Source organism: Candidatus Krumholzibacteriota bacterium (assembly GCA_016931295.1).
Taxonomy (GTDB): domain Bacteria; phylum Krumholzibacteriota; class Krumholzibacteriia; order Krumholzibacteriales; family Krumholzibacteriaceae; genus JAFGEZ01.
Window position 1 is genome coordinate 1 of record JAFGEZ010000030.1, and the last position, 57,671, is coordinate 57,671.

Consider the following 57,671-nt stretch of genomic DNA (forward strand, 5'->3'; position numbering starts at 1 on the left):
AAGACGGTGCGTGCGCGCGTCGGCGGCGTTCTCGTGACCGATACGGCCGCGGTGGCGTTCCGAGCGGGGCCGCCGAGCGTCGCGGCGTCCGGGATCGGCGCCGACCGGGATACCGTGACGGCGGACGGTGTGGAGGCGGCGATCATCGTCGTCACCGCGCGCGACGGGCAGGGCAATTCGGTGAGCGGGGCGATCGTGACGCTCGAGGCGTCCGGAACGGGAAACAACGTCATACAGCCGACGAATCCGACCGCATCCGACGGCACCGCGGCGGGAGCGATCCGCTCGACGGTCGCCGAGCCCAAGACGATGCGGGCCCGGATCAACGGGCAGCTCATCGACTCGACGGCGGTGCTTCTCTTCATTTCCGGCCAGGCGAGCACCGCCCGGAGCGAGGTGGTCAGCGACCGCGGAACGGTGACTGCGGACGGCACGGACGAGGCGACGATCACGGTGACGGTCAGGGACGGCGACGACAACCCGGTGGGGGGCGTCGCGGTGACGATCGAGGCGACCGGGAGCGGCAACGGCATCACGCAGCCGGTGGGCTCGACCGGTTTCGACGGCGTCGCGACGGGGAGCATCCGTTCGACCGTCGCGGAGACGAAGACGGTGCGGGCGCGGATCGACGGCGTCCTCGTCGCCGACGACGAGACGATCCTCTTCGAGGCGGGCCCGGCGGATCCGGGCGTGACGACGGTCGTATCGGCGGCGGACACGATCACCGCGGACGGCGTCGACGCGGCGCCGGTCATCGTCACCGTCCTCGACGCGCGGGGAAATCCAGTGCCGGGGATCGTCGTGACCATCGAGGCGACGGGCGCCGGCAACACGATCGTCCAGCCGACGGGGATCACCGGGAGCGACGGGGTGGCCGCGGGTGCGATCCGTTCGACGGTGGCCGGGATGAAGACGGTCGGTGCGCGCCTCGACGGAACGCCGACACTCGAAACCGCCGCTGTCGTCTGCCGCGCGGGCGATCCGGCCTCTTTCATCGTCACTCACGACGAAACCGGGACGGCCGGTGTCGCCGAGAACGTGACGATAGACGCGCGAGACGCGTTCGACAACCGCGTCGAATGGTTCGACGGCGAGATATTCGTCTACACCGACACGGACGAGGCCGCGGACAACATCACCTGGGGGCTCGCCGGCGCGGCGGGCACGCTGGCCAATCTCGGGGAGGATTCGGCGAGTTACGATTACGCCGCGGCCGACGGCGGTATCGCGACCCTTTCCGTCACCGACGAGAAGGCCGAGGCGATCACGATTCTTGTGCGGTACGGGAGCGTCCTCTCCGCGAGCGCCGCGCCGCTGGTCGTCGGCAACGCCGTCGCCGACCGCATCTTCCTCGTCTCCGGCGACGGTCAGCGGGCCGTCGTCGACGATCCCGTTCCCGATCCCCTCGTCGCCGGCGTCGAGGATGCGTTCGGCAACCCCGTTCCCGGCGAGACGGTCACTTTCGCCGTCAGCCGGGGCGACGGCGGGATCGACACCGATCTGTCCGCGCCGGGAACGCAGACGACCGCGATCACCGGCGGCGACGGCGAGGCCTCGTGCGAGTACTGGCGTCTCGGGACGACAAGCGGCGCCGACTCCGACGAGGCGCGCGCCTCGATCGCCTCGGGCGGCGTGACGGATGTCCTGTACACGGCGACGACCGATCACGATCTGCTCGCCTCCGTCCTGCTCGCGCCGGGCACCGGGAACGTGACGGTGAACAGCAGGACGGTCGTGACGGCCACTCTCGCCGACCGCTTCGGCAACCTCGTCGTCGGAGAGAATCTCACCGTATTCATCAAGGATTCCCCGGCCGACGGCGGCCTGTCGGCGGACGACACGAACCCGAATCCGACGACCGAACTCGGCCCGACGATCCGGTCCGGTTCGAGCGATTCGACGGGCACCGTCACCGTCTCGTACGATGCGCCCGCGGCGGCGGGGGTGCAGGACGTCATCGACGCCTCGCATTCGTACCTGCCCTCGTCCGCGATCGCCGACGTCGTCTACACGACGGTAGCGAGCGGGGCGACGAAGCTCATCGTCACGGATCTCTCCGAATCGGAATCGCCGGCGGGTACCAGCTTCTCCTTCGTCGTCAAGGCGGTCGACAGCAACGACAACCTCGATCCGGCGAACACGAGCCGCGTGCTGATCGATGCGCCGGCAGGAGGCGGCTTCGAGTTCAGTCTCACCGATTTCGGCGTCCCGGTGACGGCCGTCGACCTTTCCGGCGGGCAGGTCGCGCTCTACGGGCGGGGCACCGCAGCGGGCGACTGGACGATCGGATTCAGCGACGAGGCGGCCGTCCTCTCCCCGACGGACGTCGACGTGGGCATACTGGCGAGCGCCACGGTGGATCACTACGACGTCGCGGCGACCGACAGCGTCACCGCCGACGAGGACATCGCTCTCTCCGTCGCGGCGAGAGACGCGTACGGCAACCTCGTCACGACGGCCGGTTACGACATCGATCTCGCAGCGGTGCTCGCGGCCGACTCGACAACGCTGGCCGACAGCCTCCTGACCGTCAGGACGGGCCGTCTCTCGGGCGGCATCTACGCGGGAGTCGGTATCAGGTACCACCAGGCCGCGGCCATCCGGATCAGGGTGAGCGGCGGGCCGTTCCCCGCCGTCGGATACAGCGGCCGGATCGACGTCGACAACGCCCCCGCGTGGCGGATGGTCGATCTCGGCGGAGACAGCACGGGAGTCGCGGCAGGCGATTCCGTGCGCATGCGGACGGCCGTCCTGGACCGCTACGGCAACGCGGTCGACGGCGAGACGGTCTCCTTCACCGTGATACAGGGAGGCGGAGGACTCGCCGCCTCGCAGCGCGTCACGCGCGCCGACGGCGTGTCGTCGGTCATGCTCGGCACGGGGACGGCCGCCGGGTTGAACCGCGTCCGGGCGTCGATTCTCGACGGATCGCCAGCGGAGCTCGAGACGAACACGTGGGACGTCCAGACCGTGCCGCGCGGGGACGTGGCGTACGTTCTTCTCTCGATCGACGGCGACCACTTCACCGCCGGCGAGAACTTCTCCGGAACGGTCTCGGCCTACGATGCCAACGGCAACCGGATCACCGCGGACGACACGACGCGGCTTGTTCCCGTCTCCGAGGCCGGGCTGGTCGGATTCTTTCCCGACACGCTCACGCTCGGCGGGGGGGAAGCGGCCTTCGACGCCGTGTCGACCGTCGTCGGGACGGACCGCGTCGCGATCCTCTCGATTGCGGGAGACACCTTGTCTTCCCCTTCCCTCGGCGAGACGCTCACCTTCTCGAGCGCCCCGGCGTACCGGATCTCGCAGGTGAGCGGGGACACGACAGGCGTCGTCGCCGGAGACGACGTGATCCTCGCGGCGCGCGTTCGGGACGAGTGGGGCAATCCCGTGGGCGGCGAAGTCGTCTGGTTCGATGTGACGAGCGATCTCGGCGGCGATCCCCTCCTGACCGATGCCACGGGAGCGCCGAACGACGGCGTCGTCGCCACCGACGCGGCGGGGCTCGCCTGGGTGACGCTGACCACCGACACGATCGCCGGCGAGAACACCGTCGAGGCGCTGATCCTCGACGGCGATCCGGCCGAGCGCGAGCGGACGGCCTTCTCGGTCTCGACGGCGGCGGGCAGCATATCGCGCTTCACGATCGTTCCCGCCTCGTACGCGCCGACGGCCGGCCAGGATTTCGACGTGCTCGTGGTCGCCTACGACCCGAACGACAACCCGGCCTACGGCGACGACACGACGGTCGTCGACCTCGGCGCGGACCGTTTCGTCTCGTGGTCGGTAAACCCGGTGACGCTCTCCGACGGTTCCGCTCTCGTCACGGCCTCGGTGGACACGGCCGGTTCGATCGTTTTCACCGCCGCGGTCCAGGGCTCCGGGCTCGGCGCGAGCTCGAGCGATCCGATCGAGATCCTTCCCGATCTTCCCGACGGTCCGATCGGGATCGTCTCGGTCGTTCCGGACACGATCACCGCGAACGGGATCTCGACGAGCGCGATCACCACCGATCCGGTCGTCGACCGTTTCGGGAATGTCGTCGCGCCGGGGACGCGCATCACCGTGGAAACGACGGGCGGAACGGTCGACAGCGATGACATCGATCCCGCTCTTCCGGGGTACCAGCGGGTGACGGGAGAAAGCGGCCGCGTGTCGGTCTTCATTCAGTCGTCGACGACGCCGGGCGACGTGGCCGTCGATTTCACGAGCGTCGAGGGGAGCGCGGCGGGGACGGCTTCGCTCGTGTTCGCGCCGCCGCCGTCGTGCGGGTACGGCGGCTCCGTCCGTCCCGGTTTCATCGTGCCGGGCGACACCGTCGCTTTCAGGGTCGCCGTCTCGAACGCCAGTTCCACGGGGCTGACGATACGCGCGCCGAGCAGGATCTCCATCGCGGACAGCGTCGGGAATCTCTACGAGGCGCCACTCGCCGCGGATCTGTATCTCGACGGCTACGCGAGCGACACGCTCAGGTTCGCCGCGCGGCAGGTGCCGCCGGCGTTGCTCGGCGGCAACTACACGCCGCGCGTCTCCGTCGCCGGGACGGACAGGCACGGATCGTCCTACGCGATCGAGTTCGGCGCCGGATCCAACGCCGTCGCCGTCTCGTACGTCAAGATCGTCGGCATACTGCCCGCCCGGAACATCGTCAGCCGAGGCGACACGGTGCCGGTGGCGGTCAGGCTCAGGAACGACGGGGGATCGCCGATCTTCGTCCAGACGATACAGCTCTCCTTCCGCACCGGCTCGTACGGCAGCGGGGGAGACTGGACGCCCCCGCTGCCCGATACCCTCCTCCAGGGAGAGGAGGGGATCTACACGTACCCGGTCCTCGTCCTGCCCGGCTCCCCGCTGGGTGCCGACACGATCGATGCGTCGGTCATCGCCCGGACGGACGGCATGGAGGTGCGCGACACGTCGGCCGACGAGAATCGCGCCGTCTGGCTGATCCAGTCGGCGGCATCGATCGCCTATGAACCGAATTCCCTCGAGCCTCGTACCGTCTCGAAGGGACAGGTCCAGTCCTTCGCCGTCGATCTCCGCAACGACGCCGAAGCGGCGGTGATCCTCGATCCCGACGAAACCGTTTTCTCCTTCTCGGACGGCACGGCGGTCTTCAGCGCGCCCCTCGGCGCGGAGGACGCGTTGCCCGGCGGGGTGACGACGACGTTGCGATTCTCGGCCGCCGAAATCCCCGCCGCGATGGACACGGGTCTCCGTATCGCCAGCGTCCGTCTTTTCGGCACGGAGAACGGCGGGGCCTTCGATACGACGATCGCGATTGCCGACCCGGTCGACGTCGTCGAGCCGGCCCTTCTCGCATACGAGAGCGGTTCGCTCGCGCCAGCCGTCGTCAGCAAGCGCAGCGCCGTCTCGTTCAGCGTGGGAATCGCCAACGCCGGCGGAGCGACCGTCGACTGCGATCCCGATTCGACGCGGATCTTCTTCTTTGACGGGGCCGTCTTCTACGTCGCGTTCCTCGACGCCGACCGGGGGACGACGATCGGCGCCGGAGGCGACACGCTCTGGTTCGAATCGGTGACGATTCCCGCCGCGATGTCGACCGGCGCCCGGAATGCGGTCGTCCGTGTCGTCGGCGAGGAGAACGGCCTGCCCCTGGCGGTCGATCTCGACATCACCGATCCGGTGACCGTGCAGGAGCCTTCGCAGCTGGCGATCGCGAGGATCGACATGATTCCGGGCGACCGGGTGACCGCCGACCAGGGGGCGCCATGGGCGGCGCGCGTGCACGTGCAGAACAACGGCGAGGCGCCGGTGAGACTCGACGATCTCGCACTCAGGCTTTCCGTCGGCGTCCGCGACGTCACGGACGAGATCGTCCTCACGCCCGCAGATTTCACGCCCGGGGGAGAGACGCTCGCCGGCGGCCAGACGGACTCCTTCGCCGTCGTCTTCGCCGACGATCCCGCGGGACCGATGACCGTCGGCACGGTCGTCGTCGACGCGACCGTCGAAGGCGTCGACCTCAACAGCGGCGGCACGCTGATCGCCACGACCGAGTTCGGCGGGAAGGGGAGCTACCTCGTCCAGACGCCGGCGGACCTCGTCGTGCGGGCGATACAGCCGTCGGTCGGCAGCGCGACGGCCCTCCAGACTCGCGACTGGCGCGTCGACGTCGTCGTAGAGAACCGGGGCGAGTCGGATGCGGCGCTCGATCTCGCCGCACCGCGGACCGCGCTCGATCCGTCTTTTCCCGACGGATTCGTCATCATCGTTCCGGACAGTCTCGCGGGCGGCGGGGCGGTGCTCGGCGGCGAGACGGTCGATACGCTCGTATTCACGATCGACAGGACGGGAAGCGCGATCGGCGCCTGCGGATTCGGCGCGTCGATCGGCGGCACGGAGACGAACAGCGGCCGACCGATCGACGTGACGGTTTCCCCGTCGGCTGCCGTCGAGATCCAGTCGCCCGCCGTGCTCGTCGTGACCGCTCTCGAGGCGAGCAGGGATCCGGTGACGATCGGACAGCCCGGGGCGTGGTCGATCGCAATGACGGTCAGGAACGACGGAGGCTCCGGCGTGGCCGTCGATTTCGGCGACGTCGATTCGACGTTCGTCGATCTTCCCGGCGGAACCGGTTTCGTCATCGATCATCCCGACGCCTTCGACGGAGGCGGCGACCGTCTCGACGCCGGGGATTCGGGGACGCTGACCTTCCCGGTGACGGTCACCGGGGACATGCCCGCAGGTCGACGACCTGTCATCGGCGGCGCGGTGGCCACGGAAAAGAACAGCGACCGGCGGGTCCATGTCCTGCTCGACGAGGCGACGACGACCGATTCGGTCACCTTCGAGTATCCGCCAGATCCGCGTTACCTGCCGGGATCCCTCGCGCCGCTCGCCGCCAGCAGCGGCACGGAGATATCGATGGAGCTGACGGTGTGGAGCGACGATCCCGACCACGCGACGGTGCTTCTCGATCGCGACGCGACGACGGTGCTCTTCGGCGACGCCGAGGGAGACACGTTCCGCGCCCCGCTTTCGACGCTTTCTGAAACCGTCCTGCCCGGCGGCGGGGAGACGCGCCTGCGTTTCGAGGGCGAACAGGTGCTTCCGGAGCTCGCGCACGGGCGCTACGGCGTTCTCGCCAGGCTCGTCGGATCGCAGAACGGGAATCCCTTCTTCCAGGAGATCGCGGCGAGTCCCGAATCCCTCACGGTGGAGGACGCCCCGCAGCTCAGCATCCTCGCCGTCCAGACGCCGGCGAGCGTGACCCGCGGCGTGCAGCCGTTGTGGCCCGCCTTCATGGTCCTCCACAACACCGGGGAGGCGTCGGTCATCGTGGATACGGAAGCGGCGAGCCTGACATTCACCGTCGTCGGCGGGGGAGAGGTCACGGGCGAATACACCGTCACCCCCGATCCAGACCTCGTCGTCTCCGGCGGCGACACGCTCGCGGGCGGGCAGATCGACACGCTCCTCTTCGACGTGACGGCGACCGGTTCGACGACGGGGACGGTACTGGTCAACGGGTACGTCTCCGCGATCGACATCAACAGCGGCGGGACGCTGTCCGACAACACGCTGAGCGGCGGATGGGGCGTGATGGCCGTGCAGGCCCCGGCCTTGCCGCTCGTCGTCTCGATTAGGGCCGGCCGGGAGACGGTCACCGCCGGGCAGACCGCTCCGTGGGAAATCCTCGTCGACGTCAGCAACGACGGAGAGGCGGTCCTGACGCTCCTGCCGGACAGCACGACGCTCTACGACCCATCGTTCGGCGTCTCCGCGCATCCGACGCCGGCGACCTTCGTCGGCGGCAAGACGACGCTCGCGGCGAACGAGGGCGGCAGGCTCCGTTTCGTGGTGTCTTCGACGCCCGCGTTGCCCGGAGGCGGGGATCTCGAGCTCATCGCCAGGGCGGCCTTCCTCGAGAACAACCGGAATCTCCTTCTCGACGACCGGTCCGATCCGGGAACACGCGACACGGTCCGCGTCCAGTCGCCGGCGGCGCTCAGGCTCATCGCCGTCTCCACCGCGGCGCCGAACGCCCCCCGGGTCGATACGGGACAGCGATTCCCCGTTCTCTTCGAGGTCGAGAACGTCGGCGAGGCCTCCGCGGCGGACGTCGACGTGTCCCTCCGGGCCGCCGGGCTCTCGACGGTCGACGATTCGCCGGTCACGGTGCCGTTCATCGCGGGCGGCGAGACGCGCGTCGACACCTTCCACGTCACGGCCTCCGCGGTTCCAGGGGCGGAACTGTTCAATGCGGCGATCGAGGCGGCGATTGACGTGAACTCCGGCCAAGGCGATCTGTACGTCCTCCAGTCAGCGGTCGACGACACGGCGGCGGCATTCATCCAGGCGCCGGCCCGGGTGGTCGTCGACGCCGCCGTCCCGTCGCAGCCGGAGGTGAACGCGGGACAGACCGTCGACTGGCACGTCACGCTCCGCATATCGAACGAGGGCGCCGGGACCGCGCGTTTCGCCGTCCCGTCGCAGGGGGACGTCTCCTTCGCGCGGGCAGGGGTGGCTCTTGGCGGCTACCTCGTCGAACCGCCGGGCGGATTCGCCTCGGGACGGCCCGATCTGCTTTTGCCGGGAGGCGACTCGGATTCGCTGGTCTACGCGATCTCCACGACGGGGAACGACACGGGGACGGTCGATGTGCGCGCCGGCGTCCGCTGGACGGGCGAGAACGATCCCGGCGCCGTGTACGCGATCGCCGAACGGGATACGACGGTTTACGTGCGCAAGCCGTCCGGCGTGCGGATCGTCTCCATCGTGAGCGACGCGCCGAACGGCGGTACGCCCCCGAACACGTCGATCGTCAATACCGGCCAGATCTTCGGCATCGTCGTGACCGTCGAGAACACCGGCGGGGACGATCTCGACAGCGTCGATGTGAGCCTCGTCGCCGAGAACGGCGCGCGGTCGACGACCAGGCTCGTGGCGGGAAGCCCGCGGATCGATTCGGGAGGAAGCGGGCTCTTCCTCTTCGAGGTCACCGCGGGCGACATCCCCAACCTGGAAACGCTCCGCGCGGCGATCGAGCGGGCCGTCTCGATCAACACGGGGGAGCGGGTCGATCCGATCCAGGCGGTCGAGTCGACGGAGACGCTGCAGATCCAGGAACCGGCGCGCCTCTCCGTCTCGGCCGCGATCGCCGCGCCCGCGGGGGCCGTCGACGACACCCTCTCGGCGGGGCAGACCTTCGTGGTCTCCGCCACCGTGACGAATCCGCCCGGATCGGCCGAGGTCGACGAGTCGGGAGCGCTCGCGCTCGCGATCCCCGCCGGGGTGGGACGCGTCGATCCGGCCGGCGAGCCCCTCACGCGCCCCTTCGAGCCGGGTACGCCGGTGACCTGGTCGCTGATCGCCCCCGCGGGGATCTCGCTCGACACCCTCGCCGTCCGCATCTCGGCGGTTCCCGTCGACAGGAACGCGAACGGGCCGGCGGTCGTCGATGTCGCCGAGGCGCGGATCGTCGCGGCGACGGAGGAAGCGGCCGTGATCGCCGGCCAGGCCCTTTCCGTCCCGGAACCCGCCGGAGCGGCGGACAGGATCGTCTCATCGGGCCAGACCTTCACCGTCAGGGGCGTCGTGACCCCGTCGTCGAACACGGTCGACGCATGGGTCGAACTCGCCGTGCCGGCCGGATACGCCGTCGAGGAATCGGAGCGGCGCGATATCGGAGACGGATCGGGGGCCGCGGTGCAGGTCGAATGGCTCGTCACCGCTCCGTCGCTGCCCTCGCCCGCCGCATCCTTCGCGCTCTCCGCCGGCGGTACGGACGGCAACGCGGGAACGACCTTCACCGTGGCCGGCGTGTCGATGGACGTCACGACGGTCGAGGCGGCGAGACTCGATCTCGCCGCGGCGATCTCCGGGCCGCCCGAGGCGCTCGACGGGCGCGTGTCGATCGATCTCGCGTTCACCGTTGAGGCGACCGTCTCCAATCTCGGCGAGGCGGGAGTGGATCCGACGGGTGCGACGATCGAGATCGTCCCGCCCGACGGCTACGTTCTCGACGGCGCGGGAGAGACGCCGCAAAAAGCCTACACGCCCGGGATTCCCGTGACCTGGGGACTTCGCGCGCCCGGTTCGCCGACGCCGCCGGAGTTCATCTCGGTACGGTTTGTCGATCCCGTCGCCATCGACGAGAACTCGGGCGAGCCGGCGTCGGTGGCGACGGCCTCGGTGCCGATCCCGGTGCAGACGGAGGCGGCGTCGGTCTCGATGCTCAACGTCTCCGCCCTCGATACCATTCCGCCCTACGTCGTGCCGCGGGGGGCCCGGAACGTTCCCGTGCTCAGGGTCGTCTTCGACAACACGCTTTCGTACACCGTCGGCCTCGACACCCTGCGCGTCACGGCGGCGGACGCCGACGCCGAGGCACACGATCGGGCCGCGCGGTACGTCTCGCGCGTGGCCTTGACAGCCCGCGGCGAGACCTACGTCGCGACGGCGACGGACGACAATCCCGTCTCCATACCCGTCGCCGGAACGTACACGCTCGAGCCGGGAGAAACGGACACGGTCCTCGTCTCCGTCGACGTCTCAGCGGGAGCGCCCACGGGAGAGCTCAGGCTCGACATCGCCGGGAGCCGCGATGTCGTCTTCAGGATCGGCGGCGCCTCCGGTCCGCGGGTCGGCGTCGTGTGGGAAGTCGACGGCGGCGACATCGCCGGCCGCTTCACGAGCGGACCGATGTCCGTGATGAGCGACGATTTCGAGGAATACGCGCACAACTATCCGAACCCCTTCATGGCCGGATCCGAGCCGACGCGCATCTCCTATTTCCTCATGAGCGACGCGGCCGTGAGAATCGCGATCTACGACCTCACCGGACGGCTCGTATGGACGAGAGAGATATCCGCCGGCGAAGCGGGGGCCATCGGCGCCGAGGGTGGCGCGTGGTGCGAAGTCGAATGGGACGGCAGGAACGGGGCGGGCGAGATCGTGCGCAACGGCATCTATCTGTGCCGCATCGAGGCTGGCGGGCAGACGGCGACCTTCAAGATAGCGGTCGCCAAGTAGGAGTTTGATGAGAAAACGCTTGGCAGCGGCAATGCTCGTCGCGGCCCTCGCGTGGGCCGGCGGGGACGCGTGCGCGCAGGAGGGCACCGGCGGGACGCGTTCGGTCTTCTCGATCGGCGCCGGATCCCGCGCAATCGCCCTCGGCGGCGCTTTCACGGCCCTCGCCGACGATGCCTCGGCGCTCTACTACAATCCGGCGGCCCTGAAGCGCAACGCGTCGCCGACCCTCATGGCGAATCACATACCGCTCTTCTCGGGGTTCAGCGACGCGTCCTACGAGTTCCTCGGCGCCGTCTATCCGACGATGCGGGCCGGTTCGATCGGGCTGGGTTTGATGACCGTCGGCACCGACGGGATCCGCGGGTTCGACGCCTTCAGCCGGGAAACGGGGGAGATCACCTACCGGGAAAGCCAGGCGATCCTCGGATACGCCGTCGATCTGCCCTGGCGCTGGATCGGCGCCTTCACCGCCGGATCGTCGGTCAAGGTGCTCCACCAGCGTGTCGGCGACTTCTCGGACACGGGAACGGGGCTCGACGTCGGCCTGCTCTACGGCCATCCGCGTGTTCCGGGCCTCATTCTCGGCTGCAACCTCCAGGATATCGTCGGCGCCGAGACGAAGCTCGTCAGCGTCGCCGATCGCGTCGACCGGACGATCATGGTCGGCGCGGGGTACGAGCGTCCATTCGCCAACGGGTCACGCCTCGCCCTGGCGGTCCAGATGGACATGCCGGAGCGGGACGACGGCAATCTCCGCGCCGGCGTGGAATTCGGATTCCGCGATCTCTTCAGTATCCGCGTCGGTTTCGACGGGGAGGGGGTCACCGCGGGCGTCGGTTTCGGCTGGCGCGGCTACCGGGCGGACTACGGCTTCTTCAGCCGCGACGAGGCCGGCACCTCCCACCCGATGACGGTCTCGATGCGAATCGGCGCCACTCTCGCCGAGAAGGAAGCGGCGGAGGCGGAACGCAGGCGTATCGCCGACGATGCGAGGCTCCGCGAGGTCTTCGCCGGCCGCGTGGAGAGCCACATGCGCAGTGCCCGGGACTTCCGGGCGCGGGGCGAGTACGAGGGAGCCCTCGACGAGCTCAAGATCGTCCTCGAGTACGATCCCGGCAACGCCGCCGCGGCCGAGACCCTCGCGGTCGTACGCGAGGAGATCATCAGGGTCCAGCAGGAGCGGACGGCGTCGTCGGAGACGGCGCTCCTCGTCGATCAGCACTTCCGGCTCGGCCTTCAGTATTACAGCGACAACGAATACATCCTCTCACGCGCCGAATGGCGGCATGTCCTCGATCTGGATCCCGGGAATTCGTCGGCGGCGGATTACCTCGCGCGCACGAACGACAAGCTCGCCGAACAAGCCGCGCAGCACCGCGCGCGCGCCCTCGGACACGAGGCGGCCGGCAGGTACGCCGCCGCGCTCGGCGAATGGAACATCGTGCTCATGATCGAACCGGGACACGCCGAGGCCGGGGCGGGGATCGAACGGGTGAAGGGGCGGATGGACGAGTTGCAGCGGACCTACCGGACGGCCAGCGATCGGCTGGAGACGATAGAGCTCTTCCAGAACGCCCTCGACGCGTTCGGCGCGGGACGGTACGACGAGACGATCGGGCTCTGCCGGCGTCTGCTCCAGCGGCATCCCGACCACGAGGAGGCGAAGGACCTGCTCCGGCGGGCCGAACGCCGCATGGTGCCGCTCACGTCCGAAGAGAAGGAAGAGATCCGGCGGCTCTTTATCGAGGGGATGAAGCACTACACGCAGCACAACTACGAGGCGGCCATCAGGGAATGGCGCAAGATCCTCGATATCGATCCCGATAACGAGAGCGTGCGCAAGAACATCGAGGAGGCCGAGGCTCGGCTCCTGCGGATCGATGCCCCGGAGGGACGATAGGTGGCGAAGAAGAACCTGCTCGACGGACCCGAGACCTTCCATCTCGAGATCCCGGCGGTCGATACGAGCCTCATCGAAGTCAGGGACTTCATCGCCGACGTCTGCGTCCGCGCCGGTTTCTCGAAACGCGAGACGAACAACACCAAGCTCGCGATGGACGAGGCATGCACGAACATCATCAAGCATGCCTACGCGGGAAGGGGCGGCGATATCCGTATCGACGTCCAGGCCGCGCCGGGATCCGTCGAGATAAACATCTTCGATCGCGGCGTTCCCTTCGACTGGAGCAAGATCGAGGATCCCGATCTCGAGCAGTACGTCGAGATCGGAAAGAAGGGCGGGCTCGGGATCTACCTGATGAACCGCCTGATGGACGATCTCGATTACGCCGCGTCCCCCGCCGGCAACCGGCTCTACATGGCCAAACGCATGAGCGGCGTCGCCGCGCTTCCCGCCGGGGTGCGCCGTCGCTGGACCTCGACGCTCCGCTTCAAGTTCGCCCTTCGCGCGGCCCTGGGCCTCTTCGGTCTCGTGCTCTTCCTCTGGGGCGTGCAGTTCGTCAACCAGACGCGGGACGTGAATCTCCAGCGGAATTCGGTCTGGATGAGCTACACGAATCTCGGCCGCGCGCTCGAGACGAAGGGACAGAGCGCCATCGTCGCCGCGACCGATCCCTACAGCCCCGAATACCGGAACGTCACGGTCTTCATCGCCGAACAGCTCGGGAAGTATCCCGCCATGCGTTACGCGCGCATCGTCGACGACGGCGGCCTGATCGTCGCCTCGAGCGACGTCGACGAGCTCGGCCGGGCCTACGCGCCGTCCGCCGGCGCGGAAGTGATGCCCGAACGGGGCGTCTGGCTGACGATCGGCGGCGGCGATTCGATCCGCGAGCTCAATCTGCCGGTGCGGCTCTCCGACGACGAGAGCGGCAGGAGCGTGACGATCGGACGCGTCGTGCTCGGCGTCTCGCAGCGCGTCGTCGAGTCGGGGATAAATGATCCCCGTTTCAAGACGGGCCTGATCCTCGCGGGGATCCTCCTCGTCGGGATCGCCCTCATCTACCTGCTCATCTCCGTTCTCGTCAAGCCGATACAGGCTCTCACCGACGGCGTCCGCGCAATCGGAGAGGGATCGCTCGACGACGAGATCCGCATCGACGGCCCGGAGGAGATCGGAGAGATCGCCACCGCCTTCAACGAGATCACCGCAAAGTTCCGGCAGGCGCAGCAGAGCGTCGTGGAACAGGAACGGATGCAGAAGGAGATGCAGGTCGCCCAGGAGATCCAGCATTCCCTTCTGCCGGGCAAGGTGCCAAGCGTGAGCGGATACGACATCGCGAGCCTCTACCGGGCGGCGAAGGAAGTGGGCGGGGACTACTACGATTTCGTGAACGTCGACGACGACACGCTCGGCGTGGTCGTCGCCGACGTTTCCGGCAAGGGGGTGCCCGGTTCCCTCGTCATGACGATGATCCGGACCGCGCTCCGCATGGAGGCGCGCGGCAGCCACTCGGCAGCCGAGGTCATGGCCAGGATGAACGATTTCGTCACGGAGGACATGAAGAAGGGGATGTTCGTGACGATCTTCTACGTCATCCTGGACTCGAAAAACCGTATCATCTCCTACGCCAGCGCGGGTCACAATCCGATGATCCTCTTCAGGGCGGAGACGGACGAGACCTTCTTCCTCAACCCGCGGGGGTTCCCCGTCGGGATCAGCCTTCCCGACGAGACGCTCTTCCGGCGCTCGATCGACGTCGAGAAGATCAAATTGAAGAAGGACGACATGCTCGTCATCTACACCGACGGCGTCACCGAGGCGATGAACGAGTCGCGGGATCAGTACGGAGAGGATCGCCTGCTCAAACTCCTCAAGGAGTACGGCCGTCTGTCGCCGTCGGAATTCATCGACCACCTCACGGGAGATATCGCCGATTTCACTCAGGGACACCCGCAGAACGACGACATCACCGTCGTCGCGATCAAGGAAAAGATGATGGCCGACGAGGTGCTCGTCGGTATCCGGCGCAAGCTGATCGATCTCGTCGAAAAGGAGGGGCTGTCGGTGGCCGAGGCCTGCCGGCGGATGAAGGTGTCTCCCTCCACGTTCTATCGCTATCGCAGGCGATTGCAGGAATACGGCGAACGGGGACTGAAGAACAAGGCGCTTCGCACCGAGCACGAGATCAGGCGCGTCAGCATCGAGCAGCGCAGGGAACTGCTCGAGATCATCAAGGAACACCCCGAGTACGGCGCCAAACGGATGGCGAACGCCTTCAACGAGGGAAGAGCCCGGGAGGAACGGCTCGCAGCGGCCCTCGTCTACGACGAGCTGAAGCGGATGCGGCTCAACACGTACGAGAAACGCCTCGAGTACATGCGCCGCAACCGGTTCATGTCCGAGGAGGAATTCCAGCGACTCGCCGCGTCGCCGCCGCCCCGGCCTGCCGCGCAACCGGATCCGGACGCCGCGGACGTCGACGAGGCCCCCGCCGGGGCGCTTCCCGACGGGCCGGAGCCTGCCGCGGCGCCGGAGGCGACCGCCCCGGTGGGCGGCACGACGGCCCGTGCAACAAAGCGGCCCGAACCCGCGCCGCCGGTACCGGCGCCCGTCCGTCCGGTTCCCGGCGCCGGATCCGCCGCCGCGGCGGGAGTCGGCGGGGTTTTCGACATCGACATCGGTCCGGAGGACGGCGGAGCGATCGAGATCGTCTCCCGCGAGATGGACGGCGGGATCGTCTCCCTGTCCGTCGTCGGCAATCTCGATTCGTCGAGCGCCGGCGATCTCGAAGGCGTCCTCGAGAGCGTCTACGAGCACGGGTACCGGAAGATCATCGTCGACCTGGGCGACGTATCGTACATCAGCAGCGGTGGCTGGGGGATCTTCACCGGTCGCGTCAGGCAACTCCGCGAGGGGGAGGGGGACGTGGTCCTCGTCGGGATGTCTCCCGAGGTGTACGACATCTACGAACTTCTCGGTTTCCGCGACATCATCATGCATTTCCAGAACGCCGACGAAGCGCATCATTTCCTGTCGCTGCCGATCGGTGAACGGCGCAGGCTGTTCGAGGCGGCGATGAGCCCCGAGGGCGGGGAAGGGACGCTGGAGCAGCGGATCTCCGTGGAGAGCCCCGTCGAGGGGGAAAGTTCCCCGTGGACGCCGCTCAGGATACAGGCGGGAACGGTCGGGGAGAGCGGAGAGATCGCCGTCATCGAGCTCGACGGCGTCATCGACACGGTCTCCTGCATGAAGCTGCGGACCCTGCTCGACGAGTTGATCGACGGCGGGCGGCGCCGTATCGTCATCGACATGTCCCGGGTGGAATACGTGAGCAGCAGCGGCTGGGGCGTCTTCGCGTCGCGGATCGAGGATGTGAGGCGGGGCGACGGGGACATCAAGATCTTCGGCATGGATCCCGAAGTCGATACGATCTTCCATATGCTCGGATTCGATTCGATCATGCGTTCCTTCAGCATCCTCGCGGAAGCGATCGGCGATTTCGAACGCCCCGCGCCGCTGCCCGTCGAGGAGGAAACGGCCGCCGCGGCGCAAACCGCCGCGGCGCCGAGCGACGGGGATGCGGACGATACGGGACGGACGAGGGAAAGCGGCGGTGAGGCGAGGACGGTCGACGCGCCGGCGGACGGGCCGGCGAGGCGGCGGGAACCCGATCTCAGGCTCGACATCGAGATCGAACGGCTACGAAACGGGCGGATCGCCGTCGCGAGGGCGACGGGGGCGATCGACGCGTCCACGGCCGAGGCTTTCGAATCCCGCCTCGACCGTTTCGCCCTGAACGGGAACGCGCACCTCGTCATCGATCTCGAGGGGGTCGTCTACATCAGCAGCAGCGGCTGGGGCGTCATCGTCAAGCATCTGCAGCGGCTCGGCGGGCAGGGGCGTCGACTCGTCCTCTCGGGCATGACTCCGCCGATCTTCAAGATATTCAGGGATCTGGGATTCGAGCCGCTCGTCCAGCACTATCTCTCGGCGACCGCGGCCGTCGAGGCCCTCGATATCGTGTCTTTGGAACAGGAAACGGAAGCGTCCCCGGCCGGATCCGTCTCCGGCGACGAGCGCATCGGATCGGCGGCGGCCGGCAAAGCCGGGGGGCATCGCACGGAAAGCAGGCCGACGATCGGCGGAACATCGGTCGAACCGCTCCACGAGAAGCCCCGGGAACGCGTCGAGGAACGGACCGTCGAACTGGACGTCGCGCGGAAGCGCGACATGCGGGAGGACAAGGATCAGCGGATCAGGGAGATCGGCTGGGGAGAGTACGGAAAACGACTGGTCGATCGCAACCGGAAACCGGCAGACGACGAAGACGGGACATCATGAGGAAATACGCTGTCATGACCATGAAGGGCGGTACGGGAAAGACGACGACCGCCGTCAACATCGCGCACGGCTTCTCGCTGAGCGGTCGGCGCGTGCTCCTCATCGACTGCGATCCACAGCGGAACGCGGCCGTCACCTTCGGCGTGGAGGCCGAGAAGGGGCTCGCGGAACTGCTGACGACGGGGGATACCGACATCCTCCAGGTGAGGGAGAATCTTTTCGTCATAGATTCGGGCGGCCGGCGTCTCGCCGAGGTCGAGCTCGTCCTCGGGGGCACCGAGCGCCGCGAGGGGCGCCTCCGGCAATCGATGCAGTTCCTCAAGGGCTGCGATTTCGTCGTCTGCGACTGCCCGCCCTCGGTGAACCTGATCAACGTCAACGTCCTCAATTTCTGCGACGAGGTCATCATCCCGCTCTCGATGGATTATCTCTCCCAGGTGGGCGCCGATCAGACCATCGAGATCATCGACGAGATGAAATGGGTGACGGAGCGGGGCGACATATCCTACCGTATCCTTCCGACCTTCTACGACGGTCGGACGAGGATCTCGCGCCGTGTGCTCGAGGAAGTGCGGGAGCGGTTCGGGGAACGCGTGTTCCAGACGACGATCCGTATCAACACGGCGATTCGCGAGGCGCCCGGGCAACACAAGACGATCTACGAGCACGCGCCGCTGTCCCGGGGCGCCTTCGATTATTACAAACTCACCGAGGAGATTCTCGACCTCGTCCCTGCGGGATGAAACCGCGGGCGGCCTTGTCCGCCGCCGCGGCGGTATGGTAGAATCCCCGGCGGACAAAGGAAGGGCCGTGGAGAGTTTCGAACTGAGAGAAGAGATCGCGAAGGGGGGAAGGAGCTACTTCCTGCAGACCTCCTTCCTGCCGCGGCGCAAGATCGTGCAGAGCTCGTTCTTCGTCAACGGGGAGCTCTTCGACCGTCGCATCGATCAGCTCGCGGAAGCGCCGGCCGGCACGGACGCGCGCACGTTCACCAAACACGTGCACAACGAGAACAAGGACCGGTTCCTCTTCCTGCTCGGCGCCCGCGAGAAGATCAGGAAGATGGACGACGCCGTCGCGCACCTGCGACTCGCGGAGGCGCTCTGCCGCCGGAACCTCTTCGAAGAGGCGATACAGGAGGCCCGGCTCTCCATCGACAAGGGAAACGGCGATTCGGCCCCCTATGTGCTGATCGGACGGGCGAAGCTGCGCCTCGAGGAGTACGGAGAGGCCTTCGAGGCGGTCCAGAAGGGGATCGAGATCAATCCGGAGTATCCGGACCTCCACAACCTGATCGGCCTTGTGTATCTGCACGAGCGCAAGTGCGCGCCGGCGATCGAGAGCTTCAAGCGCGCGATCGCGCTGAACATCTACTATGGAGAGCCCTATTTGAATCTCGCCCGCGCCTACCTGCTCAATTCCGTGGTCAAGGAGGATTACGAGCTCTCGAAGGATCTCGACGAGAAGTTCGAGAAGAACCTTTCCCGGGCCGTCGAGCTCAATCCCTTCATCCAGGGCGAGATCGTCGATCGCGCACGCGCGCTTTTCCGGGAGGAGAAGTACGAGGAGGCGCTCGCCGCGCTCGACGAGGCGAGTGGCGGGGCGGACCGCGGGGGAATACGGGAGATCGTTCTCGAGCTCTACCTTCTCTTCCTGCAGAGCGGGGGGGATCTCGACGTGAAGGCGATCGATGGATACCTCGACCGGGTCCGCGAGATGCTGGACCGGAATCCGACGTACGCCGACGGGTACAACGCTCTCGGTATCCTGTACACCGCGCAGTGCAAGTTGCTGATGGACAGTGCCGCGTCCTCCTTCAGGAGAGCGCTCGAGATAAACCGGAATTACCGTAAAGCGCAGAAAAACCTGCGGTTGACCGAGAACGACAGACAGGGGATTTTTATTCTGCTCAAGGCATTGTTGGACTGAACCTTGCATCGTTTCCCCGTGAGTGGTGGATTCGATAACCGGCGGCAGATTATGGATGTACTTGAAATAAAAGAAGATCATATCGGCGATGTCGTCGTGCTGAGTTTGCGGGGCCTCATCGATTCCGGGACGAGCTTGTTGCTGGAGGATCGTTTCCGGTCGCTGGCGGCCGTCTCGGACGTCCGCGTCGTCGTCGATCTCCGCGAAGTCGATTACATCAGTTCGGCGGGTTGGGGGATATTCGTCGGAGAAATCAAGGGATTCAGGGAGAGGAACGGGGATATCAAGCTCTCGGGCATGCGACCGGATGTCCGCGACGTGTTCGATCTTCTCGAATTCAACACGCTGCTCGAACCGCACGCATCGAAGGAGGACGCCGTCGAGGCGTTCGCACCGGAACGCGACGCGACGAGCGGCGGGGGACACATCTGATCGGGAGCGGGGGTAAGATGAACGACATCAGCATCGTATTTTCCAGGCCGGAGGAGAGACAGGACGTCTCCATTATCGCCGTGAAGGGGTATGTCGACACGACCACGTCCGTGGAGCTCGAGGAAAGCCTGAAGCGCCTCCTGCGCAAGGGCAGGTTCAACATCGTGATCGATCTCGGAGAGGTCAACTACATCAGTTCGGCGGGATGGGGCATCTTCATCAGCGAAATAAAGGAGATACGCCAGAACGGCGGGGACCTGAAACTCGCCCGCATGATCGGCGACGTCTACGAGGTGTTCGAACTGCTCGAATTCCAGACGATCCTCGAGAGCTACGACACGGTGGAGGAGGCCGTCAAGGGTTTCCCCGGCGGTGACGACGTCGAGAACCGGAGCGTCGACGAGAACGCGGGCGTGACGATCGAGAACGGTTCGGACGCCTGACGGCCCGAGTGTGCTTGCCCTCCAGGCGGATCCTCCGTTATACTGTCCCGGCGGTATAACGGAGGATCCGTTTCGTGTCTGACGGAAACATCAGGGTCGTCTTCGACGCCGGCAACTGGCTCCCGCCGGTCGCGGCGTTGTTCCTCGTGCTCGCCTTTCTCCTGTATCGCCGGACCCTGCCGCCCCTTTCCCGGGGCAGGCGGGCGCTTCTTCTTTTATTCCGCGCCTCGGCGGTGCTTCTCCTCGTCGTTTTCCTGGCCGATCCGTCGCTCGTGACGATGCGCGTCGAGCGCCGGCCGCCGATCGTCGGCGCGCTCGTCGACGTCTCCCGAAGCATGGGAATCGCCGACGAGGGGGAGCGAACGCGCCTGGACGCGGCGCTCGAGGCGCTCGGCGGATTCCGCGACGAGCTCCGCGCGCGATCCGACGCCGAACTCCGGGTCATCCCGTTCGCCGGCGATCTCGGCGACGACGCGTCGGGAACGTGGGAACACCTGACCGCTACGGGCGAGGGCAGCGACATCGTGGGGGCGGTCGACGGATTCCTCGAACGGAACAGGAGCTCGGCGCCAGCGGCGCTTCTTCTTCTCAGCGACGGCAGGATCACACGCGGCATGGTCGACCCGGAGCGGGGCGTCACGGTGCCCGTCTTTGCGGTCGCCTTCGGCGACAGCGTCGAGCCGCCGGATGTAGCGGTCGAACGCGTCGAGGCCGAACGGACGGTGTACCGGGGAACGCGCACCGGGATCGAGGCGACCCTGTCGATATCCGGATTCCCCGACAGGGATGTGCCCGTCACGCTGCTCGACGGCGCGGAGACGCTCGCGAGAACCGTTGTCCGGGGCTCCGGCGCGGTGACGGCGACCCTCGCCTGGACGCCGTCCCGCGAGGGGGAGAGACAACTGACGGTACGCGCCGGGCCGATCGTCGGGGAAACGCGCCTCGGAAACAACGAGGAGGAGATCGCGGTCGCCGTCCGCAAGGAACGGATCCGCGTCCTCGTGGCCGACCGGTACGCAGACTGGAACGCGACGCTTCTCCGCCGGCTCGGCGACCGTTCTCCCCGGTTCGAGGTCGAGGTCGCCATCTGGATGCCCGGGCGGGGTTACCGGCTCCTCGGCGCAAATCGGGCATGGCATCCGGGCGGGGACCTCGATGTCGTCGACGTTTTGTTCGTCTCGGACGAGACGGGGATGCTGAGCGATCCGGTGATGCGGTCCGCAATGGCCGGGTGGGTCCGGCGGGGGGGAGGCCTCGCGCTGCTTGCCGACGAACGATCCTTTCTCCTCGCCAAAAGAAACGGGGGGGACGGACTGATCCCCGTCCGGCCGACGGGCGCGCCGCGGGTCGAATCGGGCGAGTTCCACGTCGCCGCGGCGCCGGCGACGCGGAACGCCTTCGCGCGTGCCTTCGGGGAGATCGTCTCTGGATCGGATCTGCCGCCGCTTCCCCTCAGGCTCGGCGGTCTCGAGCCGACCGCCGGGGCGGAGAGCCCGCTCGTGTTCGACGGCGACGGACGGCCGTTTCTCGCCCTGCAGCGAACGGGTGCGGGTGTCACGGCGGCCGTGCTCGGCTATCCGCTCTGGCGATGGGCGCTTGCCGGCGACGAGGGAGCGCTCGCCTTCGACCGCTTCTTCGGCGGACTCATCCAGTTCCTCGCCGGCGGCGGCGACGCGGCTTTCGAGGTGCGATCGGCCAGGGCCTCGTGGACGACCGGCGAAGCGGTGCGCCTCGTCGCCGAGACGAACGGCGGGCGGACGCCGGGCACGATCCGGGGATTGCTCGAACAAACGGGATCGGCGACCGGGACGGCGGCCGTTTCCGCTTTCCTCTTCTCGCCGGTGGAGGGACGGGACGGTCGGTTCGAGGCGGTCCTCGATCCGCTTTCGCCGGGAACGTACCTCGTCACGGCGACGGATGACGACGGCGAGACGGCGATCGAGGCGCAGGTTTCCTTCTCGGTCCGGCCCGTCTCGGTGGAGTTCCTGCGGATCGCCGGCGACCGCGGAACGCTCGCCCGTATCGCCGGAGCCTCGGGAGGCGCGTTGATCGATCGCGACCTGCTTTATCGCCTTCCGGCCCGACTGTCGCTCGACGGCGAACGGGTGACGCGGCGCGACGTCCGTCCCCTCCGTGCCGAATTCCTCCTCTTCGCCTCGATCGTCGCCCTGCTCGCGGCGGAATGGACGCTGCGAAAGGCATGGGGACTCGTCTGATCCCTCCGCGCCCCATTTTTCCCTTGCGATCGCCGGCCGTCACCCTGTAAGCTCCCGCCGGGAGCGGAAGGGTGGTGGATGATGACGACGCGATTGCTCCTGTTCCTCGTGTTTCTCCTGTCGGCACGCGGCGGCGGCGCCTCCACCGAAGGGATCGTCCTCAACGAGATCTTCTACGATCTTCCCGGCATCGACGGCGACGGTGAATTCGTCGAGCTGTACAACGCCGGGCCGGTGGCGATCGACATCGGCGGATGGCGGATCGAGTTCGTCGACGGCGGCGGCGCGGCGGCGAAGACGATCTGGACGGCCCCCGGCGGACGTCGCGTCGAACCGGGGGAGTACCTGCTTTTGGGCGGCGCGTCGCGCGGTCTGCCGGAGGAGCTCCAGCTCGGCGGCGCGATCGGCAACGGCCCGGACGCGATTCGCCTCCTCTCTCTCCGGGGAACGGTCGATATCGTCGGGTACGGGGAGGGAACCCCGCTCTGCGAGGGCTCGCCGGCGCCCGACGCGCCGCCCGGTTCATCGCTCGCGCGGCGCCCCGACGGCGCGGATCGCGACGACAACCGCACCGATATCGCCGTCGCCGATCCCACGCCGGGGGCGCCCAACTTCCACCGTATAGATATCGCGATCTCGATCGCCGACAGGCAGGCGCTGCCGTGCGCCGGGGGTGAGGTCCGTCTCCGGGGAACGCTCCGGAATGCCGGTATCGAACGGTTCGACGGCGTCGTACTCGTCGAGACGGGCATCGCCGGGGCGGGATGGACCGTTTCCGATCCCATCGCGATCGATTGCGCGATCGGGCCCCTGGAGGAACAGGCCTTCTCTCTCGTCGCGGGCATGGCCTCGGAAGGGCGGATCGATGCGCTGCTCCGGGCGACGACGCCCGGCGACGGGCGGTCGTCCAACGACACATGCCGCGCGAGCCTCTACGCCTCGCCCGGGCCGGTCGTGGTGAGCGAGATCATGGGCCGTCCGGCCGGGGGGGAAGAGTGGATAGAGCTACAGGCCCGGGAGTTCGTCGACCTCGAAGGCTGGTCGATACGGGACGCGGCGGGATCCTGGCGGATCGTCGCCGGGGAGACGCTCCCGCTCGCGCCGGGGGCATTCGTCCTGCTCGTGCGGGATCCGGAGGCGTTCCGCACCGCCTGGCCCGGTTGCTCCGCGGCCATCGTTCCCGTCGCTGGTGGCTGGTGCGTCCTCAACGACGGCGGCGACACGATCGAGCTGGCCGACGGTGCCGGAGTCCTGATCGAGCGCGTCTCGTGGGGGATGGCCGGGACAACCGAGCGGGGACGGTCGCTCGAACGGGTGTCGGCGGGGATGTGCAGCGCCGAGCCGGGAGGGATCTGGCAGCGGTGCCACTCGAAGGAGGGCGGAACACCGGGGCGGGTCAACGCGGGACGGATCCCGGAACAACCGAAGGAGGGGACGCTCGCGGTCGAGCCCAATCCGTATTCGCCGGCGCGGGACGGGGAGACGGTCGTCGTCGCCACGATCCGATCCGGCGAGCGCGGGTACGATCTGCAAATCTTCGATCTCGACGGGCGGGAGGTGCGTCGCCTCTGCGGCGCGCCGGCGGGCGCGGGCGTGTGCGCGTGCCGCTGGGACGGCAGGGATGGACGGGGGAGGCCGGTCGCGACGGGATTCTACATCGTGGTCGCGGCCTTTCACGACGAGGGAGGGGTCGTATGCAGGGTGGAAAAGGCCGGAATCGCGGTGGCGGGGGATTGAGGCAGGCGATCGTCGCCGTCTGCGCGGCAACTGCCGTCTGCCGGTGCGGCGCGGCGCGGGCGGTGACCGTGTGGCGGGCGGCGGGATGCGGTGCACTGCAACCGGCGGCCGTCTGGAGCCCGCCGGGGGCCCGGAACCGGAGGGGGGGCGGCGTGTTCTGCGCGCGCGCCGCCCCGTACGAACTGAATGACCTTTCGAGGACCGGCGTGGTCGTTTTCGGACGCTCCGCGCGCGGCGCCGCCTCGGCGGGATGGGAGGCGGTGCGACACACGCTCTACCGGCGCGACCGGTTCGAGGCCGCGGCGATCGTCCGGGCGGTCGGGGGACTGTTCTTCGCCGGGGCCGGGGGAGAGGTCGAGCGCGCCTCGGTCACGGGCTACGCGCAGGAGACGAAGCGCCGGTGGAATCTTTTCGGCGGGATCGAGGCGCGATCGCTCGCACTCGGTCTCGTCCGGCGCACCGGTGGATCAATCGGATGGCGGGCGTCGATCCGGGCCGGAGCCTTCTCGGTGGCCGTCGACGATGCCGACGGCCAGGCGGGTCCGGTCGTCGCAGGGGAGTTCCAGCGCGGCGGCGCGACCCTTGCCGCCGGAATGCAGACGGAGACCGGCGAGATCGCCATCGGCCTGACGGTCGAACGTCGCCCGGTCTTCGCGGGGGTGGTCTGCGCGGAGCACCCCGTCCTGGGGAGGACCGTTACCGTCGGAGCGGGGTGGGCACGGTGGCGTGGCGGCCGCTGATTTCCGCCTGCCTGCTGGTGGTCTCGCTCGGTTGCGCCGGGGCCGTCCGCGAGCCCGCGGGGGACGCGGCGCCGCGGGACGTGGCGGCGTGGGAGGACGCGGGCAGGCGAAGCGCGATCGGGGAGCCGGAAGCCGGGCGCGCGACGGCGGGAAACCTGCGCCTGTCGGTGTCCGGGGGCGGAACGCCGCGGCGCGAGGCGCTCTGTCGCCTGGACGCGAAACCGATCGACGGAGCGTTCCGCGTACGAAGCGAAGAGCGCTTCCCGAACGCGTGGTACGCGAGAGGGAGAATCTTCGGCGGGAGGCTGTCGATCGTCGCGGGCGACATCTCGCCCCGCGCGGGCCAGGGACTGGTGCTCGGCGGCGGGCGGAGCGACTATCCGTTCAGCGCGGATTACGCGGCCGCGCGAACCGGAGAAATCGCGCCCCGGGCGTCATGGTGGGGGGAAATGCTGCGCGGCGGCGCGGTCGAGGTCGCCGGATCGTCCTGGACGGCGACGGCGTGGACGGCCAGGCAGCGCGCCTGGCGGGGCGGCGTTCCCGTCTCACTTCCCGAACGGGCGACCGCGATCCATCTCGGGCACGGCGCCGGATGCGCATCCTTCGGTTTCGTGCTTGTCGGGGGGACGGCGGTCGGTGGCACACTGTCGGCCGTGGAATGCCGGCTTCGCGAGGGAGGGGTCCGCGGGGTGCTCGAGATCGCGGCCACGGCGCGGGACGTCGCATGGGCGGCGGGAGTGCGCCGGCGCGGATCCTTCGAACTGTCCGTGCTCCTCTACGGTGCGCCGCACGGATTCGACAGCCCGCTCGGCCGGCTCCCGGGCGGCGCACTCGGCGGCGGCGCTCTCCGCCGGGGCTGCTCCGCCGTGGCGGGGAAACGGGTCGCCGGCGGCGTTCTCTCGGCCGCGGTGGAGCGGATGACGGAGGCTGACGCGATCGAAGAGGCCGTCGATATCGACCGGCGTGTCGAGTGGCGGCTCGAACGGCGGAGGTGGGGACTGGCGGCGGCGGCGAGATGGAGGCATGAGACGGAACGAAAGACGCACCCCTGGCCCGGTCCGGGACCGGAACGGGTCAGCGATCGGGAGAGCCTGGCGCTGCGTTGCCGGTGGGCTCCGTGGCGTCGTTTCGATGTCGCCCTGGCCATGCGGGCGGCCCGCGAGGGGTCCGATGACGCCGTGTACGCCGCGCCGTCGATCGCCTGCGGCCTTTTCGCGGGCGCGATGCTCAGGATCGCGGCCGCGTGGTGGCGGGGATCGGGAAACGTGCCGCTGTATCTCTACGAGCGGACCGTCGAGGGCCGGTATCCCTGGCAGGCGTTGCGGGGGAGCGGGCGGCGTGGGACGGCGGCATTCTCGGTTCGCGGGCACTGCGCGAGCATGGCCGTCTGGCTCGCCGTCGAGAAGGGACGTGGCGCCGAGGGAGGGGCGACGATCACGATTTTCCGGAGATGAATCGGGATTGGAACCAATCCTGCAAGATGGAACGGCAGGATGGAAACGACCAGGACCATAACCTACGACGAACGCTCGAGCGGTCTGAAAGTCCTCCGGTTACCGGCGGATTTGCCCTTTTCCGATGAATTGCCCGGTCTGCTCGAGCGGTTGCCGGCACCCGCGGATCGCGAGGGATTCGCGCGAATAGCGGCGGAACGGAGCGTTCACGGCCGGGCCTCGGGACTCGCGGGTCTCATCGCGGGGTCGGGCGATCCGCTCGAAACGCTGCTCCGTGTGGCGGCTCTTGCGGCCGACGGGCAGGATATCGGCATCCGACTCCTGTACGCGGCGCTGCTCGCCGTCCCCCCGATCGAGGAGATCGTCGGCGAGATGGCGCGCTTCGACAACGTCCTGAAGGTGATGTCCCGGTTGAGGAAGTCACGGGAGTCCGGCGCCACGATCCGCGAGAGCGAGGAGTGGTTCGAAAAGAAGGTCAGGCTGCTCTCGACGGCCAGACCGCTGCCCGGCGACGAGGCAGCGGCGGTCGAGGAGCCATGGCTCGCGTGGGAAGCGGGCGTTCGACGCGCCCTTGCCGATCCCGATCGCCGATGGGACGAGGCCATCAGGGAACGGGTCGCCACCGAGCTGCAGGCGGCGCAACTGCGCATCAGGCGCATCGTCGCCTCGCTCGACCCCGATCTGCACGCCTCGACGATGCGGGCCCTGCTCGCCATCAGCGAGGAACTGTCCTGGACCGCGCAGATCGTCGCCGCGGGAGACGGCGGCGGCGGTTCGCCCCTCTTTCTCCGGCGCGAACTCGAGGGGATCTGGGACGGGTTGATGGACCGGCTCGCTGAAGAATCGGGCTGTCCGCCGCTCGCGTCCCTCTTCGCCGCGCAGGAGCGGAAGGTCCATTCCTTTCCGCGGTTGAGAACGGGGACGGCGATTCTCCGTTCGATCCTGATGCACCCGCTCCTCAGGCGCACGAGCATCGCGCCCGACGTCCCGAGCTGCCTGGCGCTTTTCGTCGAGTCCTCGGGCGGCGGCGGTCTCGAATTCGTCGTCGGTCCGGGCAAGAAACTCGACGCGTTCCTCGACGTTCCGGGATTCTCGGTGGAGGATCGCCTGCTGCGGGTCGATCTCGGCGCCGTGCCCGGTCCCGCGTTCGTCGCCGAAAACGAGACGCCGGTCGACGTCGACTGGGTCGAAGTGGGCCGGGGAGTGGACGTCTCCTACAAGTCGCTCGTTTTGGCGCACATCGACGACGACACCTTCCTCGCGGAACTCCTCAACAATCCGAAGGCGACGAAGAAGCCCGGCGTCATCCCGATCATCGCCCTCCGGTGCCGATCGTCGCACATCCTGGGGATCATCGCCAATCGCCGGGATTTCTACACGGGGTTCCTCAACAAGGAAGTGCCGTACAACCTCCTCGTGAATCCGGCGAGAGTGTCGCTCACGAGCCTCCGCAAGTTCATACACGTCAGGTATGTCGACCGGATGACCCTCCAGCGTCTCGCCACGCGCAGCGGCCAGATCCGAGAGGAAGTGCGGCGCGAGATCGTCAGGTTTCTCAGCGATCGCTGATCGTGCGCCGTCATCTGCGGATGCCGGCGTCGCGCGTGATCCCGCTCCATGTCGCGCGACGCGCGAAGACCGTTCCGCCGCCCCAAACGGGAGGTATTCGGTTGACAAATACCGCCACACCCTTTTAATATAGATATTGTTGAATTTTTCAGAAATGGCCGTTTTTTTCGTATGCAGGGGCGCCGGAACACTTTAGGAGGAGCGATGCTCGCGGAACGGATGAACAGGCTGGGCACGGAGACCGCGTTCGAGGTCCTGGCCCGCGCCAAAGCCATGGAGGCCGAAGGCCGTGAGGTGATCCATCTCGAGATCGGCGAGCCCGATTTCGATACGCCGGGGTATATCATCGACGCCGCAAAGAAGGCGCTCGACAAGGGGTTCACGCATTACGTGCCTTCAGCCGGGATCCCAGAGGTACGCAAGGCATTCGCCGATTTCATCACGAGGGATCGCGGTCTCGAGGTAGGTCCGGACAATATCGTCGTCACGCCGGGGGCGAAGCCGATCCTCTTCTTCTCGATCCTGGCCCTCGTGGACAAGGGCGACGAGGTGGTCTACCCGAATCCCGGATTCCCCATCTACGAATCGGTGATCAACTTCGTCGGCGGAAAGCCCGTTCCCATCCCCCTGCGCGAGGAGAAGGAGTTCTCCTTCGACCTCGACGAGATGAGGGGGCTGGTCAACGAGAAGACCAAGCTCATCATCCTGAATTCGCCGCACAATCCGACCGGCGGATCGATGACACCTGCCGACATGAAGGGCGTGGCCGAGCTCGCCGAGAAGAACGACGCGTGGATCCTGAGCGACGAGGTCTACTCGAAGATGGTCTACGACGGAAAGCATGTCAGCATCTTCGACTATCCCGAGGTCAGGGATCGCGTGATCCTGCTCGAAGGCCATTCCAAGACCTACGCGATGACCGGCTGGCGTCTCGGCTACGGCATCATGCCGAAGGAACTGGCCGCGCAGATCGCCAAGATCCAGACGAACAGCAACTCCTGCACGTCGGCGTTCGTGCAGATGGCCGGGAAGGCGGCGATCGAGGGACCGCAGGACGAATCGCTGAAGATGATGGCGGAATTCAAGGCGCGCCGGGATATCTTCGTCGACGGTCTCAACACGATCCCCGGGTTCAAGTGCCTGCGACCGAAGGGCGCCTTCTACGTCTTCCCGAACATCACCGGAACGGGTATGAAGTCCAAGCAGCTCGAGGAACACCTGCTCGCCGAGGCGGGCGTCGCCGGTCTCAGCGGCACGAGCTTCGGCAGATACGGAGAGGGCTACCTGAGATTCTCCTACGCGAATTCGCAGGAGAACCTGCTGAAGGCCCTCGAGAAGATCAGAAAAGCCCTGTAGGAAACGATCACACCCACGAACCCCTGGCGGAGGCATGCCCTCCGCCAGGGGCCGTGTTTTCGGAGGTAATCCGTGTCTCTCGGCATCGACGTGATTGCGCTCGGCGGCAATGCCATCATTCCCGCCGACGGGACGGGGACGATCGAGGAACAGCGGGATCTCACCGCGCAGACGATGGGACAGGTCGGGGAGCTGATCGCCTCCGGGCGCAAGGTCATCGTCACGCACGGCAACGGACCGATCGTCGGCAACATCATGGAACGCAACGAAGCCGTCAAGGACCGCATTCCGCCGATGCCACTCGATATCTGCGGCGCCGATTCGCAGGGCGGGATCGGCTACATGATACAGCAGGCGCTCAGGAACGAGCTTGCCAGGCGCGGCATGCCGCGCGAAGTCGTCTCCATCGTCTCGCAGGTTGTCGTTTCCGCGGAGGACGACGCCTTCCAGAAGCCGACCAAGCCGATCGGTCCCTTCTATACCGAGGAGGAGGCGCAGGTGCTCATGACGGCGAAGGGATGGACGATGAAGAACGACGCCGATCGCGGCTGGCGGCGCGTCGTGCCGAGTCCCACGCCTCTCGAGATCGTCGAGTCGCGGGTCATTTCCGGACTGCTGGAGGCGGGAGTCGTCGTTATCGCTGTCGGCGGCGGGGGAATCCCCGTGGTCCGTCGCGGCACCAGTCTCGAGGGCGTCGAGGCCGTCATCGACAAGGACCGCGCAGCCGCCGTGCTCGGCCTGGGCGTCGGAGCGGAGCGGCTCATCATCCTCACGAACGTCGAGGAAGTCTACGTGGATTTCGGCACCCCGCAGCAGCGGCCGATCGGGACGATCTCCCTCTCCGAGATCCGGCGCCTCTACGAGGCGTACGAGTTCCCCGCGGGATCGATGGGCCCGAAGATCCGTTCGGCCGTCGAGTTCCTCGCCAACGGAGGGAGCGAGGCGATCATCTCGCATGCCGGACGGCTGGGCGACGCCTGCGAGGGGAAGGCCGGCACGCACATCCTCCCTGATTGACCGGCAAACCAAACGAGGCGGCGTCCCGTTCCGTCCGGGCGAGTCTCCCTATTCGCATTCTTTTCCTTTCCGACGATATCCGTCGTGGAGGAGGAACGAGCCCGGACCGTCCGTCCGCCGCGGGAGTCATCATCCGCCGGATCGGCGGGGACGCGCTCGACGACCTCCATTTCCGAACCGTTTCCTTGTCCCGCGGCCTCGCGCATTCCCGTTGCAAGCCGCTGTCGACGTTCGTATACTGCGTTCTGATCGGGAGGAAGCATGACAGGCGGGCGATTCGGGAAGGAAGACACGGGCCCCATCGACCGGGGAGCGCTCCGGAGCATACTGGACGCCCTCAGCGAGCACGTGATCTATTACGGCGACGAGGAGATGCGGATCGTGCACGCGAACCGCGCCGCGGCCGCGTCGCTCGGCGCGGAGCCCGAGGATCTCGTCGGCGGGACATGCTACGCGCTGTGGCACGGGCGCGACGAACCGTGCGAAGATTGCCCCATCCTCGAATCGATGAACACGGGGAAGCGTTGCGAGCGGGAAGTGACGACGCCGGACGGCCGCGTCTGGTCGATCAGGGGCAATCCCGTGCTCGGCCCGGACGGCAGCGATCGAGGCGCCGTCGAGATCACGATGGAGATCACCGCCCGGAGGAAAGCCGAGCGCTCCCTCCGCGAGAGCGAGGAACGGTACCGCAGCGTCGTCGAGAACGCACACGAAGGCATTTGCATCCTCGATCGTTCCGGCCGCATCGTCTTCGCGAACCGCTACATGGAACGTCTTCTCTCGGTCGATCGAACCGAGCTGATCGGGTGCTCCTTCCTCGAATTCACCTGTTTTGACGAGAGAGCCGACCACGGGAAACGCCTCGAACGTTTTTCTGCGGAAGAGACGGAACGGATGCATTTCGAGGCGACGGCGCTTTCCCGCGACGGACGGCGCGTTCTCGTCGACATCGTCGTCAATCGCGTCATCTTCGAGGGCGACACGGCAATGCTCAACATCGTGCGGGACGTCACCGAGCAGCGGCAGATCGAGGAGGAACGCCAGAAGGCGGAGCATCTCGAATCGATCGGCGTGCTCGCGGGCGGGATCGCCCACGACTTCAACAACATACTCACCGCGATCCTCGGAAACATCTCGGTCGCGAAGGTAACGATCGGCGATGGCGAGGCGATCGCGCGGTTCCTCGACGAGGCCGAACGGGCGACGGTCAGGGCGAGGGTCCTCACGCAGCAGTTGCTCACCTTCTCCCGCGGAGGCGAGCCGGTCAAGCGGGTCTCACCGGTCGGCGCGCTGATCGAGGAGTCGGCGACCTTCGCCCTGCGGGGCTCGAAGGTGGACTGCGAATTCCTGATCGCCGAGGATCTGCTGAACGCCGACATCGATGAAGGGCAGATCGGGCAGGTCGTGCAGAATCTCGTCATCAACGCATTCCAGGCGATGCCCGCCGGGGGCACGATCAACATCGCCGCCCTGAACGAGACCCTCGTCGAGGGGCAGATCCCGCCCCTCGAAGCCGGGGAATACGTGCGCGTCTCCGTCTCGGACGGCGGGTGCGGGATATCTCCGGAATACGTCGAGCGCGTCTTCGATCCATATTTCACCACGAAGGAGCGGGGGAGCGGGCTCGGGCTCGCGACGGTCTACTCGATCATCCGGAAGCATCGAGGCCACGTGCTTCTCTCCTCGGAATCCGGCGTCGGCACGACCGTCACCTTCTACCTTCCGGCCACCCGAGAGGGAGCGGAGGAGGACGGGCCGGTCGTCGAGCCCCCGGCGACGGGACGCCTGCGGATCCTGCTCATGGACGACGAGGAACTGGTGCGCGAAGCGGCCGGGCGGATGCTCGAGCGCATGGGGCACGACGTGGCGTTCGCCCGCGACGGGACGGAAGCCATCGCGGCCTGCGGGAGGGCTCTCGACGCGGAAACGCCCTTCGACGTCGTGATCATGGACCTGACGATCCCCGGCGGCATGGGCGGCGAGGAGGCGATCGGGATGTTGCGCGGGATCGATCCGGGCGTGCGCGTGATCGTCTCGAGCGGCTATTCGAACGATCCCGTCATGGCCAATTTCCGCGCGTACGGATTCGACGGGTTCATCCCCAAACCGTATCGGCTCGAGGAGATGCGGCGCGCGATCGCGGGGGTCCTCTCGTGAGGATCGATCTCCCCTACGGCGACGGCGTGTTCACGGTCGACCTGCCCGGGCGGGACGGACTGCGGACAGCCGCCGGCCGTTCGCCCGCGCCGGTCGGGGACACGGCCGGTGCGTTGAGAAGGGCCGTCACCGATCCCGTGGCCGGCGAAGCCCTCCCGTCCCTCGTGCCCGGGAAGGGGAGGATCTCCGTGCTCGTCGCGGATATCACCCGCGGCGCGTGGGTGAGGGAGGTGCTCCGGGCGCTACTCGGCGTTCTCGAGGATGCCGGCGCGGGGCCGGATCGCGTCGATATCGTCATCGCGGCGGGGACGCACCGGATGAGCGATGCCGGCGGGCTCTCACGCCATCTCGGCCCGGACGTGACCGGACGCTGGCGGACGATCGAGCACGACGCCGACGACGACGAGGCGATGGCGGAGGTCGGAGAGACGGCGGCGGGGACGGTCTGCCGGTTCCGGCGAAGCGTCGCCGAGTCGGCGCTCGTGGTGGCGATCGGCGGGGTCACCTACCACTACTTCGCCGGGTACGGCGGCGCGAGGAAACTCGTGCTCCCCGGCGTGGCCGCGGGAAGCACGATCGTCGCGAACCACCGGCTCTCGCTGAAGAAGGATCCGGGCGAGGGGATCGCCGACGGATGCCGGCCCGGGAAGCTCGACGGCAACCCGGTTCACGCCGACATGATCGAGGGGGCCCGGCTCCTTCCGGCGTCCGTCTTCGCCGTCAACGTCGTCACGGACGAGACGGGGAGGGTCGCGTTCCTGAACGCGGGCGAGCTCGATTTGTCTCACCGGGCAGCGTGCCGGTTCCTCGACGAGCACTTCATGATCCAGCTCGACCGCCCCTGCGGGGCCGTCATCGCCGCCGCGGGCGGATGGCCGAGGGATATCAACCTTCTCCAGGCGCACAAGGCGATGCGGAACGCAGCGTCGGCGCTGGACGAGGGCGGCGTGATGCTGATCGCCGCCGCCTGCCCCGAGGGGATCGGATCCTCCTCGTACCGCGAGGCCTTCGACGACGGGCGCATGGTGGTTCCGGACCGGGTGCGCCGTCGATACACGCTCAACTCGCAGACGGCCCTCTCGACGCGGGAGATCACCACCCGGTTCTCGGTCTATCTCCACGCCGGACTGGACGCGAGCGAGGTGTCTCGATTCGGGATGTGCCCCTGGGAGGAAGGGTTCGCGGGTTTCCTGCTCGACGGGATCCCCGACGAGGATATCCTCGTGCTTCCGAACGCGGCGATGTTCCTCCCCGTCGTCGCGGGAGACGGATCGTCGAAACGGGACGAGGAATGAGACGAACGAAAACGAGCCTCGTTTCCTCGCACGAATTCCCGCTCTACCAGCGCCAGCCGAGCAGCCGCTGCGCGTGGAATATCCAGTAGCATCCGAGAATACCGGCGAAAACGACCGACTGGTGGATACGCCCGGCGAGACTGCCCCTCCCGGAGCGCCATGCGTCGACGACCCGCCACGCGAAGAGAGAGGCCGGCAGGAGCGCGAGGATCGGGATGGCCATGACCGCCGCGAACGCCGGCGACGGACCGAACACGAGGCCGGCCGAACGGGCGCCGGCCCGGGCGAGTGGCAGGAACACGAGGAGCATGGCCGCGGTCGTCTCTCCGGCGCTCTTTTCCAGGCCTGCCGGCCCGGTTCCTCGCCCGGCGAGACGCATGACGCTTTCGGCGACGGGACGGACGAGGATCGAGACGAGCAGCGAGACGCAGACGACGAGGAACGGCACCGTGAACGACGGTTCCTCGTACCAGGGCAGGCGGCGGAAGGTGTGCAACCCGTTCCACGAGACATAGGCCGGCCGGCCGGTGTCGCCGCCGAAAAAGCAGAGGCTCTCGCCCGTCGGGGGGTGCACGAAGATCCCGGCTCCCCGTTTCGTGAAGACCCGGCCGCCGACCAGCAGCGTGTCGCCCGTTCCCGCCGCGATCGCCAGCCCGCCGTCGGGGAACCGGGCGAATTTCTCGACCGTCTCCTGCGAGTGGGGAAGGTATCGCCACGAGCCGGCCAGGCGTCGGGGATCGGGGGCGGAACTTCCCTGCGCGGCGATCGAAGCCGGCGTCTCCGGTTCCGGGAGGCAAACCGGCCCGACGAAACGGTCGAGGAAGGCGTCCGCGAAGGAGCGCTGCAGGCCGCCCCCGGCATCGTGGTTCCACGCGACGAAGAAGCCGACATCGAGCGAGGGCGCGACGCAGACGAAGCATCCCGCTCCGCGGTTCCCGCCGGCATGATAGGCGACGACGGTTTCGCCCCGTCGCTCGAGGTGCCAGGCGAGCCCCATCGACCGGGGAAGTCCGGGGCAGGAGACGACGTTCGGGGTCAGCATCAGGTCGACCACCCCGGGGGCGATGCCGTCCGGAACGATCCCGGCGCCGGCCGTCCCCGCGGGAACCGTCGCCTCGCCGAGCATCATTCCGATGAAGCGGCCCATGTCGGCGGCGGTGGAACGCATCCCGGCCGAACCGCGTATGTTCACGAAATCCTTCTCGACGCGGACGAACCGGGCCGCGTCGTCACTCGAATACTCGTATTGTCCCATGAGCAGCTTGCCGGGGAACTCGTTTGTCTCGAATCCCGTATCGCCCATGCCGAGGGGGTCGAGAATACGCTCGCGGACGTACGCCTCGTACGGTTCGCCCGAGACGGTCTCGACGATGCGCGCTGCGATGGAGACGCCGATGCCGGAATAGCAGAAGGCCGTTCCCGGCTCGCGGACGACGGGGGGGATGCAACCGGCGAGAAAATCCGCCAGCGGCGGGATATCGCGCGCGTGCCGCGACTTGAGCCCGATCATGGATTCGTCGAACCCCGCCGTGTGCGTGAGCAGGTGCCGGGGGGTGACATCGACGCCCGTTGGCGAATGAATGCGCAGCCCGGCGAGATGGTTTTCGGCGGGTTCGTCGAGATCGACTGCGCCGCCGACGGCGAGCTGCGCGACGGCCATGGCCGTGAAGATCTTCGTGACGGAGGCGAGGCGGACGACCGTCAGGACGGGATCGAATGGCTCTTCCCGCTCGATGTCGGCCATCCCGTAGCCGCGCGAGAAGAGAATGCCCCCGGCGTTCGCGACGACGACGACCCCGCCGGGGATGGGTGTCGGGGCATCCTCGATCCAGTACCGGAAGAGGGAATCGGCGAGGGAGGCGACCGACGAGGAATCGGGCGTTTCGGCCTCGGACGGAAGCCCGTGGAAAAGAACGGCGGCGAGCAGGATGGCGGCGAGGGACGTTTTCATGACGGTATGACGATGCGAGGTGACTGGCGCGCCGGTTGGAAATATATGCGATTCCCCCGCGGGAGGAAAGGAGAAAACCATGCAAACAACGAACGATCTGTGATAGATTGACCCGTCGGGGACGCCGGGGGAGGCGTTTCCCGGTCGAGGAAGCGACACCCGCCATCATCCTGTGAAGGGAGTGACATCGATGAAGGTCCTCGTTGTCGGCGGCGGCGGCAGGGAGCATACGCTCGTCTGGAAGCTCGCCCGCTCGCCCCGGGTCGACGAAGTATACGCGGCGCCGGGAAACGCGGGAATCGCCTCGATCGGCACCTGCGTTCCGGTGGCGGCCGACGACAAGCAGGCACTTCTCGATTTCGCGCGGGAAAAAGAGATCGATCTCACCGTCGTCGGACCCGAGGCCCCGCTCGTCGCCGGGATCGTCGAGCTGTTCCGTTCGAAGAACCGGCGGATCTTCGGATTCGACAGCAGGGGCGCGCTGCTCGAGGGAAGCAAGATATGGGCGAAGCAGTTCATGAAACGCCACGGGATTCCCACGGGCGGATTCGACATCTTCGACGGCTACTGCGCCGCCGAGTCGTTCGTCGCCGAGCACGAGCCCCCGTTCGTAATCAAGGCGGACGGTCTCGCCGCCGGGAAGGGCGTCATGATCTGCTCGACGCTCGCCGAGGCCAGGGCCGCGGTCGGCGCCGCGATGAAGGATCGGGCGTTCGGGGAGGCGGGCAGCCGGATCATCGTCGAGGAGTTCCTCCGCGGGCCGGAGATCTCGGTGCTCGCCCTCTTCGACGGGAAGGACTACCGGCTGTTCGTGCCCTCGCAGGATCACAAGCGCGCGTTCGACGGCGATCTCGGACCCAACACGGGCGGCATGGGCGCCTACGCCCCCGTTTCCCTCTACACCGGCGAGGCGGCCGAGCGGATCCGCACGGAGATCATCGAACCGACCTTCGAGGGGATGCGCGCCGAGGGGATCGCCGGCGCGGGTGTGCTCTACTTCGGGATCATGATGACCGGTGACGGCCCGAAGGTCCTCGAATACAACTGCAGGTTCGGCGATCCGGAGACGCAGGTCATCCTGCCGCTGTTCGGCGGCGATCTCTTCGAGGCGATATGGGCGGCCACCGAGGGGCGTCTGGGCACGGTGCGCTTCGAGAACAGCGCCGCCGCCGCGGCATGCGTCGTCGTGGCGTCGGGGGGCTATCCCGGCCCCTACACGAGCGGGTACGAGATCACGGGCATCGACAGGGCCAGGGAGAAGGGGTGCATCGTCTTCCACGCCGGCACGACGATGGACGGAGGCGTCCTGAAGACGGCCGGCGGACGCGTGCTCGGCGTGACGGGGCTCGGAACGACGCTGCAGGAAGCGCTCGAGGCCGCCTACGCCGGCATCGACGAGATCGCCTTCACCGATTGCTTTTCGAGACGTGACATCGGACGAAAGGGACTGAGATGAGCACGAAGCTGCAGGTCGCCGTCGTCATGGGAAGCGAGAGCGACCGCGAAACGATGGAACTCTGCCTCGCCGAGCTCGAGAAATTCCACATCGCCGCGGAGATCGTCGTCTCCTCGGCGCACCGGATGCCGGAGAAGACGCGGGACTATGTCGTCGAGGCGGAAGAGCGCGGCGCGAAGGTCTTCATCGCCGGCGCCGGCATGGCGGCGGCGTTGCCGGGATTCGTGGCATCCGTCACCACGAAGCCGGTCATCGGCGTTCCGCTGGCCAGCGGCCTGCCGGGCGGCCTGGATGCGCTCCTGGCGATCGTCCAGATGCCGCCGGGCGTGCCGGTGGCGACAGTCGCGGTCGGCAAGGCGGGGGCGCGCAACGCCGCGATCCTCGCCGCCGAGATCCTCGCGATCGGGGACGACGGGCTCCGGAAACGGCTCGACGAACTGCGCGAGCAATGGCGAAACAAGTAGCGAGAGACGCCGAAGCTGCGAGGCGACGACCCGCGGACGTCGCCGGGGGCCGCGCCGGAACGCGCGTCGTCGCCGCGCCGGTCACGGGCTATTTCACGCCGGCGAAGATCAGGCGCGTCGCGGCGATCATGCGCGCCGGCGGGATCGCCGTCCTTCCCACCGACACGATCTACGGTTTCCACTGCATCGTTTCGGATCCCGCGGCCGCGGGGCGCATCGGCGAGCTCAAGGGCCGCGGGGCCGGGAAGGGATTCATCCTCCTCTGCGCCGACATGGCGATGGTGGAGACGGTCGTCGCCCGCTGGCCGGGGGATTCGCGCCGTATCCTCGAGAGGGAGTGGCCCGCGCCCCTCACCGCGATCCTGCCCGCCGCGAAGACGCTTCGTCCCGCATTGCGGCCGCGGAACGCCGTCGCCGTGCGGATCCCCGCGCACGACGATCTCCGTCGCCTCATACGACTGATCGGGGAGCCGATCGTCTCGACGAGCGTCAACCGGGCGGGAGAGGAGCCGATGCGCAGCATCGCCATGATCAGGAAGCGGTACCCGTTTCCCGCCGTCCTCATATCGAGGCGTGGAAGCAGGCGCCGTGCGCCGTCCACGATCGTCGACTGCACGGGCGCGGCGTGCGTGGTGGTGCGGAAGGGGAGCCGCGAGGAGCCGGTTGCGACCGCACCGGCGCGCGTGCCCACGGAAGGATGACACCGCCCGGACGCCGGGCCTCAAACACATCGCCCGATGGCGAGTCACGTTCGCTCGAAATCGACGATCGCCACGTTGCCGAGGTTGCATACCAGCGGGAGCGAGCCGAGAACGTCGAAGGATCTCGTCAGGTCCAGGGGCAGCAGGCGCATCCTCCCGGAGAGATATCCGACATTGGGCGGGGGCAGGAACGAGATCGTCCTGCTGCCGACGACACGGAACCGCCGCGAGAATCGATTGGCGACCGCGCCGATCGACAGCGGCGTCTCGTACCCGAAGAGCCTGAACCGGTCGGGATCCCTTCCCAGCAGGAGCGCCAGGCGGTAGTTGAGGTTCCAGCACGATCTCTTGTTGAAGAAGATGACCGAGAGCGTTCCGCCAGGCTTGAGCCATCGCGCGCAGTTATCCATGAACGCCCGCGTGTCCCCGGCATCGAGGAAATGCACGTCGAACGGGGAGACGATCCTGTCGTACGCGCCTTCCGGGGGCTCGGCGTCGTCTCCGACGGGGCTGCCCGGCAGGAGCTGGATCCGCTTGCCGAGGAACTGCTCGATGAACCACGATTCGTCGCCGCTCCCCGCGAGATGGTCGACGGCAGCCTCGTCGAAGCAGAACGCGCCCATCAGGGTCGATGTCACGAGCCATCGCTCGCCGTCGCCCAGTCGGCGCCGCATCTCCACCAGGGCATGGCGGTACACGGGCAGCCCCTCTTTCGGGTGCCGGTAGTACCGGCCCGTGTCGAAACCGGCCCTCGCCCAGCGTCTGCGCGCGTCGACGTGCGATCCGTACGTTTCCCCGTTCCGGCCGAGGGATTCGTCGTCGAAGCTCATGTGGAGCTCCGCGAAATCCCGTTCGGGGGGCGGTTGCCCCTCGCCGGCGACGCCCAGGGCGATGAAGGCCGCTATGATCCATTCGTCCGGCAGATGGAGGACGGACCTGACGAGCGGCTGGTTCAGCCTGCCGGCGACGACGCACGTGCCGATTTCCATCCCCGTCGCGGCGAGCAGGAAGTTCTCCATCGCGAGACCGGCGTCGAGGCAGGGGGCGAGGTTGTTTTTCAGCGTCGTGTTCCGGTACCGGGTCGTGTCGACGCAGACGACAGCCAGGGTGATCGGCTGGCCGAGTATCGGCTGGTTGAAGGCCGCAGGCGCCACCGCATCGATCAGCCGGCGATTCTTCACGAACCGGAAATGGACGGTCTGCCTGTTGCACGAGCTCGGCGCCCAGAGGGCCATCTCCACGAGCTTTCCGAGCGTTCGACGGTCGATATCGCCGCCGGTGAAGGTCCGGACCGATCTGCGCCGCCGTACGAGCGATTCGAGATCATTCATGCGATACCGCCGCTGCCGGTTACAGTTTCTCGATCAGCAGGCTGCATTTCAGCTCGCTGCCTTTCGCCACGTTCCTGCCGACCGTGACATAGAGTTGGCTGGTGATCCCCGATGTCGAGAGCATGTGCCGTTCCTGGTGGTGCGTCCATGCGTACCCCTGCGCGCACGAGAGCCGATACGATTCGCCGCCGAGGGTCATGCGAACCGCCGCGCCGCGTATCTCGACGGAGGCGTCGTTCTTCCCGTCCGAGAGCAGCAGGGGATGCGTCACCAGCAACGCGTCGAGGAAACGGCCGATACGGAATTCGTAGGAGATCTCGAGAGAGTCCTCCGTCAGGCGAATGGTCTTCTCCACGGCCAGCCCGTTGAAGCTCTTCGCCAAAACGAGGCGATCCTCACGGATCAGCACGTCGGCGTTGGTCGTGAAATCAGGGCCCCAGTCGCTTCGTTTCCCGAACGCGCGGATGCCGTCGTAGACGCCGTTGTTGAGCATGCCCGCCGACCTCACGGGCATGACCACGCCCAGTCCCTCCACGCGGTAGCATGGAGAGGGGAACGCCCGCAGCCTGCTGCCGCCGATGACCACGTTGAACATCCCCGTCGCCGGGCAGTATCCCCCGTGGAATCCGCCTCGGTGCCTGCGGAGCGACACTCCTGCCGAACTGCCGCCGGCGCGGATATGTGCATACCCCGCTTCTTCGTCCACGAACATGTCCCCGGATCGGATCACGGGCCGGGGAAGCTCTTCTAGCTGCGCATGCTCCGACACGATCTCGGCCGCGTCCAGCAGGAAGCTGAATCCCTGGGTCACGTACATGGTCATGGTCGCGTAGTTCTCGAATCCGACGCGCAGCGCGTTCGAGAATCGGTTCGGGGTGACGGAGCAGGAGCCGTCGTCCCTGATGAACCGCGACCACCATTCGAAGTGCCTTCGGAGCATCGATGCCGCCTCCCCGCCGTTCCTGATCGCGCACAGGTAGACGAAACAGCCGCATGTCCAGAAGTGCTCGCGGCTCCGCTCCGTCATCGAGAAGGAGCCGTCCGCCGCGACGAGGCGATCGATCCACGCGAGACCTTTGGCGACGATGCCGCCTATCCGTCTCATCGCCGGAGCGAGCTCGGGGGCGGGGCGGCGTTTCCACCAGCGAAGCGTCTCGCAGAGCACGGCGCACGAGAAGAGGTGGTAGGCGATCGGTTTCATGTCTCTCCTGCCGGCATCCTCCATGCCGAGACGACCGCGTATCTTGTCGGGCAGGAGCCGGTAGCGGCGCACGTCGCCCGGATAATACTCGACGGGGGGGCGCACGATACTGATGGTGTCGTCGATGAACCCGAGGGAATTCTGCATTTCCTCGACGGCGTCGAGCAGCCGGTCGAGTCTCGCCGCATCGGGCCGTTCCATGCCCAGCATGACGCGCATGGCCGACGCACCGATGAGCAGGCAGCGGGCGTTCGTGTTGGGAGGATCGAGACGTCGGCCTCGACGAGCGAACCGTTCCCGCCATTCGTCGCGTCGCCCGGCGCCGCAGGCATCGCCGAGCAGCTCGACCGCCTTGAGGGACCAGAAGACGAGGAAGATGTCGGTGAAGGGGGTGTTGTCGGTCGGCCGTTCGAGTTTCTCGAGCGAGCGGTCGACCAGGCGCTCCGCGGCCGCGCGGTACCGCTCGCACCCGTATCGGCGATGCAGCCCCGCGAGGATGTGCGCGGCGATCCCGGGACCGTATCCCTCGCCGTAGACCGTCTCGAACGGATCGCGCAACTCGCCCGTTTGTCCGTCGATCCAGCCGATGAGGCCGTCGCCGAATCCGCGTACCGCGGAAAAGAGGCGCTCGCAATCGAGGGGGGTGCCGTCGTTCGCGTTCATCGTGCGCCGTCACGCTCCTTCACGCGTGCCGGGGCGCACGCGGTGAACCGGAGGGGAATCATGCCGCCGATCGCCGCGCGACGTCCACGGACCCGGCCGACGACTTCTCAATAGCATATTCCCCCGTCTCTCTCAAGACTTCATATGGCGTGCCGCCGCGTTCCGCATCCGCGGGGGGAAGACACGCCTCCGGCGAAGCCGACGGCGCCGCGCCGGGCGGCAAAGCGGTTGAAATCATCAGGATGGTGTGGAATACTTGACGCCGGTCATCAGGTATCCACCCGGAACGAGGAGCTTATCGATGAAACGATCCGTCGCGGGCGCCATGCTCGTTTTCTGCGTCGCACTCGTCGCCTTCGCCTCCTGCTCGGGAAAGCGTGCCGATACGGCGGGAACGCGCACGCCTCCCGTCTACGACGGAGAGGCGCTTTCGGCGGCGCAGGATCTTTTGCGCGAGGCGGGGACCCTCATGGACGGCGACGACGTCGAGGGCGCCCTCGCGAAGATCGGCGAGGCCTTCGCCCTCGTGCCAAGCACGATCGCGCGTGACTACAACGAGGCCTGCGTCTACGCCCGCGCCGGCGAGAAAGAGAAGGCGTTCGCCCGGATCGATCGTCTCCTCGACGACGGCTACGATCTCTGGGAATACCTCGAGTACGATCCGGATCTCGACGCTCTCCGCGACGATCCTCGCATGGCCGGGGCGATCGCGGCCGCAAAGACGAATTTCGAGACGGGAAGCGCAATCTTCGCGAAAGGATTTCCTCCGCCCGGCGACGTGCCGCCGTCGGTCGGCACGGTCGAGGCGCTCGACGAGTGGCGGAAAGAGCAGGATCGTCTCCGCGGTTTGCATCGATGGTTCCGAACCGACATCGAGCATCTCACGGCGACGGTCGCCACGATTTCGACCTGGCTGGCCGCGCGCGCGGCGATCGCCCCGGGCGACGCGGAATTCGACGCCGGCCTCGAGCGGGTCGCCGCCGCGTACCGTCTCCGGTCGCCCTACAGTCCGGGATGGGGAGGGGCGAGCGATCTCGTCGTCGCCGAGGCCGACGCATTTCTCGCGACGAGGCCGTCAAAGGAGAAGACCTCGCAGGCGCGTTACGAGGCGGGAGCCGCGCTCACCTGCAAGTACGCCTACGACGATCCGCGCCGGGTCGGGGCCTTCGAGCAGGCTGCTGCCTACTTCGCGAAGGTCGACGAATCGAGCGAATTCCATGGCGCCGCCCTCATGACGGCGGCGATCAACGCGAATACCGTGCCCGGCTCGGACGAAGAATCGCTCAAGCGGGAACTCGTCCGCCAGCTCGAAACGTTTGCCGGCGACGAACGGGCCCGCCGTGTCGTCTCCGTTCGCTTCGGTTCCGACGCCGCGGCGATGCTGTGGCCCATTCCGCTCGAGGCCGCCGATATCGACGGCGCCTCGGTCTCGCTGGACGAGTACCGCGGCAAGGCGGTTCTCGTCGATTTCTGGGCGACCTGGTGCGCTCCCTGCCGCCGCGAGATCCCCGGCATGGTGGAGATGTACGGGAGATACCACGACCGGGGATTCGAGATCCTCTCGATCTCGCTCGATTCGCCGGAGCGGATGAACGAGGCGGCCTTCCGCGAGTGGATCGCCGGGCAGGGGATGACCTGGCGTCATGTCTACGACGGCGATGCCTGGAACTCGCCGCTCGTTCGTTCCTTCTTCGTCGGATCCATCCCGGCTCCCTACCTCGTCGGTCCCGACGGATCGCTCGTCGCGTGGGGCGATGAATGCCGGCAGGGCAAGCTCGCGGCGAACGTCGAGAAGGCCCTCGCCGCGGCGGGGCGTTGACGATGCCCCCCCGGCAGCCTGCCGCGGGGGTTCCTCTGTTCGGGATCATTTCCCGGCCTTCCTTGTGCGCGGAGGCCGTCCGAGGTATCGCCTCGTCCAGTCGATGAACGCGCGGGAAGCGGTCCGGTGCTCCGCCGTCCACGCATCGGCCCCGGGCAGTCCGGCGTTTCCCAGGATCACGCGGGACATCGCGTCGCGATGTCCCGCCTCGACCGCCGCCCTGACGAAGGGCGCGTAGCATTCCCACGCGAACCCCGGTTTTCGATCCTTTCCGTCACTTGCAAGCTCGGCGACGAGGCCGAAAACAGTGTCGAGCTGGCGGACGAGTTCCTCTGCCTTCGGCCGGTCGCCGTTTCCTCCCGCCTTCTCGAGGGCCGTTGCCATGGAAAGCCCCATCTCGACGGCGCCGAAATCGTCCACGCCGTCCTCCGGCAGGTCGGAAAACATGATTTTCATAGCGGAATCGCTTTCGCGGTAGACGCCGCCGCCGATCATCCAGCGGATTTTTCCCAGTGCGCTGTTCGCCCGCCGCGTTTCCGATTCCAGACAGAGGAAGAGGGAGAAGGCGAGAATCGACGGCACGCGCCGGTTCGCCATGAAGTAGAAATCACCGATCGCGTAGTGCGAGGAAGCGTGAAGGGGATCCAGCCGAGCCGACTCCTGCGTGAACCGCATCGCCTCGGCGGAGTCGCCGCGGCGGAAGAACATCGTGGCGAGGTTGAACGGAAGGAGGTGGAAATCCGGAAACCGCTCCATCCCTTCGCGGAATACCCGTTCCGATTCGTTCCACCGCTCGAGACGCGAAAGGGCGTTTCCCGCGCTCACGTAGACGAGGTGCATGAAGTCGTTCTCGTAGCGCGCGGCGTGGAGCGCGGCATCGAGGCTCGCCTCGAATCGTCTCGCGGAGAAGAGGGACATCGACAGCTCGTACCAGGCGAAGGGGCTCGCCGGATTGATCTCGAGGGCGGCATCGTACGCGATGATGGCCGCATCGTAATCGCCGCGATCGTGGAGATCGATCCCCTTCATGACGAGCGTGCGCACGGCGTCGTCGTCGGGGCGCGGTTCGAGAGTGGGCGGCGGGATATACGGGCCGTGCGCGCAGGAGAAGAGGACGGCGAGACACACGACGACCGGCGGGATGCATGAACGCACGTCGATTCCCTTTCGACGGACTCTGACGGTTCTTCTGCGTTCGGGGGCGAGCCCCATGCGATCGGATGCATCCTAACCCGGCGGAAACGCGGAATCAAGATTGAACCGGAGACCGGTCACCTGTCGCGCTCCGAGCTGTCCTCGCGGCCGTCCTCGTAGATGCCGACGATCCGTTCGGGATTGCCGTCCGCGTCGAGCTCGAAGCGCATCCGGAAATAGACGATGCCGTCCAGCACGAAGGTGTTTCTCGATACCGCGTACATCCTCCTGAAGGCCGCGGGATCGGTCGTGTCCCGGGCGTAGTAAAGCGCTCCCTCCTCGAACCGGACGTGCCGCGGGCCGTAGGCTCCCGCGAGGCTCGGGGGGGTGCCCCAGGCCCGCCTCGATCGTCCCGCGGGGCAGGCATGAGGCGATGGGAGCGTCGAGGTCGATCGTGCCGCGATCGACGAGTCTCATGACAGCGTAGGCGAAGAGGGGTTTCGCGAGGGAGGCGGCCTCGAAGATCGTCTCGTCTGTCACCGGCGCCCCGGTCGATGCGTTCTTCGCGCCGTAGCCGGCGGTCCACACGACGCGGTCGTCGCTGACGAGGGCCGCCTGCAGGCCGGGGATCCTGCCCGCCGACATGAGGGTCGGCAACAGGGAGTCCGTCTCGGCAACGATCGACCGGATGTCATCGCGCCGGAGCGGGGGGGGCGACTTCGCCCGCCCGGCAGGGAATGGTCGAGACCGCGAACAACGCGCACGACGGCAGACCGGCGACGAAGCGCACGGTACGTCTCTTCATGTCGATCTCCCGCGTTGTCGATGCGCCATGGCCACGCGATGCACAGAATACGGGGGGAAACGGATTATTGTTGCGGCGGTCGGCGGGTTTCATCGGGTCGGTGCGGGGGAGACGGTCGTTTGGCCGCTCATACGATCAGGACGCGCTCATCCTCGATGGAGACCGTGCGCGTGATCGACGTGACGGCCAGGCCGCCGATACGTACCGGCACCTTCCCGTCCTTCTCGGCCTCGACCTCGACGAAGACCCTGGCGAGCGAGTCGATCTCGTTCCCCTGGTCCATGATCATCGTCCTCGGCGTGATGACGCCGTGCCGGAGCAGGTAGGATGCGAGGCTCGCGGCGCCGGCGCCCGAGGCGATGTCTTCCCAGAGTCCCGTGGCGGGGGAAAAATGGCGGGAGTACGTGAATGCGTCCTCGTTGAGGGCGTCGAGCGTGAAGATGTCCGTCGTGTCCACGCCGATCCGCTGGTTCATGAGCATCAGCCGGATGAGATCGGGATGCATCTCGCGGACCGCCTCGGCGTGCTGGACGGGGACGAGGAGCTGCACGATCCCGTTCCTGACGACCTCGACGGGCAGCCCGGTCCGCTTGACCTCGAACGGGTCGATGCCGCAGATGTCGGCGATCTCCTCGAGGGGAACGGTGGCGTCCCGGTGGTCGCTGACCGCCAGACTCAACATGATACGCTCGAGGAATCCGACCGTATGGCCACCGACCTCGACGGGCAGGGCGCCCGGGGAGACGCCGGAGGCGATCGACCGGAAGTGTATGTCGATCGGCACCGGACCGCTCTTCGTCTCGACGAGCAGGCTGGTGACGCCGTCGGCCAGTTCGACGAGGCCCTCCTCGACGAGAGCGTAGGCGACGGCGATGACCGAGTGGCCGCTGAAGTCGTATTCGCAATTCGGCGTGAAGAAACGGGCTCGCCAGGGAATCGTCATCGAGCCGGTCGACTGCACGAACGCCGTCTCGGCCGTGGCCATCTCGGCGGCGATGCGCTGCATCGCCCCGCCGTCGAGTTCGTCCGCGCCCAGGACGATCCCCGCGGGGTTGCCGCGAAACGGCGCCGTCGTGAAGGTGTCGATCTGTTTAAGGGCGAGTTCCTTCATCCGTTCATCCTCCGGCCGATCCCGTGACGCATCGTGCACGATATTCGTGCATGACGGCGAATCGTTTCCCGTCGCTCCCCGTCGTTTCCCGCCCGGGGGCGTCGTGTGACTAGCATGCAACACTCAGGATGACAACCGGATGCAGAGCCGCCGTTGCTGTATCGAACGCGAGCGACGCTTCGATACGGATACCAGCGGAAAAAAGGAGTGCATGCGACATGCCGTCCAACGAAGAAGCGGAGCGCGGAATCGTTTCGGCGGGCAAAGAGATCGTTCGACCGGTGCAACGCGGTCAGGCGCGCATGCCGTCGAGGAGAAGACGCGCCGTGGAACGAGCGAGATCGGCGGGGTCTATGGCGTCGCGATCGTCGTCTCCGGCGAGAACGGCGTGCACGGCGGCTCCCCCGGTCGATCGCAACTGGCCGTCGATGAGAAGCATCGAGAGCCCGTGGGCCTCGACCCATACGTGCCGGACGAGCGCCAGGGGATTCTCCGGGCGGAGCGATCCCTCGCGGATGCACTCCTCGATGGTCTTGATCGGGTGCGCGATCGCCGCGGCAGCCGCGTCGCGCAGGGCCGTGGAGGCTTCCCGGTTCGTTTCCTCGGCGAACATCAGCCGGTACATCGACGGATCCTCGACGGCGAAGAGGACGAACGCCTCGAAGAGCTGGCCGAGACGGTCCAGGGGATCGGTGCCGGCGGCGTCGACTGCGGCGAGACGCGACTCGAGACGACGGAAGCCGTCCGCCGCGATCGCCGAGAGGAGAGCCCCCTTGTTGCGGAAATGGCGATAGAGCGCGGAACGCGATACGCCGACGCGGGTTGCGAGCGTCCGGATCGTGAGCGCATGCACGCCGCGTTCGGCGATCATAACCCGGGCCTCGTCGAGGAGTTTCGTGCCGAGCCCGACATGATGGTACGTGTTGCCTTGCAGGAGAGTGCCTCCATGGAACGATTCACCGGGCGTGCTGTCGACGTAGTATAACGATTGGTGTTGACAGTGTCAACATTCATGATGTAGATTGAGGGTGGCGGCGATCCGGGCGATGATTCCGATCGCCGGCGCCGCCAGGACCATATACCCTCGAGGGGGCTGCAATGAGAATTCTTATCGTCTATCCGGAGACGCCGTCGACATTCTACGGGTTCCGCCATGCGTTGCGGTTCATTTCCAAGCGCTCCAACGGACCGCCGCTCGGCCTGATCACGATGGCCGCGATGCTGCCTCGGGAGTGGGACCTGCGGCTCGTCGACATGAACGTGACATCCCTGCGCGATCAGGATATCGCGAGTGCCGATTACGTTTTCCTCGGGGGAATGAACGTGCAGGAACGCTCGTTCCGCGAGGTTCTCGGACGGTGCGACCGGCTCGGCGTGCCGGTCGTCGCCGGCGGCTCCATGGTGTCCCTGGAGCCGGAACGCTTCCAGGGAATCGGGAGCCTCGTTCTCGGCGAGGCGGAAGAGCTGATGCCGAGGCTCGTGGAGGATCTCCGCCGCGGCTCGCCGGCAGCCATCTACAAGGCAGACGGATTTCCCGATGTCACCGCGACGCCCATGCCGCGATGGGATCTGCTCGACACGAAGGCCTACGCATCGATGAACGTCCAGTATTCCCGCGGATGCCCGTTCAATTGCGAGTTCTGCAGCATCGCGGCGCTCAACGGGCGCCGCACGAGGGTGAAGAGTGCGGCGCAATTCGTCGCGGAGCTCGAGTGTCTCCGCTCGAACGGCTGGCGTGACGACATCTTCGTCGTCGACGACAACTTCATCGGCAACCGGCGGAACCTGAAAGAGGAGGTTTTGCCGGCCATCATCGACTGGTCGCGCCGCAACCGCCGACCGTTCGCCTTCACGACGGAGGCCTCGATCGATCTCGCCGACGATCCCGAGCTCGTCGCGCTCATGGTCGAGGCGGGATTCCGGTCGGTCTTCGTCGGGATCGAGTCCACCGACGACGCGAGTCTCGCCGAATGCGGGAAGCGCCAGAACCGCGGCAGGAACATGCTCGATTCGGTCAGGTCGCTGCAGCGCGCCGGCCTCCGCGTCCAGGCGGGATTCATCGTCGGCTTCGACAGCGACTCTCCGAAGATCTTCCGCCGGATGTTCGAATTCATCCAGCAGAGCGGGATCGTCGAGGCGATGGTCGGGCTGCTCAACGCGCCGCCACAGACGCGGCTCTTCGACCGGCTGGATCGCGAGAAACGGCTCGTCCGCTCGTCCTCGGGCAACAATACCGACGGATCGACCAACTTCGTGCCGCGGATGGGTTACCAGACGCTCGTCAACGGATACACTGCGCTCGTTCAGAAGCTGTATTCGAACCGCCGTTACTACGATCGCGTCCGCCGGTTTCTCGCGACCTACGAGCCCCCCGCGCGGGGATCGTCGGGTGTGCCGTTCTACAAGCTCAAACCGCTCCTGAAGACGATGTGGTCGCTCGGCGTCGTCGAGCGGGGGCGTTTCGATTTCTGGCGGCTCTTCTTCCACACGCTGTTCCGTCAGCCGCGCCTCTTTCCCATGGCGATGACGCTGGCGGTCTACGGCCTGCACTTCAGGCGGATCGCGGCCGGCATCTGCTGATCCCCGCCGTCGCGGACGCCTCGCCGTTGTGGACATCCCCTCTCCGGGGCGGTATGATGCCGGCGAGGGAGGATACGCCATGCCCGCCTGCCGGCTTTCCGCGGCGTCGTTGTTCGTGCTCGCCTGCCTTGTCGCCTGTTCGCCACATCCCGGCCTCGCCGACGGGCCCGGGGAGCGACCGGCCGGTCTGCCCGCCGGGGAGTGCGCATACGCGCTCGTCGCCGCCGAGGCGGCGGAGCGCGGCCTTCCCGTCATCGAGGACACCACCGTATATTTCGTCTATCTGAACGACGCCGCGGCGACCGTCGCCGTGGCGGGCGACTTCAACGGCTGGAACGACGCGGCCGACCGGATGAGGCGCGTTCCCGGGACCGGTACCTGGCACCTCCGCAAGACCTTCGAACGGGATGCCCGGCTCGACTACAAGTTCGTCGTCGACGGGGACACGTGGCTGCTCGATCCCCGGAATCCGCGGACGGTCGAGGGCGGATTCGGCCTGAATTCGGCCTTCGCCATGCCGGCCTACGAGCCGCCCGACGAAATCGAGTCGCGGTCGGGCGTCGCGCGGGGCCGGATCGACACGCTCGTCTTCCACAGCGATTCCCTCGGCAACGATCGCGCGGTATACGTCTACCTGCCGCCCGGCTATGGAAGGGAGGGGGGAGGCCCGTACCCGATGCTGCTCGTCAACGACGGCGGAGACTACCTGCGTCTCGGCTCGATGGCGACGGTCCTCGACAACCTCATGGACGGGGGCGAGATCGATCCGCTCGTCGCCCTCTTCGTCGACCCGGTCGACCGCCGCGGCGAGTACGCGCTCTCCTTCGTTTTCGCCTCGATGATCACCGACGAGCTTCTTCCGGCGATCGAGTCCCGGTACAGGCTCGTCGCCGACCCGGCCGGCCGCGGCGTCATGGGCGCCTCGCTGGGAGGGCTCGTCTCCGTCTTCCTCGCCGGGGAGCATCCCGAGGTCTTCGGATTCTGCGCAAGCCAGTCGGGAGCCTTCGGCGTCGCCGACGACTGGCTCATACGGCGGATCGACGCGGGGGGAAAGCGGCCGATCCGCGTCTACCTCGACTGGGGGAGCTACGAGGGGGAGCTCGCCGATTCGAACCGGCGCCTCGCGGCGAGCCTCGAGGCGAGGGGGTACGATTTCACCGCCGCCGTCGTCCACGAGGGCCATTCCTGGGGGAGCTGGCGCGCCCGTATCGACGACATCCTGCGTTCGTTCCTGCCGGCGACGGAGTAGCGCTGACCGGTACCGGCAACCGGCCGGCAGACAGGCCGCCCGGCCTCGACACCGGCGATTGCGCAGCAGATGGAAAGAACTGGTTACAATAGTAAACAAATTCATACATAGTAAAATATATTTTCATTTGACATAATAATTACTCTATAGTACAATCCTGCCCAATCAGGGGACTCACCGAAGACATCGCATCATCACGCCGACCGGCTGCCGCGGGATCCGGATGCGCGGGCGTCGTGCCACGCCCGTATGCGCCTTCGCGCATTCCGGGAACGCGGCGTTTCCGGTCGCATGCTGAGGGAGGAGCGAAGATGTTTAGAGCCCGTTCCGGAAATCGGCGGGTATCCGCGCGATCGATCGGCGCCGCCGTCTGCGCGGCGATCGCCGTGTGCGCGATCCTCTGTGCGCCCGTCGGGGCGGCCGCTTACGACGAGACGGTCTGCGCACGGAAGTACTGCCCCGGTACCTGCACGCAGCCCCACCCGACGCAGCCCTGCATGAGCGGGAGTTTGCCGCCCTCGGGGGACTGCCAGTGCTACAGCGATTTCACGATCTCCTTCTCCCAGGTCGTCCATCTGACGGCGACGAACCTCGACAGCGACTGCGGCGGCGGCCGGACCGGCTGGTTCGTCATCTACAACACGAGCGGGACGGAGGCCTATGCCTGGAGCATGGGAGGAGCTGGATTCGGCTGGAGCGACGACGTGACGCTCGCTCCCGGCACCTATCGCCTCGATCCGGGCGCGATGTCGGGGGGCACCTACTGCGTCGAGTTCTGGAGCGGAGCGGCCGATTGCAGCTCGTCACTCGCGATGGCGAGCGCCGACTTCGGCGAGGTCGAATCGGGGGACTGCGCCGGATGGCGGACAGCCACCTTCCGGAACGACGGCAACCAGACCTTCTCCGGTATCGCCGTCTCGGTGACCGATCCGAACTTCCATCTCGATCTCGCCGGCGTGCCGACGACCCTCGATCCCGGCGACGACCTCGATTTCGAGGTGCAGTTCTGCGCGCCCGGGGGATTGACCTTCGACCAGCCGTACGCCGGCTTCATCCAGGTGGCCTATACCTGCAACGGCGCCGTGAACCAGCGCCAGCAGACGGTCAGCGGCACGGCGCACGTGCGGCGCGGCGAGCTCGATGTCGCATCGAGCTTCGACGTGGGCGAGGCCGACTGGACGCTCGCTTCGCCGGGCAACCGGGTCGAACGGAACCTGTCGATCGCCAACGTCGGCGACGCCTCGATGACCGTCGTCGCCTCGATCGTCGACGACGGGGGAGGCGTCTTCGACCTGCCGTCGGGGGGAAGCGTGGGAACGGTCTCCGGCGGATCCTCGCGCAGCCTGCGGGTAGGCGCGACGGTCTTCGACGAGACGACCTACACGGGAACCCTCAGGATCGAGGCCGACTACGGGAGCGGGCTCGGCTCGTCCGCCCTCGTCACCCTTCACGCGACGGGGCATCACCCCGTTCCCCACGTCGGATTCATCACGGCGGACATCGACTACGGCGAGGTCGAGATCGACTACGCCTTCCACCAGGCAATCAGGATCGAGAACACGGGGGACGCCGTCCTCACGTTCGGGATCGCTCTCGAGGATCCGTCGGACACGGACGCGACCGAATTCACGCTCGATCTCGGCTCGCAGTCGATCGGGGCAGGACGCTCGGACCTCTTCGAGATGACCTTCCACCCGATGACGGCGGATTACCGAGAGATAGTCCTTCTCGTCGGGCCGACGAACGAGGAGCCGCCGAACACGTACCGCGTCCGGCTGCACGGGACGGGAACCGAGCCGATTCCCCTCTCGACGATGCTCGTCGTCGACCGCTCGGGGAGCATGGACGGGATGGCGGGAGACGTCCGAAAGATCGTCGCGGCGAGCGACGCGGGCGATCTCTACGTCGATCTCGTACGCGACGCGTGGGACTCGATCGGCCTCACGAAATACAACGAGAGCAACTCGACGCCGGTGCCCCTCGATCAGGTGAGCGCGAACCGGGCCGCCATGCTCGCGGCCCTCGGCGACATCACGGGGGAACTCCTCCCCGACGGCGCGACCGGGATCGGCGGGGCCATGCAGACGGCGGCCGGCGAGTTCGTCTCGAGCCCCGCGGAAAACGCGCAGGCGATGATCGTCCTCACCGACGGCAAGGAGAACGTGGAGCCCTGGATCGCCGATGCCATGCCGGGCATCCGGGGAGACCATCCCGACCTGCGGATCTTCAGCGTCGGCATCGGCGATCCGATCGAGACGGGCGCGTACGGCGTGGAAGGGATCGAGACGACGAAGCTCCAGCAGATCGCCGAAGACACCGACGCCCTCTTCCGTGTCGTCCAGTCGATCTCCGGCGAGCATCGATACGATCTCGAAGCCTTCTATTTCAAGGTCTTCGCCAAGGCGACCGGCCGCCAGCTGGCTCTCGATCCCCTCTACATGGTCCCGTATTCCCCGGGAATGACGCTCGTCTCGACCGTGGACATCGTGTCGTGCGACCGGGACGCCGATTTTCTCGTCATCAGCGAGCTCTACCGCGTGCCGCAGTTCGAGACGGCCCTCTTCCTCCAGGATCCGACGGGCCAGATCGTCGATCCCTCCGCGACGATCGGCGGGATCGCCGTGCACGTCAAGGCGGGAGACCACTACCGGCTCTACCGGGTGAAGTTCCCGCCCCGATCGGAGAGCGACTCCTATTCCGGCGCGTGGCGGCTCTATCTCCAGGTCGAGGGCGATCCCGCGGAGATCAAGAGATACGCGACGAGCGTGCAGGTCGTGCCCGGGTACGTCCCGGTCGCCTTCATGGCGGCCGTCGGGTCCGATTACCGGCTCGAGGCCTCGATCACGCCGGGGGAGGTTCTCGTCGGCGAACCGCTGCGCCTGTCGGCCCGGACGACCGAGGCGTGGTGGCCCAATCCCGACGCCGACGTCGACGTGGAGATCACGAGGCCCGACGGGTCGACGGCGACCCTGGTTCTGCACGACGACGGCCTTCACGACGACGGCGAGGCGGGGGACGCCGCCTTCGCCGTCACCCTCACCGACACCTACCGGGAGGGGTACTACGAGTTCCTGGTTCGCAGCCGGGGCAGGACCGAGCGGGGGGAGCGGGTCACCCGCGAGCGCTACCTGTCCAAGCATGTCGGCGCCTACCCGCCCGACCGTCCGTCGCGGGAGTGCATCCCGTGCTGGCTGCTGCGCCTGCTGCTCGTTTTGTTCCTGCTCCTTCTGATCTTCATCGCGCTCTGGCTGATCCGATGCTGCTACCGGCTGCACCGGATCCGGGGATGACCGAGGCGGCGCGAAGAGGACGCCGGCGATTCGATCGCGGCGCGGTGCGGGGATGAGCGGGTGATGCGGCGCGACGCGGGGGGACGGGGCGAAAGCCCCGCCCCCCCGTCGGTTGTCCGGGTCATTCGGCGAGGAGCTCCATCTCGTCGATCGGCATGAGAGGCATGATTTCCCCGTTGTGATCGATGCGGAAACGGAGGTAGTCGCGGAGCCCGCCGCCGAGCAGCGTTTCTTCGACGAGGCCGCTTCGCGATCCGGCGCCGACGTTCCGGCGCACGAGCCCGCCGAGATCGAAGAGGGGCGGAACGGGCCGCTCGACGATCTTCACCGGTTCCTCCGGCGCGATGCCCGCCATCTCGCTGGCGATGCCGATCGCGCGGTCGAGGCCGCCGATGACGTCGACGAGCCCGATTTCGAGCCCGTCGGAACCCGACCAGACCCGTCCCTGCGCGATCTCGTGTATCTCCTCCCGCGGGCGGCCGCGCCCCTCGGCTACCTTGTCGACGAATATCTCGTAGAAGTCGAGGATGTTCTTTCGCCGGATTCGCCGCTCCTCCGTCGAGAGCGGACGGACGGGAAGGTTAACGGGGCCGGACAGGCCCAGGTCGGCGTGGCGGCCGATCGATACCCGATCGGTCGTGACGCCGAGCCGGTCGTAGAGCCCCTTGTCGTACAGCCACCCGCCGATGACGCCGATCGATCCGGTGATCGTCGACGGTGCGGCGACGATCGAGTCGCCGTACATCGAGATCCAGTAGCCGCCAGAACCGGCGACGGCGCCCTGCGAGACGACGACCGGTTTCGACCGTGCGCACGTCCGGATCGCCTCGGCGACGATATCGGAGGCGAGACCGTCGCCACCGGGGGAGTCGACGCGGAAAACGACCGCCGCGACGCGGGAATCCGATGCGACCTCTTCGATGTCCTTCACGAGGCTGCGGGCCGATATCCCCTCGTCCATCGCGCAGACGCCGAGCGCGTAGACGACGGCGATCCGCTTCGTCTCGCCCCACCGCTCGTCGGTGGGGGGAAGGTCGGTCCAGAGATACCCGGGATCGACAAGCCGTTTCGCCTCCCCCTCGAGGGACTCGATCGCCTTTTCGAAGGCGTCCCGCCTGGCGAGGGTGTCGACGAGGCCCCGCTTCTCGGCCTCGGCGGGAAGGAAGACCCACTCGTCGTCGACCATCCGGTCGAACGCCGCGGGATCGATTCCGCGCGCCGCGCAGATATCCTCGCGGGCGATACGGTGGCGTTCCTCGTTGATGCGGCCGAGCTGCTCGCGGTCCGCGTCCGACATCTCCCGCCGGGAGAGCGTCTCGAAGGCGGACTTGTACTCGAGGAACCGCAGTTCGTCGAATCCGATCCCCAGCTTCTCGAGGGTGCCGGTGAGATAATAGCGGCCCATCATGTGCCCCTCGAGCGTGATCGAGCCGGCCGGATCGAGAAGGATGCGGTCGGCGATCGAGGCGAGGTGGTAGTGGTCGATCCCGGCGCGGTCGACGTAGGCGACGATCTTCTTGCCCGAGGCCCGGAACAGGCGGAGCCGCTCTCGGATCTCCCAGGACAGCTCGCGGCTCCCAGCGAACCCGGAGAGATTCATCGCGATGCCGCCGACACGCTCGTCCCGTTCGGCCCGGTCGATCGTTCGAAGAATCCCGGACAGGGTGAGCGATTTGTCGAACCAGCGGTACCGCTGGTACGTGACGGGACCCCTGAGGTCGAGTACCACGTAGGTTCGGTTCTCTCGGGCGGCGGCGCGGAGCACGTTGCGCTCGCGTCCGAAGAACCGGAGCGCATGGGAGTTGTAGGCGTACTCGCCGTTCGCGTCGATGTGGGACTGGGAACGGATGCCGAAGCCGTCGAACCCGAGGGCGACGCCGATCGTCACGGCATCGGAATCGAACCATCGCGCGGCGAGGCGCAAACCGGGAAGCGGCTCGACGACGGCTCCCACGCTCCACCGCGCGTCCGCCGGGCGCTCGTGGTCCTGCATCGAGGCGTCGCCGAAGATCGTGAGACGCCTCGTCCCGAACGGCCGCAGGGCGACATCGAGCACTCCTTCCGATTCGAGATCGCTGGAGAGGATGTAGGTCGCGGTGCCGCCGACCGAGAGAAAGCGGGACGGTCTCAGGAGCAGGCCGAAGCTCGTCGTGTTCTCGCGCCGGAAGACGTCCGTGTCGCCCGTCGACCAGCCGTAGGACACGCCGAATCCGACCGTCCGGGTTCCGCCTCCGATCGCGTACCGGAAATCGGTGACGTTGCCGTACGGCTCCTGGCTCCGGATGAAACCGAACGAGTACGCGAGCCGCGAGGCGCGCAGGGGCAGGACGGTGAAGAATCCCAACCGGTCGATGTCCTCGAGCGCGTTCTCGCGGTCGGCGATCGCGAAGAGGAACTCGTAGCTCTCCGCGTAGGAGAGCACTCCCGGGTTCGCCCAGCCGTAGAGGCCGTTCCCGAACGCGCCGGGGGAGGCGAAAAGGAAGGGGTTCTCCAGGTGGTAGGCCGGAATCGCGACCTCCGCCGCGGCCAGGGTGGCGAATACGAAAAGGAGGAGCGCGGACAGGGCGATCGTTCTCATCGTTGTTCCTTTCAAATAAATCGTGCGCGGCCTCTGTCGGGCGGCTTCTTCCGTGTATACCGCTCCGGCGATCGGCCGTCAATTCCCATTGAGACGCATGGCGCCGGGATCGTACAATCGGCGCCGGGAAAATCGATCGTCGGAATCGCTCGTGACACGGGAGGTGCAGCATGAAGCGTTCGGTCCTTCTCTGCCTCGCCATCCTGTCCGCCGCGGTCGCGGGAGTCGTTCTCGCGGACGCGACGGACGGGGATGCGGACGACATCGGCGCGGTCCTGGATGCCCAGGTGCGCGGATGGAACGAGCGGGGCGTCGACGCGTTCATGGAGGCGTACTGGCGGTCTCCGGACATGACATTCCACTCGGGCACGGATCGGGTCGAGGGATGGGAGACGCTCCGCGGGAGATACCGTGCGAGGTACGAGGGCAAGCGGCGCGGCGAGCTCGCGTTCGAGAACGTCCGTGTCGTCATGCTCGCCGCCGACGCGGCCTATGCAACCGGCAAATGGCGCGTGACGACCGGCGGGGAGGTCGCGACAGGGCTCTTCACACTCGTTTTCAGGCGGTTCGACGATGGCTGGCGCATCGTGCACGACCATACCTCGTGACCGCGCGGGCGGAGCGGCCCGCGGCCGGATCGACAAACGTTTTCCGCGAGCCTTTCTCGCCGGTTTCCTCCTTGCCGGACTGGCTGCCGGCGCTTCAGGAGCCGCGGACGCCGCGGCGGGGGCGAAGACCGGTCTTGTCGGCCGGAGCCTCGATCTCTGCGGCGCGTGGGAGTTCCGCAGGGTCGGCGACGCCCGATGGCTCCCGGCGACCGTCCCCGGAGTCGTCCATACCGACCTCCTCGCCGCCGGGCTCATCGGCGATCCTTTCTATCGCGACAACGAGGCGCATCTCCAGTGGATCGGGGAGGAAAACTGGGAATACCGGCGCGTCTTCGACGTCGAGGGCGCCGCGAGCCGGCGAGCCTGTCTCGTTTTCGAGGGCCTCGACACCTTCGCCGATGTCTTCCTGAACGACTCGCTCCTCTTCACTGCCGACAACATGTTCCGCCGGTGGCGCGCGCCGTGCGGGCCGCTGCTCTGTGACGGGGAAAACGAGCTGCGCGTCGTGTTCCGTTCGATCGCGCGCGCGACGCGCGATGCGTGGAGCGAATCCGGCATCGATCTTCCCGGCGGAGAACGCGTGACGGCGCGCAAGGCGGCCTGCCACTTCGGATGGGACTGGGCGCCGCGCTTCCTGACGATGGGCGTCTGGCGTCCCGTTCGGCTGGAGCTCCCCGGAACGGTGCGTGTCAAGGACGTCCGCATCGGCATCCGATCGCTCGACGGGGGGGCCGCCGCGTGCGAGGCCATCGTCGAGACGGAGGCCGCCGGCCCCTTCGACGGCACGGTCGCGCTTCGATTCGGCGACGAGACGGTTTTGCCCGTTCGCCGGCGCGCGGCGATCGCCGCCGGCGTCGACACCCTCGTGATCCCGTTCTCCATCGGGAAGCCGCGTCTCTGGTGGTGCAACGGCCTCGGCGAGCCGCATCTCTACGCGGCGAGCGTGGACATCGAGACGGGAGGGGGCCGCGTCGTCGACAGCAGGACGACGCGTTTCGGCCTGCGGACGATCGAGCTCGTCACCGAGCCGGACGGAGCCGGGGAGACCTTCTTCTTCCGACTGAACGGCCGGCCCGTCTTCATGAAGGGCGCCAATCACGTGCCAGCGGACTGCTTTCTCCCGCGCGCGGGCCGGGCACG

Annotated in this window: 33 protein-coding genes (1 of these 33 running past the window's edge); 25 read left to right on the forward strand and 8 right to left on the reverse strand. The window is 67.3% G+C overall.

What is annotated here, in order from left to right; genetic code table 11:
• Positions 1 to 6: 6 nt before the first annotated feature.
• The 16 genes from JW876_07550 (at position 7) to larA (ending at position 33,590) form a co-directional block, all read left to right on the forward strand.
• Entirely contained in the window at positions 7 to 11,001 is a 10,995-nt protein-coding gene (locus JW876_07550) for an Ig-like domain-containing protein (GenBank protein MBN1885359.1), read from the forward strand.
• 7 nt (positions 11,002 to 11,008) lie between these two features.
• The gene (locus tag JW876_07555; GenBank protein MBN1885360.1) at positions 11,009 to 12,901 is read left to right on the forward strand and encodes a PorV/PorQ family protein; all 1,893 of its coding nucleotides are present in this window, start codon (positions 11,009 to 11,011) and stop codon (positions 12,899 to 12,901) included.
• A complete protein-coding gene (locus JW876_07560; protein ID MBN1885361.1) occupies positions 12,902 to 17,245 on the forward strand; it encodes an anti-sigma factor antagonist in 4,344 nt (1,447 codons plus the stop codon).
• Positions 17,242 to 17,988, forward strand: coding sequence for a ParA family protein (locus tag JW876_07565; protein MBN1885362.1), 747 nt, complete (start codon positions 17,242 to 17,244; stop codon positions 17,986 to 17,988). Before JW876_07560 ends, JW876_07565 begins: the two co-directional genes overlap by 4 nt.
• Before the next feature lie 67 nt (positions 17,989 to 18,055).
• A complete protein-coding gene (locus JW876_07570) occupies positions 18,056 to 19,174 on the forward strand; it encodes a hypothetical protein (GenBank protein MBN1885363.1) in 1,119 nt (372 codons plus the stop codon).
• Between the two features lie 51 nt (positions 19,175 to 19,225).
• Positions 19,226 to 19,606: an STAS domain-containing protein gene (locus tag JW876_07575; protein MBN1885364.1), complete on the forward strand. Its 381-nt coding sequence runs from the start codon at positions 19,226 to 19,228 to the stop codon at positions 19,604 to 19,606.
• 17 nt (positions 19,607 to 19,623) lie between these two features.
• Positions 19,624 to 20,049, forward strand: a complete 426-nt coding sequence (locus tag JW876_07580) for an STAS domain-containing protein (GenBank protein ID MBN1885365.1) — start codon at positions 19,624 to 19,626, stop codon at positions 20,047 to 20,049.
• 74 nt (positions 20,050 to 20,123) lie between these two features.
• A complete protein-coding gene (locus JW876_07585; protein ID MBN1885366.1) occupies positions 20,124 to 22,265 on the forward strand; it encodes a hypothetical protein in 2,142 nt (713 codons plus the stop codon).
• A gap of 78 nt (positions 22,266 to 22,343) precedes the next feature.
• Positions 22,344 to 24,002 carry a lamin tail domain-containing protein gene (locus JW876_07590; protein MBN1885367.1) on the forward strand — a complete coding sequence of 553 codons (1,659 nt, stop codon included), beginning with the start codon at positions 22,344 to 22,346 and terminating at the stop codon, positions 24,000 to 24,002.
• A complete protein-coding gene (locus JW876_07595) occupies positions 23,960 to 24,742 on the forward strand; it encodes a hypothetical protein (protein ID MBN1885368.1) in 783 nt (260 codons plus the stop codon). Before JW876_07590 ends, JW876_07595 begins: the two co-directional genes overlap by 43 nt.
• Entirely contained in the window at positions 24,724 to 26,196 is a 1,473-nt protein-coding gene (locus JW876_07600; protein ID MBN1885369.1) for a hypothetical protein, read from the forward strand. The genes JW876_07595 and JW876_07600 overlap by 19 nt, the downstream gene beginning before the upstream one ends.
• A 39-nt stretch (positions 26,197 to 26,235) precedes the next feature.
• Positions 26,236 to 27,765, forward strand: a complete 1,530-nt coding sequence (locus JW876_07605; protein MBN1885370.1) for a hypothetical protein — start codon at positions 26,236 to 26,238, stop codon at positions 27,763 to 27,765.
• A gap of 171 nt (positions 27,766 to 27,936) precedes the next feature.
• Positions 27,937 to 29,121 (forward strand): pyridoxal phosphate-dependent aminotransferase, encoded by a 1,185-nt coding sequence (locus JW876_07610; GenBank protein MBN1885371.1) that lies wholly within the window; start codon positions 27,937 to 27,939, stop codon positions 29,119 to 29,121.
• Between the two features lie 72 nt (positions 29,122 to 29,193).
• Entirely contained in the window at positions 29,194 to 30,138 is a 945-nt protein-coding gene (gene arcC / locus JW876_07615; GenBank protein ID MBN1885372.1) for a carbamate kinase, read from the forward strand.
• Between the two features lie 261 nt (positions 30,139 to 30,399).
• Positions 30,400 to 32,295: a PAS domain S-box protein gene (locus tag JW876_07620; protein ID MBN1885373.1), complete on the forward strand. Its 1,896-nt coding sequence runs from the start codon at positions 30,400 to 30,402 to the stop codon at positions 32,293 to 32,295.
• On the forward strand, positions 32,292 to 33,590 hold the full coding sequence (larA, locus tag JW876_07625) for a nickel-dependent lactate racemase (protein ID MBN1885374.1): 1,299 nt from the start codon (positions 32,292 to 32,294) through the stop codon (positions 33,588 to 33,590). Before JW876_07620 ends, larA begins: the two co-directional genes overlap by 4 nt.
• A 43-nt stretch (positions 33,591 to 33,633) precedes the next feature.
• Here larA and JW876_07630 read toward each other — a convergent pair whose 3' ends face one another.
• Entirely contained in the window at positions 33,634 to 35,541 is a 1,908-nt protein-coding gene (locus JW876_07630; GenBank protein ID MBN1885375.1) for a beta-lactamase family protein, read from the reverse strand.
• Positions 35,542 to 35,731: 190 nt separating this feature from the next.
• On the opposite strand from JW876_07630, the gene purD reads away from it, so the two are divergent.
• The 3 genes from purD to JW876_07645 are packed head-to-tail and all read left to right on the forward strand — an operon-like array spanning position 35,732 to position 38,162.
• On the forward strand, positions 35,732 to 36,997 hold the full coding sequence (gene purD / locus JW876_07635; protein MBN1885376.1) for a phosphoribosylamine--glycine ligase: 1,266 nt from the start codon (positions 35,732 to 35,734) through the stop codon (positions 36,995 to 36,997).
• A complete protein-coding gene (gene purE, locus JW876_07640) occupies positions 36,994 to 37,461 on the forward strand; it encodes a 5-(carboxyamino)imidazole ribonucleotide mutase (GenBank protein ID MBN1885377.1) in 468 nt (155 codons plus the stop codon). The genes purD and purE overlap by 4 nt, the downstream gene beginning before the upstream one ends.
• Positions 37,446 to 38,162: a threonylcarbamoyl-AMP synthase gene (locus tag JW876_07645; protein MBN1885378.1), complete on the forward strand. Its 717-nt coding sequence runs from the start codon at positions 37,446 to 37,448 to the stop codon at positions 38,160 to 38,162. Before purE ends, JW876_07645 begins: the two co-directional genes overlap by 16 nt.
• 44 nt (positions 38,163 to 38,206) lie before the next feature.
• Here JW876_07645 and JW876_07650 read toward each other — a convergent pair whose 3' ends face one another.
• Positions 38,207 to 39,493, reverse strand: coding sequence for a nitroreductase family protein (locus JW876_07650; GenBank protein MBN1885379.1), 1,287 nt, complete (start codon positions 39,491 to 39,493; stop codon positions 38,207 to 38,209).
• A gap of 19 nt (positions 39,494 to 39,512) precedes the next feature.
• On the reverse strand, positions 39,513 to 41,357 hold the full coding sequence (locus JW876_07655) for a hypothetical protein (protein ID MBN1885380.1): 1,845 nt from the start codon (positions 41,355 to 41,357) through the stop codon (positions 39,513 to 39,515).
• Between the two features lie 301 nt (positions 41,358 to 41,658).
• Between JW876_07655 and JW876_07660 the strand changes: the two genes are divergently transcribed.
• On the forward strand, positions 41,659 to 43,176 hold the full coding sequence (locus JW876_07660; protein ID MBN1885381.1) for a redoxin domain-containing protein: 1,518 nt from the start codon (positions 41,659 to 41,661) through the stop codon (positions 43,174 to 43,176).
• Between the two features lie 45 nt (positions 43,177 to 43,221).
• Here the strand turns inward: JW876_07660 and JW876_07665 are convergent, their stop codons facing one another.
• The 4 genes from JW876_07665 to JW876_07680 form a co-directional block, all read right to left on the reverse strand.
• Complete coding sequence (locus JW876_07665) at positions 43,222 to 44,331, reverse strand: tetratricopeptide repeat protein (protein ID MBN1885382.1); 1,110 nt, start codon at positions 44,329 to 44,331, stop codon at positions 43,222 to 43,224.
• Between the two features lie 72 nt (positions 44,332 to 44,403).
• Positions 44,404 to 44,967 carry a beta-lactamase family protein gene (locus JW876_07670; protein MBN1885383.1) on the reverse strand — a complete coding sequence of 188 codons (564 nt, stop codon included), beginning with the start codon at positions 44,965 to 44,967 and terminating at the stop codon, positions 44,404 to 44,406.
• Positions 44,968 to 45,242: 275 nt separating this feature from the next.
• Positions 45,243 to 46,226, reverse strand: a complete 984-nt coding sequence (locus JW876_07675; GenBank protein MBN1885384.1) for a PhzF family phenazine biosynthesis protein — start codon at positions 46,224 to 46,226, stop codon at positions 45,243 to 45,245.
• Between the two features lie 292 nt (positions 46,227 to 46,518).
• Positions 46,519 to 47,097: a helix-turn-helix transcriptional regulator gene (locus JW876_07680; GenBank protein ID MBN1885385.1), complete on the reverse strand. Its 579-nt coding sequence runs from the start codon at positions 47,095 to 47,097 to the stop codon at positions 46,519 to 46,521.
• 227 nt (positions 47,098 to 47,324) lie between these two features.
• Here JW876_07680 and JW876_07685 point away from each other — a divergent pair, with 227 nt between their 5' ends.
• The 3 genes from JW876_07685 (at position 47,325) to JW876_07695 (ending at position 53,345) form a co-directional block, all read left to right on the forward strand.
• Positions 47,325 to 48,806 carry a DUF4070 domain-containing protein gene (locus JW876_07685; GenBank protein MBN1885386.1) on the forward strand — a complete coding sequence of 494 codons (1,482 nt, stop codon included), beginning with the start codon at positions 47,325 to 47,327 and terminating at the stop codon, positions 48,804 to 48,806.
• A gap of 79 nt (positions 48,807 to 48,885) precedes the next feature.
• On the forward strand, positions 48,886 to 50,055 hold the full coding sequence (locus JW876_07690) for a hypothetical protein (GenBank protein MBN1885387.1): 1,170 nt from the start codon (positions 48,886 to 48,888) through the stop codon (positions 50,053 to 50,055).
• 311 nt (positions 50,056 to 50,366) lie between these two features.
• Positions 50,367 to 53,345 carry a choice-of-anchor D domain-containing protein gene (locus JW876_07695; protein MBN1885388.1) on the forward strand — a complete coding sequence of 993 codons (2,979 nt, stop codon included), beginning with the start codon at positions 50,367 to 50,369 and terminating at the stop codon, positions 53,343 to 53,345.
• Between the two features lie 121 nt (positions 53,346 to 53,466).
• On the opposite strand, the gene sppA is transcribed toward JW876_07695, so the two are convergent.
• Positions 53,467 to 55,923 carry a signal peptide peptidase SppA gene (sppA, locus tag JW876_07700; protein ID MBN1885389.1) on the reverse strand — a complete coding sequence of 819 codons (2,457 nt, stop codon included), beginning with the start codon at positions 55,921 to 55,923 and terminating at the stop codon, positions 53,467 to 53,469.
• A 170-nt stretch (positions 55,924 to 56,093) separates the two neighbouring features.
• On the opposite strand from sppA, the gene JW876_07705 reads away from it, so the two are divergent.
• Together JW876_07705 and JW876_07710 are read left to right on the forward strand one after the other, a co-directional pair.
• Positions 56,094 to 56,531 carry a nuclear transport factor 2 family protein gene (locus JW876_07705; GenBank protein MBN1885390.1) on the forward strand — a complete coding sequence of 146 codons (438 nt, stop codon included), beginning with the start codon at positions 56,094 to 56,096 and terminating at the stop codon, positions 56,529 to 56,531.
• On the forward strand, positions 56,497 to 57,671 hold the 5' portion of the coding sequence (locus JW876_07710; GenBank protein ID MBN1885391.1) for a glycoside hydrolase family 2 protein. Its footprint extends 1,459 nt past the window's final position; 1,175 of the gene's 2,634 nt are visible here — the first part of the coding sequence; it begins with the start codon at positions 56,497 to 56,499; its stop codon lies off the right edge, out of view. Before JW876_07705 ends, JW876_07710 begins: the two co-directional genes overlap by 35 nt.

Bases quoted from the DNA above. Each gene is read 5' to 3' on its own strand.
- JW876_07675 (MBN1885384.1), bottom strand. From the start codon at position 46,226: ATGAAGGAACTCGCCCTTAAACAGATCGACACCTTCACGACGGCGCCG.
- JW876_07655 (MBN1885380.1), bottom strand. From the start codon at position 41,357: ATGAACGCGAACGACGGCACCCCCCTCGATTGCGAGCGCCTCTTTTCC.
- JW876_07685 (MBN1885386.1), top strand. From the start codon at position 47,325: ATGAGAATTCTTATCGTCTATCCGGAGACGCCGTCGACATTCTACGGG.
- sppA (MBN1885389.1), bottom strand. From the start codon at position 55,923: ATGAGAACGATCGCCCTGTCCGCGCTCCTCCTTTTCGTATTCGCCACC.
- JW876_07610 (MBN1885371.1), top strand. From the start codon at position 27,937: ATGCAGGGGCGCCGGAACACTTTAGGAGGAGCGATGCTCGCGGAACGG.
- JW876_07575 (MBN1885364.1), top strand. From the start codon at position 19,226: ATGGATGTACTTGAAATAAAAGAAGATCATATCGGCGATGTCGTCGTG.
- JW876_07680 (MBN1885385.1), bottom strand. From the start codon at position 47,097: ATGATCGCCGAACGCGGCGTGCATGCGCTCACGATCCGGACGCTCGCA.
- JW876_07645 (MBN1885378.1), top strand. From the start codon at position 37,446: ATGGCGAAACAAGTAGCGAGAGACGCCGAAGCTGCGAGGCGACGACCC.
- JW876_07590 (MBN1885367.1), top strand. From the start codon at position 22,344: ATGATGACGACGCGATTGCTCCTGTTCCTCGTGTTTCTCCTGTCGGCA.
- JW876_07580 (MBN1885365.1), top strand. From the start codon at position 19,624: ATGAACGACATCAGCATCGTATTTTCCAGGCCGGAGGAGAGACAGGAC.
- JW876_07555 (MBN1885360.1), top strand. From the start codon at position 11,009: ATGAGAAAACGCTTGGCAGCGGCAATGCTCGTCGCGGCCCTCGCGTGG.
- JW876_07660 (MBN1885381.1), top strand. From the start codon at position 41,659: ATGAAACGATCCGTCGCGGGCGCCATGCTCGTTTTCTGCGTCGCACTC.
- JW876_07630 (MBN1885375.1), bottom strand. From the start codon at position 35,541: ATGAAAACGTCCCTCGCCGCCATCCTGCTCGCCGCCGTTCTTTTCCAC.
- JW876_07605 (MBN1885370.1), top strand. From the start codon at position 26,236: ATGGAAACGACCAGGACCATAACCTACGACGAACGCTCGAGCGGTCTG.
- purD (MBN1885376.1), top strand. From the start codon at position 35,732: ATGAAGGTCCTCGTTGTCGGCGGCGGCGGCAGGGAGCATACGCTCGTC.
- JW876_07565 (MBN1885362.1), top strand. From the start codon at position 17,242: ATGAGGAAATACGCTGTCATGACCATGAAGGGCGGTACGGGAAAGACG.
- JW876_07695 (MBN1885388.1), top strand. From the start codon at position 50,367: ATGTTTAGAGCCCGTTCCGGAAATCGGCGGGTATCCGCGCGATCGATC.
- JW876_07650 (MBN1885379.1), bottom strand. From the start codon at position 39,493: ATGAATGATCTCGAATCGCTCGTACGGCGGCGCAGATCGGTCCGGACC.
- JW876_07690 (MBN1885387.1), top strand. From the start codon at position 48,886: ATGCCCGCCTGCCGGCTTTCCGCGGCGTCGTTGTTCGTGCTCGCCTGC.
- purE (MBN1885377.1), top strand. From the start codon at position 36,994: ATGAGCACGAAGCTGCAGGTCGCCGTCGTCATGGGAAGCGAGAGCGAC.
- JW876_07620 (MBN1885373.1), top strand. From the start codon at position 30,400: ATGACAGGCGGGCGATTCGGGAAGGAAGACACGGGCCCCATCGACCGG.
- JW876_07595 (MBN1885368.1), top strand. From the start codon at position 23,960: ATGCAGGGTGGAAAAGGCCGGAATCGCGGTGGCGGGGGATTGAGGCAG.
- JW876_07705 (MBN1885390.1), top strand. From the start codon at position 56,094: ATGAAGCGTTCGGTCCTTCTCTGCCTCGCCATCCTGTCCGCCGCGGTC.